Here is a 57671-nt window from a genome sequence, read left to right on the forward strand (position 1 = left end):
CGCCGCACGGCGCTCGGCATCGCCGCCCTCGGGATCGTCGGCATCGCCGCGATCGCCGGCCCTCTGCTGCCCCCCGCCTTCGCCGCCGACTACCCCACGTGGGACGACGTCCAGGCCGCGCGCGCCAACGAATCCGCCAAGGCGCAGGAGGTCCAGCGGATCAACGGCCTCATCGACGGCCTCACGGCGGAGGTCGCGCGCACGCAGGCCGAGGCCGAGCGACTGGCGGGCGAGTTCTACATCGCGCAGCAGGCGTACTTCGACGCCGCGCAGCGCGCGGATCAGCTTCAGCAGCAGGCGGACGAGCAGGCTGCCAAGGCCGTCGACTCCGCCAACAAGGCCGGTCGCGTCGCAGCGCAGCTGTATCGCAACGGCGGCGACGACACCTCCCTCGAGCTCTTCTTCGCAGGATCGGCCGCATCCGCCGACGATCTGCTTGCGCGGCTGGGCACGATGGACCAGCTCATGACCCGCAACCAGGCCGTGTACGCCGACGCCATCACGGCGCGCGACTCGGCGCAGAGCCTCAGCGACCAGGCCGTCGTCGCGCGTGACGAGCGCGACCGCCTGCAGCAGGTCGCCGAGCAGAAGATGATCGAGGCGCAGGCCGCGGCGGACGCCGCGCAGACCGCCCTCGTCGAGCAGCAGTCGCACCTCGTCGAGCTTCAGGCGCAGCTCGCAGCGCTGCAGGACCAGACGGCGCAGACCATCGCCGGCTACCAGGCCGGTGTCGAAGCCGCCCGCAAGGCCGCCGAGGAGGCGGCCGCCCGTGCGCGCGCCGAGGCCGAGCGCCTCGCCAACGAGGCCGCCCAGAACGGCGGCGGCGGTGGTGGTGGCGGAGGCGGCAACGGCGGATCCGTCGTCGGCTCGGGCTGGGCCAGGCCCTCGTCGGGCTGGCGCACCTCCGGCTACGGCCCGCGCTCCGTGCAGTGCGGCAGCGGGTACTGCTCGAGCGGCTTCCACTACGGCGTCGACCTCGCGTCCGGCTGCGGCTCGGCGATCTACGCTGCGAGCAGCGGCCGCGTCGTCTACGCGGGGCGCAACGGCGGTTACGGCAACTACATCAAGATCGATCACGGCGGCGGCATCGGCACGGGGTACGGCCACATCCAGAACGGCGGCATCCTCGTCAGCTACGGCCAGCAGGTCTCTGCGGGCCAGCTCATCGCCTACGAGGGGAACACGGGCAATTCGTTCGGCTGCCACGTCCACTTCGAGACGTACGTCAACGGCTACCCCGAGAACCCGATCAACTTCATGGCCGACCGGGGAATCTCGGTCTGAGCCGACGGCCTGAACGACGAAGGGGACGGATGCCGCGGCGGCATCCGTCCCCTTCGCTGTATCCGTCAGATCGTGGACGGGGCGATTCCCTCGCCCTGCGTCGCCGTCTGGCCCTCGTGCTCCTTGAAGCGGTCGAACGCCTCGCTCACGAGACGCTCCGCCTCGGCGGCGTCGGCCCACTCGTCGACCTTGACCCACTTGCCGGGCTCGAGGTCCTTGTAGTGCTCGAAGAAGTGCGTGATCTCCTTCTGCGTGTACTCCGGGATGTCACCGACGTCCTGGATGTGCGCCCAGCGGGGGTCCTTCGCGAGCACCGCGACGACCTTGTCGTCGCCGCCCGCCTCGTCGCTCATCTTGAGCACGCCGACAGGGCGCACCTTGGCGAGAATGCCGGGGGAGAGGTCATGGTCGAGGAACACGAGCACGTCGAGCGGGTCGCCGTCTTCGCCGAGCGTGTTCTCGAAGAAGCCGTAGTTCGTGGGGTAGCCCATCGGCGTGTAGAGGATCCGGTCGAGGAACACACGGCCCGTGCCGTGGTCGACCTCGTACTTGATCTTGCTGCCGCGGGGGATCTCGATGACGGCGTCGTACGCGCCCATGGGGAACTCCTTAAGAAGACTGTGGGATGCCGCGACCAGCCTAGTCGCGGGCCTCTGCGGGGCAGAACTCCGTCGATTCCGGCGTGCGTCCCTGCGACACGCCGGATCTCCCACCCGTCCGGCGCAGATCTCCGGAGTTCTGCACGCCGCCGTCTCGGTACCGTGGTGGCGTGACCCATCGACCAGGCCTCGATCCCGCCGTCGCCGAGGTGCGCCGGGCCGTGCGCGCGGCGCTTTCGGGCCTGCCGGCAGACGCGCCGGTCGTCGTGGCGCTGTCGGGCGGAGCCGATTCGCTCGCCGTCGCCGCCGCGACGGCCTTCGAGGCGCCCAAGCTCGGGCTGCGCCCCGTCGCCGTCACGATCGACCATGGCCTTCAGGAGTCCTCCCGCGAGATCGCCGAGGGCGCGGCGCGCACCGCGACGGCGCTCGGGCTCGAAGCGCGGGTCGTGCGCGTCGAAGTCGGGGCGATCGGCGGCCCCGAGGCGGCGGCGCGCGACGCGCGTTATCGCGCACTGCGGGATGCCGCCGCCGAGGTCGGCGCCGCGGTGGTCCTGACGGGGCACACGCTCGACGATCAGGCCGAGACCGTGCTGCTGGGCCTCGCCCGCGGAGCGGGGGCCGCGAGCCTGCAGGGCATGGCCGAGGCATCCGATCTCGACGGCGTCGCCCTCCTGCGCCCGCTGCTCGGGGTGCGCCGCGCGACGACCCGCGCCGCGTGCGCGGCGGAGGGACTCGAGCCGTGGGACGACCCGCACAACCTCGATCCCCGGTTCGCGCGCGTGCGCGTGCGGCAGACCGTGCTTCCGGTGCTCGAGGCCGAACTGGGGCCGGGCATCGCCGAGGCGCTCGCACGGACTGCCGCGCAGCTGCGCGAGGACGCTGAAGCGTTCGACGACATGATCGACGAGACGATCGAAGACATCGTCGAGCACGTCGAGGCCGGCATCTCGGTCTCGGCGGCCGCGCTCGCCGCGAACCCGGCCGCGCTGCGCAACCGCATCATCCGGCACGTCGTCGCGGCCGAGTTCGGTGAGAGCCTCACGCGCGTCCAGACTCTCGAGGTCGCGCGGCTCGCGACGGACTGGTCGGGGCAGGGGCCCATCGACCTCCCGGGGTGCGCGGCGCGGCGCAACGCGGGGCGGATCGAGTTCACGGCCAAGGGCGCCGTGCGGGATCGTTGAGCGCGATCGTGGACATCGTCGCCGCCGAGGGGGCGTGCTCGTCGTGAGCTCCCCGACGACGCGCGGCGACAACGCCGAATCGAACTGATCCGCGCCCTGCGTTCTCCCATCGGGCGCCCCATAGACTCTGACGCATGCGCGCGGCCGACATCCAGAGCGACATCACCGACATCCTCCTGACGGAGGACGAGATCCTGGCGAAGCTCGAGGAGATCGCGGCCCAGGTGACGGCTGACTATGAGGGCAAGGATCTGCTCCTCGTGGGCGTGCTCAAGGGCGCCGTCATGGTCATGGCGGACTTCTCCCGCGCCCTCCCGTTCCCGGTGCCGATCGACTGGATGGCGGTCTCTTCCTACGGCGCGGGGACCAAGTCGAGCGGTGTCGTGCAGATCCGCAAGGACCTCGACACCGACATCCACGACAAGCACGTCCTCATCGTCGAAGACATCATCGACTCGGGCCTCACGTTGAGCTGGCTGCTCGAGAACTTCGCCTCGCGCGGCGCCGCGTCCGTCGAGGTCTTCGCGCTTCTGCGCAAGCCGGATGCCGCGAAGGTCGTCGTCGACTGCCGCTACGTCGGCTTCGAGATCCCGAGCGAGTTCGTCATCGGATACGGCCTGGACTATGCCGAGAAGTACCGCAATCTGCGCGATATCGCGGTGCTCGCACCCCACGTCTACGAGTGACGACGCGTTTCGCCTCGCTTCGCTCGCGGGGCGACCGGGGCCTTCAGGATTCCGCCATGGGCGAATGCACAGATAGCGCATAGTCGGCCCGCGATACCCTGAAACATCCGTCGCCGCAACATGTTGCGTGGTGTCGGCTCGCTGACGAAAGGGAACGGGCTCCGCCCGCACCATGGACCTCAAGAAGATCACTCGCAACCCGCTCTTCTACGTCTTGATGATCGGGTTCCTCCTCGTTGTGGGGTTCTCGCTCATCTCGAGCCTGGGCGGCGCGAAGCAGATCTCCACTCAGGAGGGTCTCAAGCTGCTCGCCGGCGACACCGTGACCGAGGTCACCAACACCGACGGCGACCAGCGCGTCGACATGACGCTGTCCGAGGCCTACGAGGGCTCGACCGACGTGCAGTTCTACTACGTGCAGGCGCGGGCCGACGAGGTCGTCGACGCCGTCGACGCCGCGAACCCCTCCGACGGCTTCAACGACGCCGTGCCGCGTGCCACGTGGTTCGACGGCTTCATCTCCCTCTTCCTGCCGATCCTGCTGCTCGGCCTCCTGTTCTGGTTCCTGCTCTCGAGCGCCCAGGGCGGCGGCAGCAAGGTCATGCAGTTCGGCAAGTCGCGCGCGAAGCTCGTCACGAAGGAGACCCCGACGGTCACCTTCGCCGACGTCGCGGGCTCCGACGAGGCCATCGAAGAGATGCAGGAGATCAAGGACTTCCTGAAGGACCCGTCGAAGTTCCAGGCGGTCGGCGCGCGCATCCCGAAGGGCGTGCTGCTGTACGGCCCTCCCGGAACGGGCAAGACGCTGCTGGCCCGCGCCGTCGCGGGTGAGGCGGGCGTCCCCTTCTACTCGATCTCGGGCTCGGACTTCGTCGAGATGTTCGTCGGCGTCGGCGCGTCCCGTGTGCGCGACCTGTTCAACCAGGCCAAGGAGAGCGCCCCCGCGATCATCTTCATCGACGAGATCGACGCCGTCGGCCGGCACCGCGGTGCGGGCCTCGGCGGCGGGCACGATGAGCGCGAGCAGACGCTCAACCAGATGCTCGTCGAGATGGACGGCTTCGACCCCAAGGCGAACGTCATCGTCATCGCGGCGACGAACCGTCCCGACATCCTCGACCCCGCCCTCCTGCGCCCGGGCCGCTTCGACCGGCAGATCGGCGTCGACGCGCCCGACCTCAAGGGACGCAAGCGCATTCTCGAGGTGCACGGCCGCGGCAAGCCCCTCGCCGACGGCGTCGACCTCGAGGTCGTCGCGCGCAAGACGCCGGGCTTCACGGGTGCCGACCTCGCGAACGTCCTCAACGAGGCCGCGCTGCTGACGGCGCGCTCCAACGCGCAGCTCATCGACAACCGCGCACTCGACGAGGCCATCGACCGCGTCATCGCGGGCCCGCAGAGGCGCACGCGCGTCATGAAGGACAAAGAGAAGCTCATCACGGCCTACCACGAGGGCGGCCACGCTCTCGCGGCGGCGGCGATGAACCACACCGACCCCGTGACGAAGGTCACGATCCTGCCGCGCGGTCGCGCCCTCGGCTACACGATGGTGCTGCCCCTCGACGACAAGTACTCCGTCACGCGCAACGAGCTGCAGGACCAGCTCGCCTACGCGATGGGCGGCCGCGTCGCCGAGGAGATCGTCTTCCACGATCCGACCACGGGCGCCTCGAACGACATCGAGAAGGCCACCGGCATCGCGCGCAAGATGGTCACCGAATACGGCATGACGATGGATGTCGGACCCGTCAAGCTCGGTCATGCCTCGGGTGAGATGTTCCTGGGCCGCGACATGGGCCACGGCCGCGAGTTCTCCGAGCGCGTCGCCGAGCGCGTCGACGAGCAGGTGCGCAGTCTCATCGAGCAGGCGCACAACGAGGCGTACCAGGTCATCAACGCGAACCGCGATGTGCTCGACAAGCTCGCCCTCGAGCTGCTCGAGAAGGAGACGCTCGACCACCTCGAGCTCGCCGAGATCTTCAAGGACGTCAAGCGGCTCCCCCCGCGTCCGCAGTGGCTCTCGAGCGACGACCGCCCCGTCTCGACCCAGCCGCCCGTCGAGGTGCCCCGCACCCGCGACGAGGCCGGGCTCGCGGCATCCGTCGAGGCCGAAGACGCCGCCGTCGAGAAGGCGCCCCGTCGCCGCCCGACCGGGCAGGCGCGACCCGCGACCGCGTAGGCTCGGCGTGTGGCCGTAGATCGTGAGCGCGTCGCCGGGCTCGTCCGCGAACTGCTCGAGGCGATCGGTGAGGACCCCGATCGCCCGGGGCTCAAGGCGACGCCCGGTCGCGTCGCCGACGCGTACGGCGAGTTCTTCGCGGGGATAGGGCAGGATGCCTCGGCCCCGCTCGCGCACACGATCTCGATCGCGCACGGGCCGGCGCCCGAGACCTCGCCGTCCGGCGCCGTCATGCTGCGCGACATCCAGTTCCGCTCCGTCTGCGAGCATCACCTGCTGCCCTTCCGCGGCCGCGCGCACATCGCGTATCTGCCGGGCGACCAGGTCGTGGGACTCGGCGCGCTGCCCAAGGTCGTCGACATCCTCGCGTCGCGCCCGCAGGTGCAGGAGCGCCTCGGCGAGCAGATCGCCGACGCCATCGCCGACGCCATCGACACGCGGGGCGTGCTGGTCGTGCTCGACGCGGCGCACGGCTGCGTCACGATGCGCGGCGAGCGTCAGCACGAGGCCTCGACCGTGACGATCGCTGCGCGCGGCGCCCTCGCCGACCCCGCCGCGCGTGCCGAGCTCATCGCGCTCATCGGCGCGGGCCGGGAGTGACGGCCGACGCGATGAGCTGTCTCGTCATGGGGATCGTGAACGTCACGCCCGACTCGTTCAGCGATGGCGGACGCTTCCTCGCGGCCGACGCCGCGATCGCGCACGGCCTCGAGCTGCGTGCGCAGGGAGCGCACCTCCTCGACGTCGGAGGAGAGTCGACGCGGCCGGGGGCCGAGCGCGTCGATGCCGCCGTCGAGCGCGACCGCGTCGTGCCGGTCGTCCGCGCCCTCGCGCAGGCCGGGGCCGTCGTGAGCATCGACACGATGAACGCGTCGACCGCGCTCGCCGCCCTCGAGGCGGGCGCCCGCATCGTCAACGACGTGTCGGGCGGCCTCGCCGACCCGGGGATGCTGTCCGCCGTCGCGGGGACGGATGCCGAGATCGTCGTGCAGCACTGGCGCGGCCCGTCCGCCGACATGTACGCGCGGGCCGCCTACGACGACATCGTGGAAGATGTCGCGACCGAGCTCGCCCGGCGCATCGACGCCGCCCTGTCCGCCGGCATCCCGGCCGGGCGCATCATCGTCGACCCCGGCATCGGGTTCGGCAAGAAGGGCGCGCAGAACTGGGCGGTGCTGCACGGGATGCCGCGCCTGGCCGCCCTCGGGCATCGGGTCCTCGTCGGCACGAGCCGCAAGCGGTTCCTCACCGAGACCCTCGAAGCGCGCGGCGGAGAGGCCACCGTTGATCGCCGCGACCTCGCGACGGCCGTCACGAGCGTCCTCGCGGCCCAGTCCGGTGCGTGGGCCGTGCGCGTGCACGACGTCGCGGCGACCGTCGATGCCCTCGATGTCGCGATGCAGTGGGAGAGTGGAGCGACATGGACTTCGTAGACGAGATCGCGATCACCGGCATCCGTGCGTTCGGGTACCACGGCGTCTATCCCGACGAGAAGCGCGACGGGCAGGAGTTCGTCGTGGACGCGCAGCTCTTCCTCTCGACGGCCCGCGCGGCCGAGACCGACGACGTCGCCGACACGGTGCACTACGGCGAGCTCGCCGAGGAGATCGCGGCGATCGTCGCGGGCGAGCCCGTCGACCTCATCGAGACGCTCGCGAGCCGCATCGCAGATGCCGTGCTCGTGCACGACCTCGTGCAGATGACCCGCATCACGGTCCACAAGCCGCAGGCGCCCATCACGGTGCCCTTCACTGACGTCGCGGTGACGGTCCACCGCACGAGGCTCCCCCGATGAGCCGGCGCCTCGCCGAGGGCCTGCGCGGCGCCGAACGTCCCGATCACGGCGCACCCGTGAGCGCCGTCGTGGCGCTCGGAGCGAACCTCGGCGATCGTGCCGCGATGCTCCGTGCGGCCCTGCAGGACATCGCGCGGCTTCCGCTGACCGACGAGGTCCGCGCGGCGGCGCCGATCGAGTCGGTCGCGATCAGACCCGAGGGTCCGGATGCCGCAGCCCCCGCATATCTCAACTCGGTCGCCCTCGTCACGACGCGGCTCGCGCCGTCCGTGCTGCTGACGTATCTGCATGCGATCGAGGCGCGGCACGGCAGGGAGCGCAGCGAGCGGTGGGGTGACCGCACGCTCGACCTCGACCTCATCGCGTACGGCGATGCCCGCAGCGACACGGCGTCGCTGCAGCTGCCGCATCCGCGCGCGGCGGAGCGGGACTTCGTCCTGGCGCCGTGGCTCACCGTCGACCCCGACGCCGTCCTCCCGGGCGTGGGCCGTGTCGACGAGCTGCTGCGTCGACTGCAGGGCGCCTCGTGAAACGCACCGGCGCAGGGGTGCTCGTCCTCACCGCCGGGATCGGGGCGGCAGCCGGCTTCCTCGTAGACCAGCTCCTCACGAGCGCGGGCCGCCCCACCTTCGTGCCGGGAGTGACGCTCCCGGTCCTCCTCGCACTGCTCGGCGTCTTCGTCGTCGTGCTCGCGCTCCCGATCCGCCGCGCGACGCGCGGAGGCGCCGGCGTCGCGCGCGTCGACCCGTTCCGCGCCCTCCGCATCGCGATGCTCGCGAAGGCCTCGAGCATCGTCGGCGCGGCGTTCGCGGGATTCGGCGGAGGCCTCGCACTCTTCCTCGTGACCAGGCCCGTGACGCCGTCGGTAGGCTCGTGGGGCGCCGTGATCGCGACGATCGTGTGCGGCGGGCTGCTCGTCGCGGCAGGCCTCGTGGCCGAGCATCTGTGCACCATCCGGAAGGACGACGATGACGAACATCCCGGAGACCCCGGTCCCGGATTCGACGCACACTCCCACTGAGGCTGCAGCGTCGGCGGATGCCGCGCCCGGCATCGCCGCCACGCTCGACGACGGCACGTACACGAGCCTCATCGAGCCGCGATCCGAGCGCCGGCTGGGACTCGAACAGGGCGTGTGGCACCAGATCTCGCGCAAGTACCTGTGGGTGCAGCTCATCTCGTCGGCCACCGTGCTGCTCATCGTCACCGCCGCCCTCCTCGTCCTGACGCTCGTGCTGCACCAGACCTGGGCGCTCATCCCCGGCGGCATCCTGGCCGTCATCCTGATCTGGACGATGGCGATCCTCCCGCGGCAGGTGCGCGCGATCGGCTATCAGCTGCGGCAGGACGACCTCGTCTTCCGGCGCGGCATCCTCTGGCAGCGCATGGTCGCCGTGCCGTACGGACGCATGCAGCTCGTCGACATCACGCACGGACCGCTCGACCGGGGGTTCGGCATCGCGCAGCTCAAGTTCGTCACCGCTGCCGCGACGACGGGCGTCACGATCCCGGGTCTCGCGCAGACGACCGCCGAGACCCTGCGCGACCACCTCGTCGCGGTCGCCGAGAGCCGCCGGACGGGACTGTGACCGACCCCGCGCCCCCTCCCGCCGAGACGCCGGCCGAGGCAACGGCGCCTGAGCCGGCGGCGCCGCCGCAGGAGCTCGTGCGCTCGCCCCTCAGCGACGGCGATTGGCACCGGCTGCATCCCCTCACTCCGCTCCTGCGCGGCGGGCTGTTCCTCGTCGTCGTGATCGGCATCATCGTCGCGAATCTGCGCGACCGCCTCGTGTTCCTGTTCCTCCCGTGGCTCGCCCCCGACATCCCCGCGGACGAGCTCCAGGAGTGGGAGTCCAGCGGCGACCCGATCGACTTCATCCTCGCGAACAACCTCATCCTCGCCGCGGGGCTCGGAGTCGTCGTCGTCCTGATCCTGCTCGGCGTCGTCTTCTCGCTGTCGTGGCGCTTCCACACCTTCCGCATCACGGGTGACGACGTCGAGGTGCGCAGCGGCATCCTGTTCCGCACGCAGCGCCGCGCTCCCCTCGACCGCGTCCAGGGCGTCAACCTCACGCGGCCGATGGTCGCGCGTCTGCTGGGCATGGCCAAGCTCGAGGTCGTGGGCGCGGGCACCGACGCGAACGTCAAGCTCGAGTACCTCTCGACCGCCAACGCCGAGGCGGTGCGCGCCGACATCCTGCGCCTCGCATCGGGTCGCCGGCTCGCCGAGTCCCAGGCCCGTGCCGGCGCGGCTCCCCGCACGCGCATGGAGGCCGTGACGGGCACGGTCTCACGGGGACTCACGGGCATGATCGAGGGCGACGAGGCGCCCGTCGAGGTCCCCGACTCCGTCGTCCACATACCGCTCGCGCGGCTGCTCATGTCGCACATCGTGAGCCCCGGCACCGTCGGGCTCGTGTTCGGCATCATCGCGATCGTGGTCGGCTCGGTGCTCGGCACGCCGTGGCTGCTCATCGGCATGATCCCGGCTGTGATCGGCTTCGTGGCCTACTGGATCCGCTCGATCGTGCGGACGCTGCGCTACTCGATCGCGCCGACGCCCGACGGTGTGCGGATCACGTTCGGCCTGCTCACGACGATCACCGAGATCGTCCCGCCCGGCCGCATCCATGCCGTCGAGGTCTCGCAGTCCGTTCTCTGGCGGCCCTTCGGCTGGTGGTCGGTGCGCATCAATCGCCTCACGGGGCGGAGCCTGAGCGACAGCAGCACGGATCAGTTCACGACGGTCCTCCCGGTGGGGACGGCGACGGATGTCGAGCGCGTCATGCGACTGCTGATCCCCGGCGTCTCGGACGAGAACTGGCAACTGCTCGTGCGACAGGGCGTGCTGGGCCCGGCGCAGGACGATCCCTTCACCGTGACACCTCGGCGCGCGCGGCTCCTGCGCCCGCTGTCCTGGAAGCGCAACGGCTTCCACCTCACGCCCGCCGTCCTGCTGCTGCGTCGCGGCTTCGTGTGGCGCTCGCTCGCGATCCTCCCGCTCCCGCGGCTCCAGAGCTTCGCGCTCCAGCAGGGCCCCCTCGCGCGCCGCCTGGGCGTGGCATCCGCCCGCGTCCACACCGTCGCAGGACCCGTCGTCGCCTCCCTCGGCGCGATCGACCGCAACGAGGCGCTCGCGCTGTTCGACGATGTCGCGGCGGGCGCCGTGCGCGCGGCATCCGTCGACCGATCGCACCGCTGGGCACAGGAGCAGGTGTGACACGGGCCGGACGCCTCGGCGTCGGGATCATCGGGGCGGGACGGGTCGGGCCCGTGCTCGGCGCCGCCCTCGCGGGAGCCGGCCATGCGCTCACGGGCATCACACGGGGCTCGGACGAGGAGAGGGTCGAGGCGATCCTGCCGGGCGTGCCCGCGCTCGACGCCCTGGAGGTCGTCCGTCGCAGCGAGCTCGTGATCATCGCGGTGCCGCACGACGAACTGCCCTCGCTCGTCGCGGGGCTCGCGGAGGTCGGTGCCTGGCAGCCGGGCCAGCTGGTCCTGCACACGGACGCCGCATACGGCACGGATGTGCTCGCACCCGCCGCCGCGCGCGGCGCGATTCCCCTCGCCGTGCATCCCGCCATCGCATTCACGGGCACCTCGATGGACCTCCGCCAGCTCGCCAACGCGTACGCCGCCGTGACGGCGCCCGCCGCGGTCCTGCCGATCGCGCAGGCGCTCGCCGTCGAGATGGGCTGCGAGCCCGTCGTCGTCGCCGAGGCCGACCGGGCCTCGTACGCCGAGGGCATCGCGATCTCGACGCAGTTCTCGCGCTCGATCGTGGCGCAGGCCGCGTCGCTCCTGGCGAAGGCCGGGGTGCCGCAGCCCGGCTTGTATCTGTCGTCGCTCGTGCACTCGACGCTCGATCACGCGCTCGCCGAGGCGGGATCCGCCGGCGCCGCGACTCCCGGCGTGGGAGCGCTCCCCGATACGATCGACGAATGATGGGGCAGGTCGCGCCCTGGGGGGTGCGACCGAGGTGCGAGCGGTACCCGAGAACGGCGCTCGCCGCGGCCCGATCCCCGCGCAGGTCGCGGGCCAGCGGTTCATCGTCAACGCCGAGTCCAGCCTCGGCTGACCCTTCGGAGCACGAATGCGCATCACGCGGATCGGCGGTCCCACCGCCTTCATCGAACTGGCCGGATGGCGGATCCTCACCGATCCCACCTTCGACCCGCCCGGCCGGACCTATTCCTTCGGCCTCGGCACGAGCTCGACCAAAGTGGTCGGTCCCGCGATCCCGCTCGACGCGCTCGAGCCCGTCGACATCGTCCTGCTGAGCCACCACGGTCACGCCGACAACCTCGACGACGCCGGCCGGGAGGGTCTCGCGAAGGCCGCGACCGTGCTGACGACCCGCGCGGGCGCCAAGGCGCTGCGGCATCCGGACATCCGCGGGCTTGCCGCGGGGGAGCGCGTGACCTTCGAGGCGAACGGCAAGCCGAGCCTCACGATCACTGCGACACCCGGACGGCACGGCGCTCCGCTCACCCTTCCGATCGTCGGTCCCGTCATCGGGTTCTCGCTCGCCCTCGACGGCGCCGAGCGCCCGGCGCTGTGGATGACCGGCGACACGCGGCTCTCGGGCCCCGTGCGTGCCTACGCGACGGACCTCGCGCCCGAAGTCGCGCTCGTGCACATCGGCGCCGTGCGGTTCGGGCTCTCGGGGCCGCTGCGCTACACGATGGACGTCGAGGAGGCCGCCGAGCTCATCCGGATCACCAAGCCGGATGTCGTCGTGCCGATCCACGTCGAGGGGTGGAGCCACTTCTCCGAGCAGGAGGACGCCGCGCACCGCGCATTCGAGGCGGCCCCCGCGACGGTGTCGGAGCGCGTCCGCTGGGCGCCGCTCGGGGAGGCGCTCGATCCCGGCTCCGCTTCCTGACGGCGTCGTGCAGCCGACCCCGCCCGCGGCGGCTGCGAGCGACCCTCCCCGGTGTCGCCCAGTCGGCCGCCGATAGACTGGGCGGCGACTTTCCGAGGAGCCCTCTGCGATGACCGATACGCACGCGCCTGCCGCGCCCCCCGTCGACGACTCGAGCGAGGAGGCCCGCGAGGCCGAGCTCGCCGAGGTATTCGAGCAGAAGGCCGTCCGCCTCGCCAAGCGCGCGCGGCTGCTCGAGGAGCGGACGGATGCCGCGGGCGGCGCGTATCCCGTCGCCGTGCCGATCACCGACACGATCCCCGCGCTCCGTGAGCGCTACGGCGCCCTCGAGGCCGGCGAGGAGACCGGCGTCACCGCCGGCGTCGCGGGTCGCATCGTCTTCAGTCGCAACACCGGCAAGCTCTGCTTCGCGTCGCTGCAGGCGGGCGACGGCAGCCGCATCCAGGCGATGGTGTCGCTCGCCGCCGTCGGCGAGGAGTCGCTGCAGCGCTGGAAGGAGCTCGTCGACCTCGGCGACCACGTCTTCGTGAGCGGCGAGATCATCTCGAGCCGTCGCGGCGAGCTGTCGATCATGGTCGCCGACTGGACTATTGCGTCGAAGGCGATCCTGCCGCTGCCCAACCTGCACTCCGAACTGAGCGAAGAGAGCCGCGTCCGCAGCCGCTTCCTCGATCTCATCGTGCGCGATCGCGCCCGCGAGACCGTCATCGCGCGGGCGAAGGCCAACGCGAGCCTGCGCCAGACCTTCGCCGACCGCGCCTTCATCGAGGTCGAGACGCCCATGCTGCAGGTGCAGCACGGCGGCGCGTCGGCCCGGCCGTTCATCACGCAGTCGAACGCGTTCGACACCGAGCTGTACCTGCGCATCGCGCCCGAGCTCTTCCTCAAGCGCGCCGTCGTCGGCGGCCTCGACCGCGTGTTCGAGATCAACCGCAACTTCCGCAACGAAGGCGCCGACTCGACGCACAGCCCCGAGTTCGCGATGCTCGAGGCCTACCAGGCGTACACCGACTACAACGGCATCGCCGACCTCACGCAGGCCCTCATCCAGAACGCGGCGCTCGCCGTGACCGGATCGACGACCGTGACGTGGGCCGACGGCACCGAGTACGACCTCGGCGGCGACTGGGAGCGCCTCTCGATGTACGGCTCGCTGTCGCAGGCCTCGGGTCGCGACGTGACGCCCGAGACGTCGCTCGACGAGCTGCTCGCGATGGCCGAGACCGCCGGCGTCGACGCCCCGCCGCACGCGACGCACGGCAAGCTCGTCGAAGAGCTCTGGGAGCACTACGTCAAGGGCGGTCTCACACGCCCGACCTTCGTCATGGACTTCCCGCTCGACACGAGCCCCCTCGTGCGCGAGCACCGCTCGATCCCCGGCGTCGTCGAGAAGTGGGACCTCTACGTCCGCGGCTTCGAGCTCGCGACGGGATACTCCGAGCTCATCGACCCCGTCATCCAGCGCGAGCGCTTCGACGCGCAGGCCAAGCTCGCCGCGCGCGGCGACCTCGAGGCCATGCGGATCGACGAGGAGTTCCTGCGCGCCATGGAGCACGGCATGCCTCCGATGGGCGGCATGGGGATGGGCATCGACCGCCTGCTCATGGCGATCACGGGTCTCGGCATCCGCGAGACGATCCTCTTCCCGCTCGTCAAGTAGGCGACGCCCCGCCGCGTCGCGACGGTCATCCCGGCGCATCAGCGCCGCCGGAACGCCCAATCGGGCAGGTGTCCCGCGTGCACGAACGACCGCACGATCTCGGCGAGGCCGTGCTCGGGCTCGAGGTCGCACGCCTGCCGTGCGTAGAGGTCGGCGTGCGTCGAACGGCCGAGCGCCCACGCGAGCCACGCGCACGTGGCGAGCGGACCGGCGGCCAGCGCCGCAGGTGCGACGGTGGCCGCCCGCCGGGCCATCTCGAGCGCGCGCGCGAGCCGCTCGGGGTCTGGGCGCGCGCCTTCGCCCCACATGTGCATCGCGAGGTGGGCGGGGTACTCCTCGCCGGCCTCCCAGCGCAGCTGCGCATCGAACGCCTCCTCGCCCGCCGCGAGCCCGCCGCACCACTCGACGAGCGCGATGTCGCGCAGGGCGGGCCGGGCCAGGCACCAGATGAGCGCCGCCGCGTCGTACGGTGCGAGGGACGCGGCGTCCCAGTCCAGCACGTCTTCGAAGAGGGTGGGCAAGTTGTCCAGCAGGCAGACCGTCGACAGCGCGAGCGGGTCGATGCGCTCGTGGGACGCCGAGGGCTGCCGCGCGGCGTCGGGAGCGGCATCCGCTCCGCACAGCAGGCCCACGGCATCCGCGAGGCTCTGCAGCGCGCGGGCGACGCCCTCGCGCTCGCCGGGTTGCGCGGCGGGAAGGTCGGCTCCACCCGCCTGATCGCCGTCTCTGATCGGGAGGTGCGCGGCGCCCCGGGGCTCGTCGCCGAGTTCGGCGAGCGGGCGCCCGGCGGAGGGAAGTCCCGGGTCGAACGAGGAGCCCCACGCATCGGCGGCGACGCACAGCGAGTCGGACACCCGGATGCCGCACGCATCGGCGCGATCGACGATCGCGGTCAGCAGGCCCGCGTGCGGCATCCCGTCTGCGAACGCATCGTCGGTGTAGACGATGGCGACCAGGGCGTCGGCGTCGGGAAGGCGGCACACCATGCCGAGGACCGTCGCCGCCACGGAGTCCGCGGAGGCGGGGTCGTCGGGCAGGTCGAGGCGCACGGCGCCGAGGCTCCGCGAGCCGGCGAACGGGATCAGCACGAGGCTCTGCGTCGGGCGGTAGCCGAGCAGGCGGGGGACGAGGGACAGGAACTGCGCCGCGCTGGCGGCTTTCACGATGGTCGTCATGCGTCGAGGCTGGCGGGGCGGCATACGCGGAAACCCACGGAGGCGGGCACTGGGGAGAGGGCGCCGTTATCCACAGGTCGCCGGGCGGAGGGTGCGCATCGCACCGCGTATCCTGGAGGGGTGGATGACTACTGGGTGGCGGTGTTCTGGACGCTTCTGCCGACCGTCGTCGTAAGCCTCCTCTTCTTCTACATCCTCCGCTCCATCATTCGCGCCGACCGGAACGAGCGGCGGGCCTACGCCCGCATCGAGGCCGAGCAGCGCGCCAAGCGGGGGCTGCCGCCGATCGAGACCTCGACGGTCGAGACTCCCCGCTGACGTCCCGGCCGGGCAGTACGCTGGGCAGACCGCCGCTCGTCGGCGGGGGATGAGGGGTCGGCCGGGGTGCTCACGATCACGTTCGACGCTTCGTGGTGGCTCGTCCTCGTCTTCTTCTTCGACCTGACCGTGCGCATCCTCGCGATCATCATCGTGCCGCGCAACCGCCGTCCGAGTTCCGCGACCGCCTGGCTTTTGGCGATCTACTTCATTCCGATCATCGGCGTCTTCCTCTTCCTGCTGATCGGCAACCCGCGCCTGCCGCGCAAGCGCCGGCGCAAGCAGGAGCGCATCAACGAGTACATCCACGACACGAGCGCGCACCTGGACTTCGGCACGCTCCGCCCCAACGCGCCCGAATGGTTCACCTCGATCGTGACGCTCAACCGCAACCTCGGTGCGATGCCGCTCGCGGGCGACAACGGCGCGCACCTCATCTCGGACTACCAGGAGAGCCTCGACGCCATGGCGGCCGCGATCGCCGAGGCGAAGCGGTACGTGCACGTCGAGTTCTACATCCTGCAGTCGGATGCCTCGACCGAGGGCTTCTTCCGGGCGATGGAGGAGGCGGTCGAGCGCGGTGTGACGGTGCGGGTGCTGCTGGATCACTGGGCCAACCGCGGCAAGCCGTTCTACCGCAAGACGGTCAAGCGGCTGCGGGCCATGGGCGTGCAGTGGCAGCTGATGCTCCCGGTCCAGCCCTTGAAGGGCAAGTACCAGCGCCCGGACCTGCGCAATCACCGGAAGCTCCTCGTCGTGGACGGGATCGTCGCGTTCATGGGATCGCAGAACGTCACGGACTCGACGTACAACCTGCGCAAGAACCTGAAGCGCGGCCTGCACTGGGTCGACCTCATGGTGCGGGTCGAAGGGCCGGTGGTGGCATCCGTCAACGCCGTCTTCCTCTCGGACTGGTACAGCGAGACCGACGAGATCCTGACCGACGACATCGACCTGTTCAGTGTGACCGCCGGCCCCGGCGATCTGGACTGCCAGATCGTGCCCTCGGGCCCCGGATTCGAGTTCGAGAACAACCTGCGACTCTTCCTCGGGCTCATGTACTACGCACAGCGCAAGGTCATCGTCGTGAGTCCCTACTTCGTCCCCGACGAGGCGCTGCTCAACGCGATCACGACGGCCTGCCACCGAGGGCTCCAGGTCGAGCTGTTCGTCTCGGAGGAGGGTGATCAGGCCGTCGTCTTCCACGCGCAGCGCAGCTACTACGAAGTGCTCCTGCGCGCCGGCGTCAAGATCTGGATGTACCGCAAGCCGTTCATCCTGCACTCGAAGTCCATGACGATCGACGACGAGGTCGCGATCATCGGATCGAGCAACATGGACATGCGCTCGTTCGGTCTCAACATGGAGATCTCGATGCTCGTGCGCGGCGAGGAGTTCATCCGCGAGATGCGCGGCGTCGAGCAGCAGTACCGAGACCTGAGCCGCGAACTGACGCTCGAGGAGTGGGAGAAGCAGCCGCTGCGCTCGACGGTGCTCGACAACCTCGCGCGGCTCACGTCCGCGCTTCAGTGAACTCGCGGCAAGTCGTGATCGCCGCGTGATCGAACCTCTGTCGTCTCGCGACCTCGGCACGCCATGATGGGAATGTCGGGGCGCGGCGGAGTCTGCGCGATGCTGCAACCGCTGTCGAAAGGCATGATCATGGCCCGTTCTCCCCTCGCCGCGCTCGGCGCGGTCCTCTTCGCCGGTCTGCTCCTCGCCGGCTGTGCGTCGCAGACCGGCGATGCCACGCCGACCGAGCCCGCGGAAGAGACGACCTCCGCTCCGGATCTCGATCCCGACCTCGGAGCGGCGTGGCTCGACAACGGGCGCATGATCGGGCTCGTGACGCTCGGATCCTCGACGTGCATCCCGCAGGCCGAAGAGGCCGTCGTGAAGGACGGCGCCCTGCAGGTGACGCTCGTCGAGCCCGACGCCGACGAGCCGTGCACCGCCGACCTCGTACCGCGGGTCACTCTCGTGGGCGTGCCCGCGGACGTCGACCCCGCACAGAACCTGCCCATCGTCGTGACGGGTCTGGACTACCGCGGCGAGGTCGAGCTCGCCGGGGTCGAGGGACTCACGCCCGGAGACGCCGGCACCGACTACCTCCCCAGCGCCGGATGGGCGACCGTGCAGGGCCAGTTTGTGGTTCTGACGTGGGGCTCGTCCTCGTGCGCGCCTGTGATCTCGGATGTCGCCGCGACCGGCCCGGCCGAGGTCACCGTGACCTACGAGACGCCGCCCGCCGACCAGGTCTGCACGATGGACATGGCCCCCCGCGCCGTCGTCACGGCGGTCAACGGACTCGAGGAGAACTCGGGCGTCGAAGCCATCCTCACGGGCGGCGAATTCGACAACGTCCGCATCCCCATCTACGGCGTCAACGCGTGAGAGTTCGGGATGCCGCGGCCGCGGCATCCCGAACCCCTCCCTGGGTCTTCCCGCGGCTCATCGCTCCCCGGCGGCAGATGGCGAGTCGAGCCCGTGCGCACCTGCCATTTGCCGCTTGCGATGCGTTGAGCCGGCGGCTCGCCTGCGGCGAGTGGAGGGTGGGTGCCCGGGTGACTCGCCCGATGCCGCAGGGGAGCCGAACGGCCTCATCTCCTGCACAGGCAATGCGGGCCGGTTGAACTCCCCCGAGCGGGCGCCCTCGGCGCCCCCGGCCGGAACCGTGGCTCCACGCTGGGCGGATGACTCGACGGCAGGAACTGCCTCCGCGGCTGGGGGACGCCTTCTCGACCTCCGCGGCGCACAAGGAAGGCGTCGCGCGATCCCGACTGCGTGCGGCCGATCTTGACCGGCCCTTTCATGGCGTGCGCGCACGGCGACGAGGGCTCGACGGCGGCGAGCGGGATCAGCATGAGCGCCGAATATTGCGCCTCGCCGAGTACTACTCCCATCGCATGCCCCCGTCTCAGTTCTTCAGCCATGTCACCGCGGCGGTGATCTGGGGCATACCGCTCCCGCTTGTCGTGCTCAAGAGCGCGCTCATCGACATCTCGGTGTTCTCACCCAGAAGAAGTCCCGAGAGTTCAGGCACCCGCGGACATCAGATGCCGCTGCACCTCGCGCATACGCAGGTGCATCGTGCGACCGGGCTCCGAGTCGCGAGCCCGGCTTCGACCTGGGCGATGCTCGGGGTGACCCTCCACAACCCCTATGACCTCATTGCTGCCGGGGACGCGGTCGTCCGCGAGCCGGGTCACGTCGAGGACCCGTCGGCACTCACGTCGATTGCGCAACTCGAACTCGCCGTCACGGCGGGCAGACGGCAGGGGATCGGCGCGCTTCGGCGGGCGCTTCCACGAGTCCGGGTCGGGTCGGAGTCGAGGCCGGAAACCTGGACACGGCTGATCCTGGTCGACGACGGCCTGCCCGAGCCGGTCGCCAACTTCGAGGTGTTCCACGACGGAGCCTGGATCGCTCGGGTGGACCTCGCGTATCCCGCGCTCAAGATCGCCGTCGAATATGAGGGCGAGCATCACCTCCTGGACCCTGTGCAGTGGGCGCGTGACCTCGCTCGCTACGACCGACTCGCTGAGGCAGGGTGGCGCGTGATCCGGGTCGCCAAGCAGGAGATCTTCGGCGAGTCCTCGAGCTTGTGTGCACGCGTGCGCCGAGCGATCGCTCAGGCGTCGCTCTGAGGCCAGCCGACAGCTGCGCCGCCCATGCGGGATTCATCGGTGCCCGACGGGGCCTCGAGCGACCAGCATCCGTCTCCGTCTGGACCGTCTGCTGGGGGCGTTCGCCAGCGCCAGATCGCAAGTCGGCCGCGGGCGCACCCGCCATTGCCGCCGCGGAGCGTGCGCCTCCTCGGCTCGGCAGCGGCGAACGATGGGTGCTCGGCCGCGGAACCCGCCACATGCCGCTGGGGACCATGGGCCGGGCTGTCAGTCGGCGCGGACCAGGAGGTCGCCGACCTCGCAGTCGAGGGCGCTGCAGATCGCGGACAGCGTCGAATAGCGGATGGCGCGGGCGCGGTCGTTCTTGAGCACCGAGAGGTTCACGACCGAGACGCCGACGAGCTCGGACAGGCGCGTGAGGGTCATGCCGCGCGCCTCGAGCAGCTCGTCGAGACGGCAGTGGATGCCCGAGGGGCCGTCGTCGTCGGCGGGCGTCACACCAGCGCCTCGGTGTCGTGCTGCATCCTCGTGCCGATCTGGAAGGCCGCCGCGACGAGCGCGAGACCGAGGGCCCAGCCCATCGGGGCGAGATCGAGCGCGAGCGTGAAGTAGGCCAGCGCGCCGGTGCCGTCGTTGTCGGCGGTCACCGCGGCGTTGCTGAGATAGTCGACGTCGGCCGCGCGGCCGAATGCGCCGGCGGCCTGACTTCCGATCCCGCCCACGCCGACCGCGATCGCAGCGATGAGGATCGCCGTCGGGACCGCCCGGACGAACGGGCGTTCACGGATCAGTGCGATCGCGAGCCAGGCGACGGCTACGCCGATGCAGATCGCAGCCAGCGCCGGCAGGCCGCCTTCGAGGAACAGAAGCCATCGAGCTCCCGCCGGCACACCCGCGACGTCGAGCCACGCGGATTCGTACCCACTCCATGCGATGTGGTCGACTCCCTCGAGTCGATCGATCGGCGACCCCCAGTACGGCATATCGCGAATCTGGAGGGGGTCGCTGCCGAGGGTGAGGGCTCCGGTGCTCACGAGGGTCACGACGCCGCCCAGAGCCGCCAGCATGGCGCCCGCGCCGATGAGTGAAGCGGTCCAGGATTCGGCCCTCGACAGGCTGACCGAGCGTGGAGACCGCCTGCCCGCGAGAATGGCGATCAGGACTGCGACGATCGCGATGGGGACGGCGACCCACAGGACGAAGAACTCCAGCGGCATGAGGCCGTCCCTCCCTATCGATAAACGTTGTTATCGATGAACGATATGCCTCCGGCGTCCTGTGACACAAGGCGTCGCGACACTATGCCTACGGCGAACACCGGCATACGGCATCCGGTCCGTCGTTACCCTCTTTGTAAGGCGCCCGGAGTGCAACGGCATGCAGAACGCCCTGGAGGAAAACGATGTTCGAGAGATTCACCGACCGTGCCCGTCGTGTGGTCGTCCTCGCCCAGGAAGAGGCGAAGATGCTCAACCACAACTACATCGGGACGGAGCACATCCTGCTCGGCCTCATCCACGAGGGCGAGGGCGTCGCAGCGAAAGCGCTCGAGAGCCTCGGCATCTCGCTCGACGCTGTGCGCGAGCAGGTGCAGGACATCATCGGGCAGGGCCAGCAGCAGCCGACGGGGCACATCCCGTTCACGCCGCGCGCCAAGAAGGTGCTCGAGCTGTCACTGCGTGAAGCGCTGCAGCTCGGCCACAACTACATCGGCACCGAGCACATCCTCCTGGGTCTCATCCGCGAGGGCGAGGGCGTCGCCGCACAGGTGCTCGTCAAGCTCGGCGCCGACCTCAACAAGGTGCGCCAGCAGGTCATCCAGCTGCTCTCGGGCTACCAGGGCAAGGAGCCGGCGGCCGTCAGCGGCGCTGCGCACGACCAGGCGCAGCAGGGCGCCCAGGGCGGCTCGCAGGTGCTCGACCAGTTCGGCCGCAACCTCACGCAGGCTGCGCGCGAGAACAAGCTCGACCCCGTGATCGGGCGCGAGAAGGAGATCGAGCGGGTCATGCAGATCCTGTCTCGCCGCTCCAAGAACAACCCCGTCCTCATCGGCGAGCCCGGCGTCGGCAAGACCGCCGTCGTCGAGGGCCTCGCGCAGGCGATCGTCAAGAACGACGTGCCCGAGACGCTCAAGGACAAGCAGCTCTACTCGCTCGACCTCGGCTCGCTCATCGCCGGATCCCGCTACCGCGGTGACTTCGAGGAGCGCCTCAAGAAGGTCACGAAGGAGATCCGCACGCGCGGCGACATCATCGTCTTCATCGACGAGATCCACACCCTCGTGGGTGCCGGTGCCGCCGAAGGCGCGATCGACGCCGCCTCGATCCTCAAGCCGCTCCTCGCGCGCGGCGAGCTGCAGACGATCGGCGCCACGACGCTCGACGAGTACCGCAAGCACTTCGAGAAGGATGCCGCCCTCGAGCGCCGCTTCCAGCCGATCCAGGTCGCCGAGCCGAGCCTGCCCCACGCGATCAACATCCTGAAGGGGCTGCGCGACCGCTACGAGGCGCACCACAAGGTGCAGATCACGGACGGCGCGATCGTCGCGGCGGCGAACCTGGCCGACCGCTACATCTCGGACCGCTTCCTGCCCGACAAGGCCATCGACCTGATCGACGAGGCCGGCGCCCGCCTGCGCCTGTCGATCCTGTCGTCGCCGCCTGAGCTGCGCGAGTTCGACGAGCGCATCGCGAAGGTCCGTCAGGACAAGGAGCAGGCGTCGGAGGATCAGGACTTCGAGAAGGCCGCGTCGCTGCGCGACGAGGAGAAGTCGCTGCTCGCGGAGCGCCTGCGCCTCGAGAAGCAGTGGCGCAGCGGGGATGTCGCATCCCACGCCGTCGTCGACGAGGGCCTGATCGCCGAGGTGCTCGCGCAGGCCACCGGCATCCCGGTCTTCAAGCTCACGGAGGAGGAGTCCTCGCGCCTCGTCTTCATGGAGAAGGCCCTGCACCAGCGGGTCATCGGCCAGGAAGAGGCGATCGCAGCCCTCTCGAAGACGATCCGTCGTCAGCGTGCGGGTCTCAAGGATCCCAAGCGCCCCAACGGCTCGTTCATCTTCGCCGGCCCCACGGGCGTCGGAAAGACCGAGCTCGCGAAGGCGCTCGCCGAGTTCCTGTTCGACGACGAGGCCGCGCTCATCTCGCTCGACATGAGCGAGTTCGGTGAGAAGCACACCGTTTCGCGTCTGTTCGGCGCCCCTCCCGGATTCGTCGGATTCGAAGAGGGCGGCCAGCTCACCGAGAAGGTGCGCCGCAAGCCGTTCTCGGTCGTGCTCTTCGACGAGATCGAGAAGGCCCACCCAGACATCTTCAACTCGCTCCTGCAGATCCTCGAGGAGGGTCGTCTGACCGACGGTCAGGGGCGCGTCGTCGACTTCAAGAACACCGTCATCATCATGACGACCAACCTCGGCGCGCGCGACATCGCGGGCGGTCCGGTCGGGTTCCAGGTCGAGGGCGACAACGAGACGTCATACAGCCGCATGAAGGGCAAGGTGCAGGAAGAGCTCAAGCGGCACTTCAAGCCCGAGTTCCTCAACCGCGTCGACGACATCATCGTCTTCCCGCAGCTGTCGAAGCCCGAGCTCATTCAGATCGTCGACCTCTTCACGAAGCGCCTCGGCGAGCGTCTGCTCGACCGCGACATGACGATCGAGCTGTCGCTCGCCGCCAAGGAGCGTCTCATCGAGATCGGCTTCGACCCCGCGCTCGGCGCCCGGCCCCTGCGCCGCGCGATGCAGCACGAGGTCGAGGACCGCCTCAGTGAGCGCATCCTGCACGGCCAGCTCGAAGCCGGCGACCACATCAAGGTCGACGCGCAGAACGGCGAGTTCGTGTTCGAGAACTCCCCGCGCGGCGAGAAGGTCGCCCTCGGCGCCGTCACGACGCCCGACATCTCGGCGACGCCCGACCTCGCGGCGAACGCGTAGGCCTGAGCGTCGGGCCCCGGGGGGCTTGTAGTAACGAAGAGAGCGGATGCTGTTGGCATCCGCTCTCTTCGTTGTTTGTGGGGTTATTTGATGCTGCCGGCGGTGAGGCCTTCGGTGATCTGTTTGTTGAAGGCGATGTAGATGATGATCATCGGGATGGTGACGATGGAGAGTGCGGAGAAGAGCAGGCTGTAGTCGGTGACGTAGCGGCTGGAGAATGCGAGGAGGCCTGTGGGGATGGTTTTGAGTTCGTCGTCTTGGATGTAGAGCAGGGCGAGGAGGAATTCGTTCCAGCAGGAGAGGGCGGAGAAGACGGCGACGGTCGCGAGGCCTGGGCGCAGGAGTGGCATGGCGATCATGCGGAAGATGCGGAAGTCTCCGGCGCCGTCGATGCGGGCGGCTTCGAAGAGTTCTTCGGGGATGGCGTCGAGGAACACTTTGAGGAGGTAGGTCGCGAGCGGGAGTCCCATGGCGGTGTAGGGGATGATGAGTGCCCAGTAGGTGTCGGTCAGGCCGAGGTTGGTGAAGATCGTGCTCTGCGCGATGAAGTAGGACTGCAGCGGCAGGATCAGGCCGAGGGAGAGTAGGCCGAGCAGCAGTTTCGCGCCGCGGAAGCGGTAGCGGCTGAATGCGAAGGCGGCGGCGGAGGAGAGCACCAGGATCGCGAGGACTGATACCGAGGTGACGATCGCGCTGTTGAGGGCGTAGCGGCCGATGTTGCCGACTTCCCATGCTTGCGCCCAGATGGTGAAGTCGATTCCGGTGGGCAGGGAGAACGGGGTGGTGAAGATCTCGGCGTTGCTTTTGAAGCTGGAGAGCACCATCCAGACGAGCGGGATGAAGAAGACGAGCGCGAGGGCGGCGAGCCCGAGGTAGACGAGGCTTCGGCCGAGGCGGATGCTCGCGGTCATCGGACCAGTTCCTTTTCGATGGGGACGGATGCTGCGCTCGGGGCGGGCGCGGGTGTCGGGGTCTGCGCGGCCGTCTTTCGTGCGGCGGCCCGTGCGGCGTTTCGTGCGGACTTGCGTGCCGACCGCTCGTCGTGGTCGCCGCGGCGGCGGAGGGCGGTGGCGGTGAGGCCGATGGTGACGACGACGGCGGTGAGGACGACGGCCATCGCGGAGCCGTAGCCGACTTGGCCGGTGTGGAACACGGACTCCACGAGGTAGGTGGTGGGGATCTCGGTCGCGTGGTAGGGGCCGCCGTTGGTGAGGACGTAGAACAGGTCGAAGGATTGGAATCCGCCGGTGACGCAGAGCAGGATCGCGACTTCGATGGAGGTGCGGATGATGGGGACGCGCACGCGCCAGAAGATGGTGCTCTCTTTCGCTCCGTCGAGGCGGGCGGCTTCGACGACCTCGGTGGGGACTTGGCGGAGCGCGGCGTAGAAGATCGTCATGTAGAAGCCGGCGTAGACCCAGCCGGAGACGACGCAGATCGCCAGCAGCGCGGTCTGTTCGTCGCCGAGCCAGACGCGGGTCCAGTCTTCGAGGCCGAAGGCGCGCAGGGCGCCGTTGACGAGGCCGAAGTCGGGGTTGTAGACGAAGGACCATAGGACGGCGACGACGACCATGGGGAGCATGACGGGGGTGAAGATCGCGACCCGGAACCACAGTGATCCGCGTTTGACGGAGATCGCGATCCCGGCCAGGACGAGGCCCAGCAGCACCTCGACGACGAGGGTGACGAGGATGTAGACGACGACGTTGAGGAACGACTGCTGGAAGACGGTGTCGCCCAGGGCCTGCGCGTAGTTGTCGATGCCGACGAAGACGGCGTCGCTGTAGCCGTCCCAGTCGGTGAGGCTGTAGGCGCCGGTGAAGACGAACGGCATGAGCACGGCGAAGCCGAAGACGGCGAGCGCGGGTGCGATGAACAGATAGGGGGCGAGAGGCCGGTGTGCCCTCATGGCGTCCTCCGGTCGTGCCGGTGCGGGACCGAGGGGTCTGCCTCGGTCCCGCACGGGGCTTACTTGGCGAGCTGCTCCTGCAGCTGGGTGAGAGCGTCGTCCGCGGTCGTGCGACCGCCGAGCACTTCGGCGAGGCTGCGGTAGAACGCGTCGGCGACGTCGAGGTCGTAGCCGGTGTCGGGCGGGCTGATGACCACGGCCGACTCGGAGAGCAGCGAGTTGAGGCGGATGGTGCGCTCGTCGATCGTCTCGGACGCGGTCGCGGTGACGGGGACGGCTTCGGCCTCGATGAAGGCGTCGGTGTTCTCGGCCGAGCTGAGCAGCGCGAGGAACTCGGCAGCCTTCTCCTGCTTGTCCTGGCCGCTCTTGGCGTTGACGACGTAGCCGGTGACGACGCCGATGACGCTGTCAGGGTCGGCTTCGCCCGGCATGGCGGGCAGGTTGACGAAGTCGAAGTCGAGGTCGGGGGCCTCGTCGATCGCCCAGCTCACCAGCCAGGAGCCGATCGCGTGCATCGCGGCCTTGCCCTGGAAGAACAGCTGCGCGCCCTCGTTGTCGTCGATCGCGTTGACCGACTCGTTGACGCACTTGTGCTCGGCGAGGTCCTCGACGTAGCCGAACGCGTCCTGCCATGCGGGGGCGCTGAAGTCGGCTTCGCCGCTGAGCGCCTTGTCGTACTCCTCGTGACCGACCACGCGGGAGACCAGGTGGGCGAGCCAGTTGCCCGCGGCCCAGAGGTCTTTGTTGCCGGACGCGATCGGGATGATGCCGTCCGCGGCGAGGGTGTCGCACGCGTCGAGCAGCTCGTCCCACGACGTGGGCGCCTCGATGCCGGCGGCATCGAGGATCTCGGTGTTGTACCAGAGGACGTTCGTGACGTCGGCGATGTGCGGCACCATCAGGACCCGGTCATCGACCGTGGCGGCGGCGTACTGGCCCTCGTCGAGGACGCCGGTCAGGGGGCCGTCCTCGATGAACGGGGACAGGTCGGCGACGAACCCGTCGGCGTCGCGTTCGAGCAGACGGTTGCCGACCCACTCGAAATAGATGTCGGGCGCGTTGCGGCCGTTGAGGAGGTTGGGCAGGCCGATGGTCTGGTACATGTCGTCGTCCTGGAAGTTCAGGTCGACCTTCCAGCCATCGTTGTCGGCCTCGAACTGCTCAGCCACCGACTCCCAGACACGGATCTGCGCCTCACCGGGCGAACCCATCGCAATCCGCAGGGTCTGATCATCCGCGGCCGACGCACCGCCGGAACAGCCGGCGAGGGCGAGAACGGCGACTCCCGTCGTCGCGAGCCCGACGGCGGTCTGCAGGTGCTTCTTCACCGCGAATGCGGCGTTGGCGTCCCGAAGCGGGCGGGCATGTGCGACTCTGCGCATGGTGTCACTTCCTAGTTAGTAAACCTTCCTATCTAGAGATTAGAACCTAGACACAGTGGTTCTGTCAATGACTGGGGCCATGCGGAGGGGAAAGAGGCCGGGAACGCTTCATGCGCCGCGGTGAAGATCTCCGCCTGCCTGGCAGCAGCCAACAGCGTGGCGCCGGGCGACGCGCTCCGGCTTGTGGCGGAGGACTTGACCCCTAGGCCTCGCCGAGATTGACCTCGACCTCGGCACCCGGCACGTGCAGCTGAGGAACGAACACCGCCGTCACCCGCCCCGCCGCACCCCCGGTAGCGGGAGCCGCGAGGGACGAAGTCGACCGTTGACACCGTGGCCCGACCCAACTACCGTCAGGATAGTAAAGTTTCCTAACTTGATGGAGGGCGCGCCTCAGCGGACTACGAAAGCTCGAAGGACACACCGGATTGAATCCAGCAAGACACTGCAACATCACAACCAGGAAGGAAGAACTATGCGCTTCAAATGGAAGCCAGCGGTTCTCATCTTTGCCCTACTCGCCAGCCTCGCAGGAGCGGCGCCGGCAGCATTGGCTGCCCCGCCTGTCACCGCAGGGAAGGCGACGGTGCTCTACACCTACGATCAGGCGCTGACCAAGCTCGGTTCATCCGATGCCGAAGCCTCCGTCAAGAAGTACATCGGCTTCGTTCAGGACGCGACCTATCGTCCCGCCACCGCGAACCCGGGCGTTGACATGCCGACGCACCTTTCGAACGCCAACACCTTCGTCAACCACGAATTCGACGTCAAGCCGTCTCTTTTCCCCGCGCTTCGCGGTGTGAACACCTCGGTTCTCGACCACAACCGCAAGAACCTGTGGATCGGCACGAATAAGGGCGTCACGAAGATCGAGCTGAAGAGCAACAAGACGACCGAGTACAAGACAGCCAACAAGCAGCTCGTCGACGACAAAGTGCTCCTGCTCATCTCCGACGGCGGCAAAGGCGTGTTCGCGATTACGGAATCCGGCGTTGCACGGATTTACCAGTAAGGAAAAGTAGCCACTCAATGTCAAGCATGAACAAGAACCTCAAGAGAGTGATCGGCTGCGCTGCAGCCGCCGCTCTGCTGGTCTCGCTGCCGGCTGCGCCGGCACTCGCGGCCAAGCCCCACGCCGCCTCGTTCTCGGCAGTCAAGCTGGAACCCGTTCGAACGAAAGAGGTCACCTACTACAAGCCCGGGACGACAACGCCGGCGATCCAGTGGGTGACCGACAAGAAGGCGCCGACATTCTTGCCGGTCGCAGTGACCGACGATGTCACGAGCGTGGTGAAGGACGCAGAGGGCGTCTACTGGATCGGAACTCAGAACGGACTTCAGCGCGTCAACTTCGAAGAAGAAGATGAGCGTGACATCGTGCAGTATTTCGCCGGACCACGCTACCTGTTCGACGGTGACGATCATGTGACTGGGCTGGCCAGCGACGGACAGGGCGGTGTCTGGGTCCAAAACGCGCGCGGTATCACGCACATTGCGATGCCGTTCAAGACGCTGCAGGAGAAGGCCACCGCTTATGAAGATGTCATTCAGTCGGTCCATGATCGCCGAGGGATGACCTCGGATGCGGGGTTCGCCTTCACCCCCGCCGACGCATCTCGCGGCATCAACTACGGCGACGGCACATTCACGTCACGTGCAGAGACGAGCGACAACGACGGCCTGTGGACGGCGATGTACGCCATCGGCGAGATCTACCGCTACCGGACGCTGCTCGAGCAGGGCGGCTCGCAAGCGGAAGTCACTGAAGCGAAGAACGCCGCACTGCGCGCCACGAAAGCGGTGCTGCTGCTCGACTACGTGTCCGGCCGCGGCAACGGCTTTCCGGCACGCTCGTACATGTTGACGAGCGAAGCAGGCGCACAGACATCGGACGGCACGGACTTCGGCTTCCAGAGCCAGAACGGATTCTGGTTCCATCCGGTGATGGACGGCTCGCCGAATCCGAATGGCATCATCCCGAGCATGGAACGCTTCGATGAGGACGGCCAGCCCATCGAGCCGATCGGCTACTCGATCGCACGTGTGACCAAAGATGCGATGACCAAGATCGGCAGCAAGCTGTTCCCCTCAGGCGGAGACGGCGAGATGAACTACAACGGACTCACGATGACGGCGGACGCGGTCACGACGCTGAACGCTTCACGACCGACCGGTGCGCAACTGGGCACTGACATCTATGTGAAGGTGGGGGATTCGGCGCAGCAGGTTCTTCCCGTCATCACCTCGGCCACCAATACCAAGGCGAAGCCGAGTGCTGACACCGGGACGAGCGCCGCGAATCCGGCCCTGTTCCAGCTCACAGTGCCGGTCTACGAGCAGATCCCGACGTTCTTCAACGACTTGTTCCCTGAGTCGGCGATCAAGGACGGCAGCATCGACATGAGCCAGATCGTGTACAAGGCAGACACGTCGTCGGATGAAGTCATCGGACACTATTCTCTGTTCTTTGCAGCCCACGAGCTGCTGGTGGGCGATAGCCACGATCCGGAAATGCTCGCGCTCAAGGGCATCCTCGAGCAGACAACCGAGCGCATGACCGATCTGATTCTGAAAGACGACCACTTCTACATCGAGGATGCGACAGGCAAATCGACGCTGTGGTCCAAGTGGTTCGCCAAGTACTTCAACGACACGACCGGTGCGATGGAGCAGCGTCCGGAATGGGCCTCCCACGTCGGCGTCGACGCGGACGGTGAAGATTCGCTTTCCTACGGCTATGAAGATGCGCCGCTGAATGCGCTGGAGGTGATGTCCATCCTCAAGACGGCCAGCAACATCATCGGCAAGCAGGAGTACAAGGACGCCTATGACGTGCTGTTCGACGCTTCCGGGTACAGCAAGGAAGAGCCGTACATCAATGGCAAGGGCTATGTCGGCATGGCGAACGAATACATCGACCGCCGTCTCGTCAGGCAGGCGACGAATGCATACGGGATCAACAACAATGAATTGGTGACCCGGGACAACTACGAAGCCGCCTATGCCGAGGCCGGCGACGACATCGAGGATCGTTCCAACATCAACGCCACTGTGCACAATGATTGGACGCAGTACATCAACTACTCCGACGAGGAGTTGGCTTGGTTCGCGCTGTACCCGCTCATTCTGCAGGAGAACGATCCGGCCAAGCGTCCGCAGATCGTCGCGGCATTCGACCAGTGGTATGCGAATGAGGTGCGTGAGGAGAACCCTTACTACACGTTCCTGTACCAGCTGGCACACCCGGAGAGCAAGGACATCGATCTCGAGTCGGCGGTTCGATACCTGTCTCGGCAGTACGAATATCAGGTCGAATTCCCGGTGCAGACGAACCGCCAGGATGTCCTCTACATCGAGCCGGGCGATCGCGACGATTACAAGCAGACGAACTACGTGCTGCCGCCTGACGAGCGACGTGCGATGAAGAACAACGGCAATCCCTTCGAAGCCGAGCACCAGGCCACGGGGGTGTATCCCAATTACGACTACACCAGTGGGAGCTTCGTCGTCGGGTTCACGTTCACGCTGCCCTACTGGATGGGCCGTTACCACGGCATCATCACGGAGTAGCGCGACGCGAGTCGCATGAGAAGGCCACCACACGGGCGCGTGACAGCGTCGTGTGGTGGTCTTCTCGTTGTATAGGGAGAGCACGAATGTGCTCGAAGTCGGCCGGTGGAATGCCGGCACTGCTGCGTCCGGGAGGCTTCGGCCCGCCGGCGATATCGTTGCTCCTGTGCCCGAGCAGATCGCGTGCGACCCCAGCCGTGGCCGACGACGCCGCAGCGCCTGCCGTGCGGAGACCGCGGCAGGTGAAGAGCGTCGGCGCCGGCAGCGATGGACGGCAGGTCCCGGGAGAACTCCCGTCGGAACCTCCGCATCAGCCCCCCGAGGATGGGGGGACCTTTCGCTCCGTTCATGCCCTCCATCCGACGCGATTCCGCGTGCAACGGCTATCTGAACTCCGGCCGTCACACGCCGCGCGAAGTCAGTGGGGGCTGGCGTTGACACCTTGGTCTCCGGTGACTAATGTTTAGATAGTAAAGTTTCCTAACTTCCCCGGAGGATCGCTGTGCACACATCGTTGCCAGGCGACAGCCGCGGCCCAGCGCCTGCACAGCCAGGCCTGCTGCGCTCTATGAACAACCGCGTCGTGCTCGACCTTCTGATCGAGCACGACACGTTGACCCGCAGTGACGTGCGCACGCTTACAGGCGTCTCGAAGCCCACCGCCTCATTGCTGCTCCAGCGGCTCGAAGAGAGCGGCCTCGTGCGCCCGAGCGGGTTGGGCGACACCGGTCCCGGAGGCCGTGCACCGCAGCTCTACCGCATCAATCCGGCCGCCGGGTACGCCGCCGCCGTCGACGTTCGCCCCGGGAGCGTGTGGGTGCGCATCTCGAACATCGCGGGGGCCATTGTCGCGGAGCGCGTAGACCAGAACGATCAGGCCGCAAACGGCCCTGACCGCGCCGCCGCCATCATCCGGTCCTGCTGCGAAACTGCAGGACTCTCGCCAGCCCAGCTCGACGCGATCGTCGTCAGCGTGCCCGGCTCCTACGACAGCGCGGCCGACACGCTCAGCTACGTCGACCACCTGCCCGGCTGGCAGCACGCCGCCGTCGGCGCCGAGCTGCGGATGCTCTTCACCAATGCGTCGGTCGCCATCGAGAACGACGTGAATCTCGCCGCGATCGCCGAGCGGGATGCCGCCCGCGGTGAATCCGACAGCTTCTTCCTCTTCTGGCTGGATGAGGGCGTCGGCGGAGCGATCATGATCGACGGGGCGCTGCATCGCGGCAGTCGCGGCGCGGCCGGCGAGGCGGCATTCATGCTCATTCCCGGTGCCGTGTTCGATGCGGAGAGCCGCAGGGACGGAGCGCTCGAGCGCCTCGTCGGCGAGCACGCACTGCGCGGTCTCGCCGCCGGAGCGGGGCACGAGGCAGCGACCGCAGCCGAGGCGCTGAGTGCACTGCTCGGTGATCCCACCGCAGCGCCTGCCGTCGCCGAGCTCTGCAACCGCTACGCGTGCGCCATCGCATCGGTCATCGCCCTGCTCGACCCGGCGCGTGTTGTGATCGCCGGCAAGCTCGCGCGGCTCGGCGGCGAACGGCTGAGCGCCGAGATCGCCCGCCAGCTCGCCGCGATCATGCCCGCGGCGCCCCCGCTCGCCGTCACCGTGGCGACCGACACTCCGATCCTCGACGGCGCGATGCTCATGAGCCTCGAGATCGCGCGCGACCGGGTGTTCACGACATGAGCGGGCGGCGCATTCGGCTGGCGGTGGTGGGCGGCGGCTCGACCTACACGCCCGAGCTCGCGGACGGTATCGCTCGCCTCGGCAAGACCCTCCCCGTCGAGGAGCTCGTGCTGGTCGACCCCGACCCCGCACGCATTGAAATCGTCGCGGGGCTCACATCGCGCATACTCGCGGCTGCCGGCAGCACCTGCCGCGTCACCACGACTGCCGACATCTCCGCGGCCGCGGAGGGCGCGGACGCAGTGCTCGTGCAGCTGCGCGTCGGCGGGCAGGCCGCGCGCGGTCGCGACGAGAGCTGGCCGCTTGAGTGCGGCTGCATCGGGCAGGAGACGACGGGGGCCGGCGGACTGGCCAAGGCACTCCGCACGATCCCCGTCGTGCTCGACATCGCCCGTCGGGTGCGGGCCGTCAACCCCGACGCGTGGATCGTCGACTTCACCAATCCCGTCGGGATGGTCACTCGTGCGCTGCTCGACGACGGGCATCGCGCGGTCGGCCTGTGCAACGTCGCGATCGGCTTCGAGCGGCTCTTCGCTTCGGTGCTCGGCGTCGAGCCGGAACGAGTCGAGCTCGACCACGCAGGGCTCAACCACCTCAGCTGGGAGCTGGGCGCGCGCATCCGGCATGACGACGGGACAGCCACCGAGGTGCTTGATCGTCTCATCGACGCGCACGGCGATGCGCTCGTCGATGAGATCGAGCTGCCGCTCCCCCTGCTGCGCTCCGAGCGCGTCATCCCCTCGTACTATCTGCGTTACTACTTCCAGCACGACGAGCTCGTGTCGCTCGCAGCCGACCGGCCCTCGCGCGCCGCGCAGGTCGCGGCGCTGGAGGCAGAATTGCTCGAGCTGTACGCCGATCCGGCACTCGACCACACGCCCCCGCAGCTGCGCGGCCGTGGCGGTGCGTACTACTCGGATGCCGCGGTCGGCCTGCTCGCGAGCCTGCTCGGCACGGGCGCAGCACGCGATCACATCGTGAACGTGCGCAACCGCGGCATCCTGCCGTTCCTCGACGACGAGGCGGTCATCGAGGTGCGTGCGAAGGTCGGACCGGACGGCATCCTCCCGCATCCGGTGCCCGCGCCACCCCCACTCGTCTCGGGGCTTGTCGCGCATGTCTCGCGCTACGAGCAGCTCGGCGTGGAAGCCGCCCTGCACGGCGGTCGCGACCGCGTGGTGCGGGCGCTCCTCGCGCATCCGCTCGTCGGGCAGTACGCGACCGCGCAGGCGCTCGCCGACCGGCTCATCGCCGAGAACAAGGAGTGGCTGCCGTGGGCGCAGTGAACGAACCGCGACTGCTCGCATTCGACGGCGGCAACAGCAAGACCGACGTGCTGCTCGTCGCCCTCGATGGCACGGTCCTCGCGCGCGCGCGTTCGGGGCCTTTCACACCTCACCTCATCGGCGCGGGCCCCGCCGTCGCGACGGTGGCACCTGCCGTGGAGCATGTGCTCGCGATCGCCGGCCTCACCGGGGTCGACGTCGTCGCCGGCTATCTTGCCAACGCCGATCTCCCGGAGGAAGAGGTGGCGATCGCCGACGCGATCGCGGCCTACGGGTGGGCACCCCGGGTCGAGGTGCACAACGACACGTTCGCCATGCTCCGTGCGGGCACCGACGCCGCAACGGGCGTTGCGGTCGTCTGTGGGGGCGGCATCAACTGCGTCGGGATCGCGCGCGACGGGCGTCACGTGCGCTACCCCGCACTCGGCCGCGCAACCGGCGATTGGGGCGGCGGGGTCGCGATCGGCGAAGAAGTGCTCTGGCATGCGAGCCGCGACGAGGACGGCCGCGGCCCGGCGACCCTGCTCACCGAGCTTGCCGCACGGCACTTCGGATGCTCGTCCGCCGTCGAGGTCGCCACAGGCATGCACCTCGGCACCATCGATCGTGATCGCATGCACGAACTCGTGCCATTGCTGTTCGCTGCGGTCGACGCGGGCGACTCCGTCGCGGCCGGAGTCGTGCAGCGTCAGGCCGAAGAGATCGCACTGCTCACGATCACGACAGTCCGCCGCATCGACGCGCTCGACGCGCCCATCGACATCGTGCTGGGCGGCGGCATGCTCACGAGCCGTCACCCGGCGCTCATCGAGCCCGTGCTCGAACGCATTCGCGCGGTCGCGCCGCGGGCCGTCGTCTCGATCGTCGCCGATGCGCCGATCGTCGGCTCCGCGCTTCTGGGCCTCGAGCACCTGGACTCGCTGGTGGGACAACGCGGCTCCGCGTCCGCCCGCCGTGAACGGCTGCGGGCCACGCTGGACACCCCTTACGAAGTGCGCGGGCACGACACGCACGAGCTCGTGGCCAGCGCATAGCGTCGGGCCCCGGTGGGTCTGTAGTAACGAAGAGAGCGGATGCTGTTGGCATCCGCTCTCTTCGTTGTTTGTGGGGTTATTTGATGCTGCCGGCGGTGAGGCCTTCGGTGATCTGTTTGTTGAAGGCGATGTAGATGATGATCATCGGGATGGTGACGATGGAGAGTGCGGAGAAGAGCAGGCTGTAGTCGGTGACGTAGCGGCTGGAGAATGCGAGGAGGCCTGTGGGGATGGTTTTGAGTTCGTCGTCTTGGATGTAGAGCAGGGCGAGGAGGAATTCGTTCCAGCAGGAGAGGGCGGAGAAGACGGCGACGGTCGCGAGGCCTGGGCGCAGGAGTGGCATGGCGATCATGCGGAAGATGCGGAAGTCTCCGGCGCCGTCGATGCGGGCGGCTTCGAAGAGTTCTTCGGGGATGGCGTCGAGGAACACTTTGAGGAGGTAGGTCGCGAGCGGGAGTCCCATGGCGGTGTAGGGGATGATGAGTGCCCAGTAGGTGTCGGTCAGGCCGAGGTTGGTGAAGATCGTGCTCTGCGCGATGAAGTAGGACTGCAGCGGCAGGATCAGGCCGAGGGAGAGTAGGCCGAGCAGCAGTTTCGCGCCGCGGAAGCGGTAGCGGCTGAATGCGAAGGCGGCGGCGGAGGAGAGCACCAGGATCGCGAGGACTGATACCGAGGTGACGATCGCGCTGTTGAGGGCGTAGCGGCCGATGTTGCCGACTTCCCATGCTTGCGCCCAGATGGTGAAGTCGATTCCGGTGGGCAGGGAGAACGGGGTGGTGAAGATCTCGGCGTTGCTTTTGAAGCTGGAGAGCACCATCCAGACGAGCGGGATGAAGAAGACGAGCGCGAGGGCGGCGAGCCCGAGGTAGACGAGGCTTCGGCCGAGGCGGATGCTCGCGGTCATCGGACCAGTTCCTTTTCGATGGGGACGGATGCTGCGCTCGGGGCGGGCGCGGGTGTCGGGGTCTGCGCGGCCGTCTTTCGTGCGGCGGCCCGTGCGGCGTTTCGTGCGGACTTGCGTGCCGACCGCTCGTCGTGGTCGCCGCGGCGGCGGAGGGCGGTGGCGGTGAGGCCGATGGTGACGACGACGGCGGTGAGGACGACGGCCATCGCGGAGCCGTAGCCGACTTGGCCGGTGTGGAACACGGACTCCACGAGGTAGGTGGTGGGGATCTCGGTCGCGTGGTAGGGGCCGCCGTTGGTGAGGACGTAGAACAGGTCGAAGGATTGGAATCCGCCGGTGACGCAGAGCAGGATCGCGACTTCGATGGAGGTGCGGATGATGGGGACGCGCACGCGCCAGAAGATGGTGCTCTCTTTCGCTCCGTCGAGGCGGGCGGCTTCGACGACCTCGGTGGGGACTTGGCGGAGCGCGGCGTAGAAGATCGTCATGTAGAAGCCGGCGTAGACCCAGCCGGAGACGACGCAGATCGCCAGCAGCGCGGTCTGTTCGTCGCCGAGCCAGACGCGGGTCCAGTCTTCGAGGCCGAAGGCGCGCAGGGCGCCGTTGACGAGGCCGAAGTCGGGGTTGTAGACGAAGGACCATAGGACGGCGACGACGACCATGGGGAGCATGACGGGGGTGAAGATCGCGACCCGGAACCACAGTGATCCGCGTTTGACGGAGATCGCGATCCCGGCCAGGACGAGGCCCAGCAGCACCTCGACGACGAGGGTGACGAGGATGTAGACGACGACGTTGAGGAACGACTGCTGGAAGACGGTGTCGCCCAGGGCCTGCGCGTAGTTGTCGATGCCGACGAAGACGGCGTCGCTGTAGCCGTCCCAGTCGGTGAGGCTGTAGGCGCCGGTGAAGACGAACGGCATGAGCACGGCGAAGCCGAAGACGGCGAGCGCGGGTGCGATGAACAGATAGGGGGCGAGAGGCCGGTGTGCCCTCATGGCGTCCTCCGGTCGTGCCGGTGCGGGACCGAGGGGTCTGCCTCGGTCCCGCACGGGGCTTACTTGGCGAGCTGCTCCTGCAGCTGGGTGAGAGCGTCGTCCGCGGTCGTGCGACCGCCGAGCACTTCGGCGAGGCTGCGGTAGAACGCGTCGGCGACGTCGAGGTCGTAGCCGGTGTCGGGCGGGCTGATGACCACGGCCGACTCGGAGAGCAGCGAGTTGAGGCGGATGGTGCGCTCGTCGATCGTCTCGGACGCGGTCGCGGTGACGGGGACGGCTTCGGCCTCGATGAAGGCGTCGGTGTTCTCGGCCGAGCTGAGCAGCGCGAGGAACTCGGCAGCCTTCTCCTGCTTGTCCTGGCCGCTCTTGGCGTTGACGACGTAGCCGGTGACGACGCCGATGACGCTGTCAGGGTCGGCTTCGCCCGGCATGGCGGGCAGGTTGACGAAGTCGAAGTCGAGGTCGGGGGCCTCGTCGATCGCCCAGCTCACCAGCCAGGAGCCGATCGCGTGCATCGCGGCCTTGCCCTGGAAGAACAGCTGCGCGCCCTCGTTGTCGTCGATCGCGTTGACCGACTCGTTGACGCACTTGTGCTCGGCGAGGTCCTCGACGTAGCCGAACGCGTCCTGCCATGCGGGGGCGCTGAAGTCGGCTTCGCCGCTGAGCGCCTTGTCGTACTCCTCGTGACCGACCACGCGGGAGACCAGGTGGGCGAGCCAGTTGCCCGCGGCCCAGAGGTCTTTGTTGCCGGACGCGATCGGGATGATGCCGTCCGCGGCGAGGGTGTCGCACGCGTCGAGCAGCTCGTCCCACGACGTGGGCGCCTCGATGCCGGCGGCATCGAGGATCTCGGTGTTGTACCAGAGGACGTTCGTGACGTCGGCGATGTGCGGCACCATCAGGACCCGGTCATCGACCGTGGCGGCGGCGTACTGGCCCTCGTCGAGGACGCCGGTCAGGGGGCCGTCCTCGATGAACGGGGACAGGTCGGCGACGAACCCGTCGGCGTCGCGTTCGAGCAGACGGTTGCCGACCCACTCGAAATAGATGTCGGGCGCGTTGCGGCCGTTGAGGAGGTTGGGCAGGCCGATGGTCTGGTACATGTCGTCGTCCTGGAAGTTCAGGTCGACCTTCCAGCCATCGTTGTCGGCCTCGAACTGCTCAGCCACCGACTCCCAGACACGGATCTGCGCCTCACCGGGCGAACCCATCGCAATCCGCAGGGTCTGATCATCCGCAGCCGAACCGCTTCCGGCACAGCCGCTGAGGGCGAGGGCCGCGATGCCGGTCGCGGCCATCGCGGTGACGAGGGAAATACTTCTGTTCACTGCTGTTCTTTCTGGGTGAGGAGCAGCTCTTCGGTGAGGGGCTCCGGGTGCGGGTGAGGGAGAGGGTGGGGGCGGCACAGGCCATCGAGCGTCATGTCGAGCACGTCGCCGAAGATGCGGACGCGCCGGGCGCGGAGATCGTCGAGGAACGGCCAGAGGACGCTCGCGCCGTCGCTCTCGAGCCGGCCCTCGGCGGTGAGCCGCGCGATGGCCTGCATCGCGGCGGCGCCGACGGCGAAGGCTTCGATCCAGGGCAGGCTCTCGGCGACGAGCCGCTCGTTCTCGACGGGACCGTCGAGCAGCCGGCGGGCGGATGCCGCGAGCCGGTCGGCGAGCGGGCCGAGTGTGCGCACGGCTCGGTCCGCGTCGCCGATGAGCAGCCCGAAGGTGTGCTCCTCGAGCGCGAACGTCGCTTCGGGCGCGTCGAGCTGGCTCAGGCAGGAGGACCGGGAGTTGTCGGCGAAGTCCCGGTAGGCGTCGGCATCGCGCCCGGCGACATCGCGGATCGCGGCATCCCAGCTCGTCTCGGCGTCGTAGTCCGCGGGCGAGGCGAGGTAGTCGGCGATCGTCGCGATCGCGATCTTCGACGACTCGAAGCGCTCCATCGCGTTGGCGATGACCCCCTCGGCATTGCCGGCCAAGTCGGCTGCGCGACCTCGGTACGGGCCGATGTGCAGCTCGTGGCCCATCGCGACGTCGTTGACCGGGTAGTTGTCCCAGTAGGTCGGGCGGCGACCCGTCGCGTGCGTGAAGACACCCGCATCCGCGGCGTCGAGGGTCGCGGAGCAGATCGCGCGCCCCGTCCAGAAGAGCGCGATGTCGGCGTCGAGCGTCTGGCCGAGCTCGGCGATGTACGGCTCGTCGCCGTAGCCCCAGTAGTCGGTGGGGCACACGATGAGCGTCGCACCGGGGACGCGAGCCTGCAGGCCTCGGAAGACGAGGTTCGCGAGCGTCGCCTGCCCCTGCGCGAGGGACGTGTAGCGCGCGATGTCGGCGTCGTGCTGCAGGCGGCCGGGGACGTCGTCGACGAGCAGGCCGAAATGACGGATGCCGAGTGCCGCGACGGACTGGAGCTTGTCGAGCACGCGCTCGGCGTCCGCGTCGTCGGAGTACCGGATCGTGAGCCCCGGCGAGAGGCAGTAGGTGAGCTCGACGCCGGCCTCCGCGCCCGCAGCGACGAGCTCGCCGAGATCGGCGAGCGCTTCGGGGCCGTACGGCTGGGCCCAGTCGCGGCGGAGGAAGGGATCGTCCTTGGGGGAGTACACGAAGCGGTTCATGCCGCGCGCGCCGATGAAGCGGATCATCTCCAGTCGGTCTGCGTGCGTCCAGGGGGTGCCGTAGAAGCCTTCGACGACGCCCCGGACGCCGAAGGCCGGCGCCTGCGGTCGCTCAGCGGCGACGCTGCCGCTCATGGCCGCCGCTCCAGCAGCGTGTCGTTGATCGCGTCGCCCGCATCGATGTTGCTGCTCGCGAAGACCCTCGGCTCGACTCCGGCGGCGACGACGAGCCCGACGCTCTGGGCGACGATGGCGTTGACGATCGCGGCGCCGACGGCGGTCGAGGTGGGAGCGACGCGGCGGTCGAAGCCCGGCACTTCGACGGCCGCATCGCCCAGCTCGCCGCGGTTGTCGATTACGATGTCGGCGATCTCGAAGAGCCGCAGCGAGCCGCCCCGCGCGCTCGTGGCTCGCGAGTGGCTGAGGCTCGTGATCGCAATCACCGTGATGCCTCGGTCGCGCGCCTCTGTCGCGAGCTCGGTCGCCACCTGATTGCGCCCGGAGTTCGAGAAGACGAGGAGGACGTCGCCGCGCGACACCCCGTGGTCTTCGAGGATCTCGCTCGCGAGGCCCGGGAGGCGCTCGAGGCGCGTGCTCAGCGGTGCGTTCGCGTGCAGCATGAGCGCCTCGAAGAGGATCGGCCGCACGTCGACGAGCCCGCCGGCGCGGTAGAAGAGCTCCTCGGCGAGCATGTGCGAGTGCCCCGAGCCGAAGGCATGGATCTCGCGTCCGCTCTGCAGCGCCCCGGCGACGGCTTCGGCCGCACGCGCGATGGCATCCCACTGAGTGTCGAGCACCTCCTGGAGGAGCGCCGTGACGCGCGCGAGGTACGAGCGCCCCGGGTCGGTCGAACTCTGTGTGTCGTACATGGTCAACCTCTCGTCCAGACATGGATGCCGTCGTCGGCGGGGGAGTGCGCGAGGAGCATCGCGCCGTCGAGGGCGTCGCCGAGCGGCGCCCTCGCGTCGAACACGCCGGGGTCGTCCCCCAGCCGCTCGACGATCCGGTCATCGAGCTCGGCGCCGAGGCGCCCGAGGATGACGAGCGGCGTGGCGGCGTGTGATCCCGCGTGCCGACGCGCCGCGCGTGCGACGAGGGCGAGCTCGTCCACGGCGTCGTCGATGACCGTCGTCGCCACGGGATCGCCGGCGCGGGCGGCGGCGAGCACCTCGGGAGCGAAGTGCGCGATCTCGTCGACGGCGCGTTCCGAGGAGTGGATACGGATCGGGATGCCGCGCACGGCGCCGAAGCGGGACTCGGCGGCCGACACGAGCAGCGTGGACGGCCCGCGGCCGTCGGCAGCGCGCAGAGCCGCCGCGATGCCCGCCCGCCCGATCCAGTACGCCCCGCCTTCGTCCCCCAGGAGGTAGCCGTGCCCGCCCAGCAGGTCGGGAACGGCGTCCGCCGGCCCACGCGTCGCGCACGCGACGCCGGTGCCGACCGAGAGCGCGACGCCCCACCCGCCGGCGAAGGCGCCGGCGTGCGAACTGATGCCGTCGTCGCACACCACGACCCGGCCGGCGCCGAGCTCATCGGCCACGAGTCGCGCGAGGTGTGCGCAGCCCTCGTCGTCGGGCACGGTCGTGAGGCCGAGCACGGCGACGTCGACGGGGTGCGAGCCGGCGATCCGCCACGCATCGGCGACCGCGGCGGCCGTGGCCCGGAGGGTGCGCGGGCCGTGCCAGCTGACACCGGGAACGACGCCGCCGCCGCCGGCCGAATCCCGCACACGGATCGCCGACTGGCCGCCGTCCACGGCGAGGACGCTGATTGCGGCATCCGTCGTCATGAGTCGGCCTCGCCCGCGGCGCCGGTGACCTCGGCGCGGAACTGGTACTTGTCGCCCCGGTAGAGGCACGTCGCGAGCATCACGACGCGTCCGGACCGATCCGTGTCGACCATCCGAACCCGCAGACACGCCTGCTCGGCGCCGATGCCGAGGAGGTCGGCGCTCGCGGGATCGGGGAGGATCGGCTCGATGCGCATGCTCGCGGCGCTCGCCACGAGGCCGTGCCGCGCCGCGAGGACCTCGTAGAGAGAACCCCCCAGGTCGTCGTGTGTCAGGTGCGGGGCGTACGACACCGGGATGCTGACGCTCTCGATCGCGACGGGCTCGTCGTTGCCGAGACGCAGGCGCGAGATCCAGAAGACGGGCGACCCGACCGGGATGCGCAGCCGGGTCGCGAGCGCGTCGTCGGCGGTGATCGTGCGGAAGTCGAGGATGCGGCTGCTCGGCTCGATGCCGCGCGACCGCATGTCGTGCGTGAACGACGTGAGGCCGATGACGCGCAGGACGGGGCTGAAGACGATGTAGGTGCCCGAGCCGTGGCGCCGGTCGAGGAGCCCCTCGACCACGAGCTCGTCGACGGCCGCGCGCAGCGTCATGCGCGCGACGCCCCACTCTGCGGAGAGGTCGCGCTCGCTCGGCAGCCGACGCCCGGGGCCGAGCTCGGCGATCAGGTCACGCAGACGCCCGCGGAGCAGATCGCGGGTGCGTGTCTTCGACGTTGAAAGCACCAGGAGAGTAGAACTCATTCGTCGGCGATCTGCAAATCCGGACTAGACCACTTGACGGAGCACGGGGCGGCGATCGGTGGACCGCATCGAATCGCCTTCACCTCGACATACGCGGCGATCAGTCGACGGACGGGCCGTGAAAAATAGACCAGCGTGCACGGCTTGCGCGCCGAGGTGGACTAGACCACTTCTCGGCACGTGGCCCGGAAGAGGAGATGCTGCGGCCCGTTCGGCTATCGTGTCGGCGTGCTCACACGCGCCGCTCGACTCGACGACCTTCCTGCCGCCTACCGCGTCTGCCACGAGACGGGACTGCCCGACGACGGTTCGCCGCGGTCTCCCGAACTGCTCGGCCACGTCTATGTGGGGCCGTACCTCGTCGCCCCCGGCGCGCGTGCCGTCGTCGTCGTCGACGGCGAGGGCGTCGGGGGCTATCTCCTCTGCGCCCGCGACACCCGGTCGCACGAGGCCTGGGTCGAGCAGCACTGGCTGCCGGGCCTGCGCGTCGACCATCCGCTCGACTTCCCTCGGTCTCCCGCCGATCAGGAGATCGTGGAGCTCTTGCACACGCCGGCGATCGCACCCGAATCCGTCGTCGCGGGCTTCCCCGCCCACATGCACATCGATCTGTTCGAGCGGCTGCAGGGTCGGGGGCTCGGAAGCACGCTCATCGGAGACCTCTTCGCGGATCTCGCCCGAGAGGGGATCCCGGGGATCCACCTGGGCGTCGGCGTCGACAACGCGGGCGCCATCCGTTTCTACGGCCGCCTCGGTTTCGTCGAACTCATGCGGGACGCCTCCGCCGTGTACATGGGTCGCCGACTCTAGGCTTGACCCGTGAGTGAATTCGTCGTCAGGCCCGCGACGGCCCTCGACGTCCGGGGCATCTGGGAGATGCTCGACCCCTTCGTCCAGCGGCGGATCCTGCTCGGCAAGGACATCGTCGTGCTGTACGAGTCAGTGCAGCAGTTCCTCGTGGTGGAGGACGAGACGGGAAGGCTCGTCGGCTGCGGCGCCCTGCACGTCATGTGGGAGGACCTCGGCGAGATCCGCACGCTCATCGTCGTCGACGAATGGCTGCACCGAGGAGTCGGGCGCGTCATCGTCGAGGGGCTCGAGGAGAACGCGCGGGCGCTCGGCCTCCGTCGCCTGTTCTGCCTCACGTTCGAGGTCGACTTCTTCACGCGCCGCGGGTTCTCGCCGATCGGCGAGCAGGTCGTCGATCCCGACGTCTACTCGCAGCTCATCCGCTCTCCCGACGAGGGCGTCGCGGAGTTCCTCGACCTCGCGCACGTCAAGCCGAACACCCTCGGCAACACCCGCATGATCAAGCAGCTCTGACGAGCGCGCCCCGGTCGGAACAGCCCGGCGGCCCACGTAGCCTGGAAGCATGACCCGAGCTCGGCCGCGTACGCGGCGACGCTCCGCCGCGGTGTATCGCCGCCGGCGGCTCGTCGTGCTGCTCGGGGTCCTCGCGCTCGTCGCGGCCGTCGTGTGGCTCGTCGTCGCGCAGCCCTGGCGCGGCATGGCCTGGCCGTGGGACCAGCCCGCAGACCCGACGCCGTCGGCCTCGCCGTCCGCGACGCCGTCCGCGACATCCACTCCCACACTGACCCCCTCGGACGCTCCGACGGTGTCCGAGACGCCGACCCCTTCGCCGACCGCCGACGCCGTCGGCACCGCGAAGCCGTGCGTCGCGCGAGACATCCTGGTCGAAGCGCTGTCGGACGCCGACACCTACGCCGGCGGGCAGAACCCCCAGCTCTCGATCCGGCTCACGAACCAGGGCGACGCCGACTGCACGCTCAACGTCGGCACGACGACCCAGATGTTCACTGTCTCGAGCGGCAGCGACGTGTGGTGGCGCTCGACCGACTGCCAGACCGAGCCGAGCGACATGATCGCGACGATCGCGGCGGGTCAGACCGTCTCGAGCGCGACGCCCGTCGTGTGGGACCGCACGCGCTCGTCGGTCTCGACGTGCGACACGGCGAACCGCCCCGTCGCCCCCGGTGGAGGGGCCTCGTACCACGTGACCGTCGAGATCGGCGGCATCCCGGCGTCCACGTCGAAGCAGATCCTGCTCTACTGACGGCTGCGCCTACCCGCCTGCCGCCGCGCCGGCGAGCCGGCGAGCCGGGCCTGCCGCGCCCCGTCCCGGCCCAGAAGGCGAAGGGCCGGATCGCCCCCGCGATCCGGCCCCCGTTCCCCCTGGTCGAACTACTGCTTGCCGCCGAACACCTCGCCCTCCATGGCGTCGTAGCCCTCCGCCTGCGGGTCGCGGTGCTGACCTCCCGAGAGCGCGTACTCCTCCTCCGGAGAGAGCACGAGACGGTGGCGTCCGACGAGCGCGAAGATGACGAGGCCGATGACGTAGAACACGAGGATTGCGATGATCGCCGCCGTGTATCCCGGGTTGAGGAACTGCCCGACGAACGTCGCGAGGGCGATGAGGCCGGCGACGACCGCTCCCGTGATGCCCACCGGGCTCTTGTACGGCCGCGAGACGTCGGGGAGCTTCACCTTGAGCAGCACGTACGAGACCATCTGCAGAAGATACGCGATGACCGCGCCCCACACGGCGATGTTGAGCACGATCGCGTTCGAGACGGCGCCGATCTCCTCGTTCGCCCGCGTGATGAGGTCGACCGCGAGCAGGACGACGAAGCCGACCACGGCGCCGGTGAGCAGCGCGACCCACGGGGTCTGACGCTTGCCTGTCAGTGAGAGGAACTTCGGGTAGTAGCCGGCCCGAGACAGCGAGTACATGTTGCGTCCGTACGCGAACATGATGCCCTGCAGCGACGCGAGCAGACCGATGAGAGCGAACAGCGACAGCACGGCCGCGAGCTCGGCAGGAAGGAACGCGCGGAAGCCGTCGAGCAGCGGCTCGCCGCTCGCGGCTATCGCGGCCGAGCCCGTCACCGCGGGGTTGAGGAAGAGCACGAGCGCACCCGTGAAGATCAGGGTGACGAGGCCCCAGATGCCCGCACGCGGGATGTCCTTCTGCGGGTTGTGCGCCTCCTCTGCGGCGAGCGGCAGCTCCTCGATGCCGAGGAAGAACCACATCGCGAAGGGGAGCGCGAACAGGATGCCCATGAATCCGAACGGCAGGAACTCCGATGAACCCGCGACGGTTTCGTCGGGCGCGATGTCCCACACGCGCGCGAAGTCGACGGCGCCGTTGGCGAACGCGAGGATCGCGAACAGGACGAGGATGCCGACCGTGAGGATCGAGACGACGATCGCGAACCGGAACGAGATCGCCGCTCCTGCCGCGTTGAGTGCGATGAAGACGGCGTAGAGGACGATCCACCAGACCCACTGCAGTCCGAGCGCCTTCAGGTCGAACGCGCCGTCGGACAGGATCGAGAAGATGCCGTTGAGGTAGTCGGCCGAGAACAGGACGATGACACCCGTTGTGAAGACGTACTCGATCGTCTCGGCGAAGCCCGTGATGAAGCCGCCCCACGGCCCCATCGCCGATCGCGCGAACGAGTAGGCGCCGCCCGTGTGCGGAAGGGCTGCCGACATCTCGCCGATCGAGAACAGCATCCCGAAGTACATGATGACGATGATGATCGTCGCGACCAGCAGGCCGCCCCAGCCGGCCGATCCGAGGCCGAAGTTCCAGCCTGAGAAGTCGCCCGACACGACGGCCGCGACGCCGAGACCCCACAGACCCCAGAAGCCCGCGGCCCGAGTGAGCTGACGTTTCTGGAAGTACTCGCTGCCGGCCTGGGTGTAGGTGACACCGCCGACGGACCGGGAATCGGACATGGAGGGCTCCTCGCTCTCGGGGGAAGCGCGCGCGATTTCACGGGATGGATCGCGTCTGGCATAGAGAATGGCGCGAAAGGTAGTTGGTGTCTACCTTTAGAGGTGAATTCGTCGCGGCATAGGCTCAGGATCCAAGAGAAGCAGCCTCACAATGGACGCGGCTCATACCAATGGAGGGTGACGGATGCCGGGAAACCTGAGTGTGTCGCAACTGGATGCCGCGATCGCGGCCGGCGAGATCGACACAGTCGTCGTGGCCTTCGCCGACGCCCAGGGCCGCCTCGTCGGCAAGCGCGTCTCGGCGCGCCTCTTCCAGGAGGAGGTCCTGCCGCACGGGGCCGAGGCATGCAACTACCTGCTGTCGGTCGACGTCGACATGAACACCGTCGACGGCTACGCGATGTCGAGCTGGGAGAAGGGGTACGGCGACATGATGCTGCTCTCCGACCCCGCGACGCTGCGCCGCATCCCGTGGCTCCCTGGTTCGGCTCTCGTCTTCGCCGACCTCGCGTGGGAGGGCGGCGCCCCCGTCGTGCAGTCGCCCCGCGAGATCCTCAAGGCGCAGCGCGCGCGCCTCGCCGAACGCGGGCTCGTCGCCTACTCCGGCACCGAGCTCGAGTTCATCGTCTTCGACGAGACGTATCGGGACGCCTGGGCCAAGGGGTATCGCGACCTGAAGCCCTCGACCGACTACAACGTCGACTACGACCTGCTCGCGTCCGGCCGGCTCGAGCCGCTGCTGCGCGACATCCGTCTCTCGATGGACGGCGCCGGTCTCTACACCGAGGGCGTCAAGGGGGAGTGCAACCTCGGCCAGCAGGAGATCGCCTTCCGCTACGCCGAAGTGCTCGAGACCGCCGACCAGCACACGCTCTACAAGAGCGGTGCCAAGGCGATCGCCGACGCGCACGGAAAGGCCATCACGTTCATGGCGAAGTTCAACGAGCGCGAGGGCAACAGCTGCCACATCCACCTCTCGGTGCGTTCGGACGACGGCGATACGGTCATGGCGGGCGACGGCTCGCACGGGTTCAGCCCGCTCATGGAGCACTGGATCGCCGGCATCCTCGCGACCCTCCGCGAGTTCACGCTGCTCTACGCGCCGACGATCAACTCGTACAAGCGTTTCGCGCGGGGGTCGTTCGCGCCGACGGGCGTCGCGTGGGGCGTCGACAACCGCACGTGCGCGCTGCGCGTCATCGGACACGGCGCGTCGCTGCGCGTCGAGAACCGGGTGCCCGGCGGCGACGTGAACCCCTACCTCGGGATCGCCGCGATCATCGCGGGCGGTCTGCACGGCATCGAGAACGAGCTGCCGCTGCCCGACCCGCTCGCGGGCAACGCGTACACTTCCGGAGTCGACCACCTCCCGACGACGCTGCGCGAGGCCGCCCAGCTGTTCGCCGACTCGGCCATCGCACGCACCGCCTTCGGCGACGAGATGGTCGAGCACTACCTGAACCAGGCGCGCGTCGAGGTCGAGGCCTACGACGCCGCCGTGACGGACTGGGAGCGCGTGCGTGGCTTCGAAAGACTCTGACCGTCGGCCCGTCATCGGGCTCACGACGTATCTCGAGCAGGCCAAGCAGGGGGTGTGGGACGTCCGCGCGGCCTTCCTGCCGCAGCAGTACTTCGACTCGGTGACATCGTCGGGCGGCGTCGCCGTGCTCCTCCCGCCACAGCCGGCTCCGGATGCCGCGGCCGAGGCGGTCCTCGACGGACTCGACGGACTCATCCTCACGGGAGGCGTCGACGTGCAGCCCGAGCTGTACGGCCAGGAGCGGCATCCGTCGACCGACCCGGCGCGCGCCGATCGCGACGCGTGGGAGCTCGCGCTGTTCCGCGGGGCGGAGGAGCGGCGCATCCCGGTGCTCGCGATCTGCCGCGGTCTGCAGCTCGTCAACATCGCGCGCGGCGGGACGCTGCACCAGCACCTGCCCGAGGCCCTCGGCACCGAGCGGTATCGCGTCGGCGGCGGCGTCTTCGCGTCGAACACGGTCGAGGTCGCTCCCGACACGCGCCTCGCCGGGATGCTCGGGGACGGCGCCTTCGACGTGCACAGCTACCACCACCAGGGCGTCGACCGGCTGGGCGACGGGCTCATCGTCACGGCGTCGACCGACGACGGACTCGTTCAGGCCTTCGAATCCGACGGCGACGGGTACGTCGTCGGCGTGCAGTGGCACCCCGAGGAGAACGCGGAGGACAAGCGGCTCTTCGCGGGGCTCGTGGCCGAGGCATCCGTCTACGCCGCTGCGAAGCGCGGCTCCGCCTCTGCGATCCCCCGGTCCACCGGCTCGGGGACCGACATCCGCTCGAAGACCGACCTTCGGGGAGTGAGCGCATGAGCACGACTTTCACGCTCATCGACCCGGCGACGGGGCTGGCGTTCCAGGACGTCCCGCGCGCCTCCCTCGAGGAGGTCGACGCCGCGATCGCTGCGGCCGTCGTCGCGCAGCGTGCGTGGGCCGCGCTCGCGCCGCTGGCCCGGGCCGATGCGCTGCGCTCGTTCGCGCGGATCGTCGAGGAGCACGTCGAAGAGCTCGCGCAGCTCGAGGTGCGCAATTCGGGGCATCCGATCTCGTCCGCCCGATGGGAGGCGTCGCACGTCGCGCAGGTGCTCAACTTCTACGCGGGCGCGCCCGAGCGGCTGAACGGGCAGCAGATCCCCGTCGCGGGCGGGCTCGATGTGACCTTCCACGAGCCGTACGGCGTCGTCGGGATCATCGTGCCGTGGAACTTCCCCATGACGATCGCGTCGTGGGGCTTCGCGCCGGCGCTCGCCGCGGGCAACGCCGTCGTGCTCAAGCCCGCCGAGCTCACGCCGCTCACGGCGGTGCGCCTCGGCGAGCTCGCTCTCGAAGCGGGGCTCCCCGGGGGCCTCTTCGCGGTCATCACGGGCTCGGGCTCGGTCGTCGGAGAGCGGTTCGTGTCGCATCCCGACGTGCGCAAAGTCGTCTTCACCGGATCGACGGATGTCGGCGTCGAGGTCGCCGCCGGGTGCGCGCGGGGCCTCAAGCCCGTGACCCTCGAGCTCGGCGGCAAGAGCGCCAACATCGTCTTCGCGGACGGCGACCTCGAGAAGGCCGCCGCGGCCGCGCCGGGCGCCGTCTTCGACAATGCGGGACAGGACTGCTGCGCACGCAGCCGCATCCTCGTGCAGCGCTCGGTGTACGACCGGTTCCTCGAGCTGCTCGAACCCGCCGTCGCCGCGTGGCGCGTCGGCGACCCGTCGCTCGAGTCGACCGAGATGGGCCCGCTCATCTCGGCGGCGCACCGCGACACCGTCGCGTCGTTCCTCGAGGGAGCGGATGTCGCCTTCCGCGGCTCGGCCCCGTCGGGCGACGGCTTCTGGATGGCGCCGTCCGTCGTGCTCGCGTCGCCGGGCGACCGCATCGCGCGGGAGGAGGTCTTCGGGCCCGTCGTCGCGGTGCTGCCCTTCGAAGACGAGGCCGACGCGATCCGGCTCGCGAACGACACGATCTACGGCCTCGCCGGGTCGCTCTGGACCGAGAACCTCGGCCGCGCCGTGCGCGTCGCGCGGGGCGTCAAGAGCGGCGTGCTGTCGGTCAACTCGCACTCGTCGGTGCGCTACTGGACGCCGTTCGGAGGCATGAAGGCCTCGGGTCTCGGCCGCGAGCTCGGCCCCGACGCGGCGGAGCACTTCACCGAGACCAAGAACGTCTTCTTCGCGACGGATGCCTCGTGACGAGCCAGACGTCCCCGCGCTTTGGCCGCTCGCCGCGGCATCCGTCCCCGCGCCGAAGCGCTCGCGAGCAGGAAACCAGCACCAGAGGAGCAGCATGGATCTGACACAGCGACTCAAGGACCGCGTCGCGGTCATCACGGGCGGCGCGTCCGGCATCGGGCTCGCGACCGCGCGCCGGTTCGCGGCAGAGGGCGCGAAGGTCGTCATCGCCGACCTCGACGCGAAGACGGGCGAGGCTGCCGCGGCGGAGGTCGGCGGGGCCTTCCGGCACGTGAATGTCGCGGAGGAGGCATCCGTCGACGCGCTCTTCGACGGCGTCGCCGCCGAGTTCGGGCGCCTCGACATCGCCTTCAACAACGCCGGCATCTCGCCTGCCGACGACGACTCGATCGAGACGACCGAGCTGCCTGCCTGGGATCGCGTGCAGGACGTCAACCTCAAGAGCGTCTACCTGTGCTCGCGCGCGGCGCTGCGGCACATGGTGCCGGCGGGCAAGGGCTCGATCATCAACACGGCGTCGTTCGTCGCGCTGCTCGGCTCGGCGACGTCGCAGATCTCGTACACCGCCTCGAAGGGCGGCGTACTCGCCATGACGCGCGAGCTCGGCGTGCAGTTCGCGCGGCAGGGCATCCGGGTCAACGCCCTGTGCCCCGGTCCCGTCAATACGCCGCTCCTGCAGGAGCTCTTCGCGAAGGACCCCGAGCGCGCGCAGCGCCGCCTCGTGCACGTGCCGATCGGCCGCTTCGCCGAGCCCGAGGAGCTCGCGGCATCCGTCGCCTTCCTCGCATCGGACGACGCGTCGTTCATCACGGCGACGGCCTTCGTCGTGGACGGCGGCATCACCAACGCCTACGTGACGCCGCTGTAGGGTCACGGACATGGGCCGGATGACTGCTGACCGGGGCCGAGAGCGCCCGCGGACGGCATTTCGGCGCGCGCGCGACCCGATCTGCAGGCGCACGGGCAGCCGCGAGGAGCGGCGATGACCGATTCTCCGCTGAAGGAAGTGCGCAAGGCCGTCTACCGGCCCGTGCGCGAGGGCAACGCGCTCGAAGACACCGTCGCGCGGCTCGTGCAGACGATCCGCCTCGGAGTCGTCGCGCCGGGGGAGTCGCTTCCCGCCGAGCGCGAGCTCGCGGCGCGCTACGCCGTGAGCCGCGACACCGTGCGGGAAGCGATCCGCGAGCTGGCCGACACGGGATTCCTCGTTCGACGACGCGGGCGCTACGGCGGCACGTTCGTCGCGGATCCGCTGCCCGCCGCCACCCCCGAGGCCGTCTCGCCCGACGAGCTCGAGGACGTCCTCGGACTCCGGCGCGTGCTCGAGGCGGGCGCTGCCCGCGCCGCCGCCGAGCGCACGCTCTCGCCCGCGGTGCGCGCGGACCTGTGGGCACGACACGAAGAGGCGTGCGCCGCGGGCGAAGCGGACTACCGCCGGCTCGACACCCTGCTTCACCTGACGGTTGCGGAGGTCGCCGGCATCCCGTCGCTCGTCGCGCTCGTCGCCGAGAACCGCGCCCGCGTCAACGCATGGCTCGACACCTTCCCGCTGCTGCCGCGCAACATCGAGCACTCCAACGCGCAGCACGAGCGCATCGTGACGGCGATCCTGTCGGGGAGAGCGGATGCCGCCGAGATGGCGCTGCTCGAACACCTCGCCGGGTCCGAGGCGCTGCTGCGCGGGTTCCTCGGCTGAGGTCGTGGGGGCGGGAACAGTGGGGAGGGGCATCGCGAGGCGTCGAGTCGCGGCCCGTCTACGCTGGTGGGATGGCCGGCAAGAAGCGCGCGAAGAAGCAGGAACCCGTCGAGTTCCGCAACACGGCGCTCGGCGACGCTCTGCAGACGCAGGACATCGCTGCTGTCGCCTTCGCGCTGCGCCATGGCCCGACGGTCGTTCCGCTCATGAAGCCCGGCACTCGCGACAATCCCCTCGACGTCGGCGAGGTGTGGACCTACCGCGATCCGAACACAGGGGATGTCGCACTCCTGCTCTTCAGCGACGCGCAGCACAAACCCGCCGCCCTGCCGCCCGCCGTCGCGCTCCAGTCGCCCGGCGCCCTGCGCGCGTTCCTCAGCACGCACCGCTCGGCGATCACGACCGTGTTCTTCGACATCGCGGGCCCGCATCCGATGCAGGCGACGCCCGACGAAGTCATCAAGGCGCTCGACGCCTGATGCCGCGATGAACGACCAGGCACGCGCAGAGCTGCGCGAGCTGCAGGCACGGGCCTATGGTCCGGCGGGCGACATCCATGACGACCCCGCGGCGCTCCGGCGCCTCGAGGAGCTCCAGGCGCGGATCGCGGCCGACGACGCGCGCGTCGCGCGGGGCGGGATCGAGGGTCCGGATGCTCCGCCCCAGGTCGCCCAATGGAGCGAGCCGGACGAGGAGGCCGACGGCGAGACGACGGATGACGCGCCCGGCGCGGCCGCGGAGGTGGTCGCCGAGGCGGCCGCGGACGAGGCATCCGTCCCGCGGAGCCGGTGGCGCGGCTGGGTGCCGTGGCTCTGGGTCGCTTCGGTGCTCGTCGCGGGGGGAGTGGCGGCCAGCTGGAATCTCGCCGGGACGGCTCTCTCGCTTCTCCCGATCGGCGGCGGTGGCCCCGGCGCCGAGCGAGTCGAGGTGATCCTGGTCGATCCCGACTTCCAACACTGGGACGCCATCGCGGACGACTCCATCGAGCAGACCGGCTTCAGCGACTTCTACGGCATGACGCCGATCGCCTCGACCGGCGGCTGGTGGGGCGCCGACATCGACGAGACGTGCCTCGCACTCGCGCGCACCGCCGACGTCGAGTCCGGTTCCGAGAACATCAACGGCCCCTTCTACACGGGCTGCAGTGCCGGACCGTTCAGCGCGACGCTGCAGTTCATCGTCACGCCCGACTTTCCGGACGAGTTCCTCGAGCGCTTCCCCGAAGGCGAGGCGATGAAGTTCGTGCTCGACGGCGATCGGGTCGGCGTCTTCATCGCGGCCGACTGAACGAGCCTGCTCAGAAGTCGGGCGCGCCTTCGTCGCGCGCGGGACGACCGCGGGCGGCCAGATCGCGCAGGGCGCCTGCGAGCGACTCCGACGACGCGTCGACGACGGAGCGATAGCCGAGCCGCGCCGCCTCGGCGCGCCGCTGCGCGCCCTGCGTCACGGGCCGCACTTCGCCCGCGAGGCTCAGCTCGCCCACTGCGGCCGTGCCGCGGGGAAGCGCGCGGTCGCGCGCGGCGCTCGCGATCGCCATCGCGATCGCGAGGTCGGCCGCGGGCTCGACGAGGCGCACGCCGCCGACCGTCGAGACGTAGACGTCCTGATCGGACACCGTGACGCCCGCGCGGCGCTCGAGCACCGCGAGGATCATCGCGACGCGCGCCGAATCGACCCCGCTCACGATGCGGCGCGGGTTGGGTCCGCCGTTCTTGATCGTGAGGGCCTGCACCTCGACGGGCAGCGCGCGCCGCCCCTCGAGCGCGATCGTGACGCACGTGCCCGCGACCGGGGCGCCGTGGCCGAGGAACAGGGCGCTCGGGTCGGCGACCTCGGCGATGCCGGCGCCGGTCATGTCGAAGCACCCGACCTCGTCGGTCGGCCCGAAGCGGTTCTTGAGCGCGCGCACGAACCTCAGCGACGTCTGCCGGTCGCCCTCGAAGTGGCACACGACGTCGACGAGATGCTCGAGGATGCGCGGGCCGGCGATCGAGCCGTCCTTCGTGACGTGCCCCACGATGATGACGGGGAGGCCGCGGTCCTTCGCGATGCGGATGAGGGTCGCGGCGACTTCGCGCACTTGGGACGGATGCCCCGCCATGCCGTCCGACAGAGCGGACGACACCGTCTGAACGGAGTCGACGATCAGCAGATCGGGCTGCACCTCGTCGACGTGCCCGAGGATGGTCGCGAGGTCGATCTCGCTCGCGAGGTAGAGCTCGTCGTGCAGAGCACCCGTGCGCTCGGCGCGCAGTCGCACCTGCGCGGTCGACTCCTCGGCGGACGCGTAGAGGACGCGCCGGCCCGCGCGTGCCGACTGCGCGGCGACCTCAAGGAGAAGGGTCGACTTGCCCACGCCCGGCTCGCCCGAAAGCAGGATCGCGGCGCCCGGCACGAGACCCCCGCCGAGCACGCGGTCGAACTCTCCGACGCCCGTCGTGCGCCGCGGCTCTTCGCTCGTCGTGAGGTGCGTGATGGGCCGAGCCGTCCGGCCGGCCGAGGGCGCGACGGGCGAGACGGTTCGCAGGATGCCGCTCTGCTCGGCGGCCTCGACGACCGTCCCCCACTGCTGGCACTCGCCGCAGCGGCCGACCCACTTGATCGTCGTCCAGCCGCATTCGGTGCAGCGGTACGGGGCGGCGGTGGGGCGGCGGGTCGGCACGGGTTCAGGCTAACCCGGCCGTGCGACATCGCCGGGGACGCGCGCGCGTTGCGCGGGGCTCGCGCGCTTCGTCTCGCGTCGATCGCTCGACGACCGGGAGGGCGAGATCGCTCGACGACCGGGCGTCAGTCCCGGAGCGAGGCGGCGACCTCCCTCAGGGCGTCGGCCGAGCGGCGGAGCAGGCCGAGCTCGTTCGGCGAGAACTGGGTCTCGCGGATCGGGACGGCACCCGACGCGCTCACGATCGACGGCACCGACAGCGCGACGCCGTTGAGACCGTGGAAGTCATCGAGCACGGTCGAGACGGGCATGACGGCGTGCTCGTCGTTGAGGACCGCCTCGACGATGCGCGCCGAGGACAGGCCGATCGCGTAGTTGGTCGCACCCTTGCCCTGGATGACCTTGTAGGCGGCATCCCGAACATCGACGGCGATCTGATCGAGCTCGTCGACCGTCATGCGCGGCCGGCCGTCGGCGGGCTGCCAGTCGAGGATCGGCACGGTGCCGATCGTCGTGGTGGACCACAGCGGGAACTCCGTGTCGCCGTGCTCGCCGATGATGTACGCGTGCACGCTCGAGGTGGAGACGCCGGCGCGGCGGCCGACGAGCCAGCGCAGGCGCGAGGTGTCGAGCACCGTGCCGGACGCGAAGATGCGCTCGGGCGAGATGCCTGTGGACTCCTGGGCGAGCACCGTGAGCACGTCGCACGGGTTCGTGACGATGACGTAGACGGCGTCGGGGGCGACCTCGAGCAGCTGCGGGAGCATCGACTTGAGGATGTTGGCGTTGACGCCGGCGAGCTCGGTGCGGGTCTGGCCGGGTCGCTGCTTGGCGCCGGCCGTGATGACGACGACGTGCGAGCCCTCGGCGACCGAGACGTCGCTGCCGCCGATGATGTCGCTCGATCCGGTGAACTGCGTGCCGTGTGCGAGGTCGAGCACTTCGGCCTCGACCTTCTCGGTCGCGATGTCGTAGAGGGCGACGTGACGCGCCGACCCCCGGATGAGTGCCGCGTACGCGACGCTCGATCCGACTGCTCCCGCGCCGACGACTGTCAGTTTCGAGTTCTCGATCACGCTCATGCGCTCAGTCTGGCAGTGCCGGGCGACGCGGGGCCACCGTCGCCCGCGAACGGGTCGTGCCGCATTGCCGATGGGGGAACGGATGCCGCCGTGACCGGCCGGCCTCGAAAGCATGACACGTCGCGCCGACACCTATCGGCGCCCTGAAGGTTTCGGTATCGTCCGTGCCATGACGCCCGCCATCGGTGTTGACGGTCCGGCTTCCGACGCGCTCCTGAAGGTGGGGCGATTCTTCACGAGACGCGAGCAGACCGACGACGGGAGGGCGCAGTTTCTCCAGGGCGGGCGCGAGGGTGACTCGTTCTACCGCGACCGGTGGAGCCACGACAAGGTCGTGCGCTCGACGCACGGCGTCAACTGCACGGGGTCGTGCTCGTGGAAGGTTTACGTCAAGGACGGCATCATCACGTGGGAGGCGCAGCAGACGGACTACCCGAGCGTCGGTCCGGACCGGCCCGAGTACGAGCCGCGCGGCTGCCCGCGCGGCGCCGCGTTCAGCTGGTACACGTACTCGCCGACGCGCGTGCGGTACCCGTATGTGCGCGGAGTGCTGCTCGAGGAGTACCGCAAGGCGAAAGCGGCCGGCAGAGACCCCGTCGAGGCGTTCCACGAGGTCACGACGAACCCCGAGACCCGCCGCCGCTACCAGCAGGCCCGCGGGAAGGGCGGACTCGTGCGGGCGACGTGGCAGGAGTCGGTCGAGCTCGTCGCGGCCGGGTACGTCCACACGATCAAGGAGCACGGGCCCGACCGGGTCGCGGGCTTCTCGCCCATCCCCGCGATGTCGATGGTGTCGCACTGCATCGGCACGCGCTTCACGCAGCTCGTCGGCGGAGTCATGACCTCGTTCTACGACTGGTACGCCGACCTCCCGGTCGCGAGCCCGCAGGTGTTCGGCGATCAGACCGACGTGCCCGAGTCGGGCGATTGGTGGGACGCGACCTACCTCATGATGTGGGGCTCGAACGTGCCCGTGACCCGCACGCCCGACGCGCACTGGATGGCCGAGGTGCGCTACCGCGGCACGAAGGTCGTCACGGTGAGCCCCGACTACGCCGACAACACGAAGTTCGCCGACGAGTGGCTGCCGTGTCAGGCCGGCACCGACGCGGCGCTCGCGATGGCGATGGGCCACGTCATCCTGAAGGAGCGCTACGTCGACCAGCGCGTGCCCTTCTTCGTCGACTACTCCCGCACCTACACCGACCTGCCGCACCTCATCACGCTCGTCGAGCACAAGGACGGCGGCCTCGTGCCGGGCAAGTTCCTCACTGCGGCCGACCTGGGCGAGACGGCACCCGAGGACGCGTGGAAGACCGTCGTGCTGGATGCCGCGTCCGGCGAGCCGCGCGTCCCGAACGGCTCGATGGGCTTCCGCTACGCCGACTCGGGTGAGGGGCGCTGGAACCTCGATCTCGGCGACGTGCTCCCCGCGCTCTCGGTGCGCGACGCGAAGGTCTCGGAGGAGCCGACCGAAGTGCTGCTGCCGCGCTTCGACGCGGCCGACGGCTCGGGTGCCGTGCTGCACCGGGGTGTCCCCGCGACGCGGGTGAACGGCATCCTGGTCACGACGGTCCTGGACCTCATGCTCGCGCAGTACGCAGTCGGCCGGGAGGGCCTGCCCGGCGACTGGCCGACCGGCTACGACGACGCGTCGACGCCCTACACGCCCGCGTGGCAGGAGGACATCACGGGCGTCCCCGCCGAGGCGTGCACGCGCATCGCACGCGAGTTCGCGGCGAACTCGATCGAGTCCGAGGGGCGCTCGATGATCATCATGGGCGCCGGCATCTGCCAGTGGTTCCACGGCGACGCGACGTACCGGTCGATCCTCGCGCTGCTCGTCCTGACGGGGGCGATGGGCCGCAACGGCGGCGGCTGGGCGCACTACGTCGGCCAGGAGAAGTGCCGGCCGATCACGGGGTGGCTTTCGCTCGCGAACGCCCTCGACTGGACGCGTCCGCCGCGCACCATGATCGGCACCGCCTACTGGTACATGCACACCGACCAGTGGCGCTTCGACGGCTATGCGGCCGACGCGCTCGCGAGCCCCCTCGCGGAGGGCAACCTCGCGGGCATGCACACGGCCGATACGATCGCGCAGTCCGCGCGGCTCGGCTGGATGCCGTTCTACCCGCAGTTCGACGCCAATCCGCTCGACCTCGCCGACGAAGCGGCGCACGCCGTCGAGCAGGGCGAGTCGACGGATGCCGCGTCCTACGTCGCGGGCCGGCTCGTCGACGGCTCGCTCAAGACCGCGATCTCCGACATCGATGCGCCCTCGTCGTGGCCGCGACTGCTCACGCTGTGGCGCTCCAACCTCATGGGCTCGTCGGCGAAGGGCAACGAGTACTTCCTCAAGCACCTGCTCGGCACTCACAACAACGTCATGGCGTCGGACGAGGCATCCGTCCGTCCGAAGGAGATCGCGTGGCGCGACGACATCCCCGAGGGCAAGCTCGACCTGCTCGTGTCGGCCGACTTCCGGATGACCTCGACGACCCTGCTGTCGGACGTCGTGTTCCCCGCCGCGACCTGGTACGAGAAGCACGATCTGTCGTCGACCGACATGCACCCGTTCGTGCACGCCTTCACGCCGGCGATCGACCCGCCCTGGGAGGCGAAGAGCGACTTCGACCTCTTCCACGCGATCGCGCGCGAGTTCTCGACGATGGCGAAGACGCACCTCGGTGTGCGCAAGGACATCGTCTCGGTGCCCATGCAGCACGACACCCCCGGCGAAGTGAGCCAGCCGGGCGGCGTCGTGCGCGACTGGGCGCGCGGCGACGTTCCCGCGATCCCCGGCAAGACGATGCCGATGCTCGCGGTCGTCGAGCGCGACTACACGGCGATCGCCGACAAGCTCGCGACGATCGGCCCGCTCGCGAGCACGCTCGGCTTCACGACGAAGAACGTGACGTACGACCTCGGGCACGCCGTCGAGCGCCTCGAGCGCAGCAACGGCGTCATGCTCGGCGGTGCCGGCGACGGGCGCCCCGCGATCGACACCGACGTCAAGATGGCCGAGGCGATCCTGACCTTCTCGGGCACGACGAACGGCGAGCTCGCGGTGCAGGGCTTCACGACGCTCGAGAAGCGCGTCGGCAGGAAGCTGCACGATCTCGCAGAGGGGTCGGAGGAGAAGCACATCACCTTCGCGATGACCCAGGCCGCGCCCGTGCCCGTCATCACGTCGCCGGAGTGGTCGGGGTCGGAGACGGGCGGGCGCCGCTACGCGCCGTTCACCGTCAACATCGAGCGGCTCAAGCCCTTCCACACCCTGACCGGGCGCATGCACTTCTACCTCGACCACGACTGGATGCGCGACCTCGGCGAGGCGCTGCCGATCTACCGTCCGCCGCTCGACATGCACCGGCTGTTCGGCGAGCCGAAGCTCGGACCCGACGGGCGCCAGCAGGTCGTCGTGCGCTACCTGACTCCGCACTCGAAGTGGTCGATCCATTCGGAGTACCAGGACAACCTCTTCATGCTGTCGCTCTCGCGCGGCGGCCCGACGGTGTGGATGAGCCCACA

At 69.3% G+C, this 57671-nt stretch carries 52 protein-coding genes (2 of these 52 only partly in view); 35 read left to right on the forward strand and 17 right to left on the reverse strand.

All coding sequences use genetic code 11. From position 1 onward, the window contains the following. Positions 1–1284 carry the 3' portion of a peptidoglycan DD-metalloendopeptidase family protein gene (locus MJ607_RS13865; RefSeq protein ID WP_374238056.1) on the forward strand. It extends 111 nt beyond the left edge of the window, so only the last 1284 of its 1395 coding nucleotides appear in the window; its start codon lies beyond the left edge, outside the window; it ends in the stop codon at positions 1282–1284. A 65-nt stretch (positions 1285–1349) separates the two neighbouring features. Here the strand turns inward: MJ607_RS13865 and ppa are convergent, their stop codons facing one another. Further along, the gene (ppa, locus tag MJ607_RS13870) at positions 1350–1883 is read right to left on the reverse strand and encodes an inorganic diphosphatase (protein ID WP_243076184.1); all 534 of its coding nucleotides are present in this window, start codon (positions 1881–1883) and stop codon (positions 1350–1352) included. 170 nt (positions 1884–2053) lie between these two features. Here ppa and tilS point away from each other — a divergent pair, with 170 nt between their 5' ends. The 13 genes from tilS to lysS all read left to right on the forward strand — a co-directional run bounded on the left by tilS (position 2054) and on the right by lysS (position 14269). Beyond that, positions 2054–3064, forward strand: a complete 1011-nt coding sequence (gene tilS, locus MJ607_RS13875; RefSeq protein ID WP_243076185.1) for a tRNA lysidine(34) synthetase TilS — start codon at positions 2054–2056, stop codon at positions 3062–3064. 134 nt (positions 3065–3198) lie between these two features. Then, positions 3199–3750: a hypoxanthine phosphoribosyltransferase gene (gene hpt / locus MJ607_RS13880; RefSeq protein WP_243076186.1), complete on the forward strand. Its 552-nt coding sequence runs from the start codon at positions 3199–3201 to the stop codon at positions 3748–3750. Between the two features lie 172 nt (positions 3751–3922). Further along, on the forward strand, positions 3923–5929 hold the full coding sequence (gene ftsH, locus MJ607_RS13885; protein WP_243076187.1) for an ATP-dependent zinc metalloprotease FtsH: 2007 nt from the start codon (positions 3923–3925) through the stop codon (positions 5927–5929). Positions 5930–5938: 9 nt separating this feature from the next. Then, the gene (folE, locus tag MJ607_RS13890; RefSeq protein ID WP_243076188.1) at positions 5939–6529 is read left to right on the forward strand and encodes a GTP cyclohydrolase I; all 591 of its coding nucleotides are present in this window, start codon (positions 5939–5941) and stop codon (positions 6527–6529) included. A gap of 11 nt (positions 6530–6540) precedes the next feature. Then, positions 6541–7362, forward strand: coding sequence for a dihydropteroate synthase (gene folP / locus MJ607_RS13895; RefSeq protein WP_243076189.1), 822 nt, complete (start codon positions 6541–6543; stop codon positions 7360–7362). Continuing rightward, the gene (gene folB, locus MJ607_RS13900; RefSeq protein WP_243076190.1) at positions 7350–7724 is read left to right on the forward strand and encodes a dihydroneopterin aldolase; all 375 of its coding nucleotides are present in this window, start codon (positions 7350–7352) and stop codon (positions 7722–7724) included. The genes folP and folB overlap by 13 nt, the downstream gene beginning before the upstream one ends. After that, positions 7721–8254 carry a 2-amino-4-hydroxy-6-hydroxymethyldihydropteridine diphosphokinase gene (gene folK, locus MJ607_RS13905; RefSeq protein ID WP_243076191.1) on the forward strand — a complete coding sequence of 178 codons (534 nt, stop codon included), beginning with the start codon at positions 7721–7723 and terminating at the stop codon, positions 8252–8254. Before folB ends, folK begins: the two co-directional genes overlap by 4 nt. Then, a complete protein-coding gene (locus MJ607_RS13910) occupies positions 8251–8745 on the forward strand; it encodes a DUF3180 domain-containing protein (RefSeq protein ID WP_243076192.1) in 495 nt (164 codons plus the stop codon). Before folK ends, MJ607_RS13910 begins: the two co-directional genes overlap by 4 nt. Next, the gene (locus MJ607_RS13915; protein WP_243076193.1) at positions 8693–9313 is read left to right on the forward strand and encodes a PH domain-containing protein; all 621 of its coding nucleotides are present in this window, start codon (positions 8693–8695) and stop codon (positions 9311–9313) included. Before MJ607_RS13910 ends, MJ607_RS13915 begins: the two co-directional genes overlap by 53 nt. Further along, complete coding sequence (locus MJ607_RS13920) at positions 9310–10944, forward strand: PH domain-containing protein (RefSeq protein ID WP_243076194.1); 1635 nt, start codon at positions 9310–9312, stop codon at positions 10942–10944. Before MJ607_RS13915 ends, MJ607_RS13920 begins: the two co-directional genes overlap by 4 nt. After that, positions 10941–11669, forward strand: coding sequence for a DUF2520 domain-containing protein (locus tag MJ607_RS13925; protein WP_243076195.1), 729 nt, complete (start codon positions 10941–10943; stop codon positions 11667–11669). The genes MJ607_RS13920 and MJ607_RS13925 overlap by 4 nt, the downstream gene beginning before the upstream one ends. A gap of 148 nt (positions 11670–11817) precedes the next feature. Next, positions 11818–12609: an MBL fold metallo-hydrolase gene (locus tag MJ607_RS13930; protein ID WP_243076196.1), complete on the forward strand. Its 792-nt coding sequence runs from the start codon at positions 11818–11820 to the stop codon at positions 12607–12609. Positions 12610–12718: 109 nt separating this feature from the next. Next, positions 12719–14269: a lysine--tRNA ligase gene (gene lysS / locus MJ607_RS13935; protein WP_243076197.1), complete on the forward strand. Its 1551-nt coding sequence runs from the start codon at positions 12719–12721 to the stop codon at positions 14267–14269. A 38-nt stretch (positions 14270–14307) separates the two neighbouring features. Here the strand turns inward: lysS and MJ607_RS13940 are convergent, their stop codons facing one another. Continuing rightward, complete coding sequence (locus MJ607_RS13940; protein ID WP_243076198.1) at positions 14308–15444, reverse strand: DUF4192 family protein; 1137 nt, start codon at positions 15442–15444, stop codon at positions 14308–14310. 120 nt (positions 15445–15564) lie between these two features. On the opposite strand from MJ607_RS13940, the gene MJ607_RS13945 reads away from it, so the two are divergent. From MJ607_RS13945 to MJ607_RS13960, 4 genes are all read left to right on the forward strand, one after another. Next, on the forward strand, positions 15565–15762 hold the full coding sequence (locus MJ607_RS13945) for a hypothetical protein (protein ID WP_243076199.1): 198 nt from the start codon (positions 15565–15567) through the stop codon (positions 15760–15762). Between the two features lie 75 nt (positions 15763–15837). After that, a complete protein-coding gene (gene cls / locus MJ607_RS13950) occupies positions 15838–17295 on the forward strand; it encodes a cardiolipin synthase (protein WP_374238060.1) in 1458 nt (485 codons plus the stop codon). Positions 17296–17424: 129 nt separating this feature from the next. Further along, the gene (locus MJ607_RS13955; protein WP_243076201.1) at positions 17425–18156 is read left to right on the forward strand and encodes a hypothetical protein; all 732 of its coding nucleotides are present in this window, start codon (positions 17425–17427) and stop codon (positions 18154–18156) included. A 299-nt stretch (positions 18157–18455) separates the two neighbouring features. Then, positions 18456–19409 (forward strand): endonuclease domain-containing protein, encoded by a 954-nt coding sequence (locus MJ607_RS13960; RefSeq protein WP_243076202.1) that lies wholly within the window; start codon positions 18456–18458, stop codon positions 19407–19409. A gap of 246 nt (positions 19410–19655) precedes the next feature. Here the strand turns inward: MJ607_RS13960 and MJ607_RS13965 are convergent, their stop codons facing one another. Together MJ607_RS13965 and MJ607_RS13970 are read right to left on the reverse strand one after the other, a co-directional pair. Beyond that, entirely contained in the window at positions 19656–19886 is a 231-nt protein-coding gene (locus MJ607_RS13965) for a helix-turn-helix transcriptional regulator (RefSeq protein WP_243076203.1), read from the reverse strand. Further along, positions 19883–20605, reverse strand: a complete 723-nt coding sequence (locus tag MJ607_RS13970; RefSeq protein WP_243076204.1) for a hypothetical protein — start codon at positions 20603–20605, stop codon at positions 19883–19885. The genes MJ607_RS13965 and MJ607_RS13970 overlap by 4 nt, the downstream gene beginning before the upstream one ends. A 185-nt stretch (positions 20606–20790) precedes the next feature. Between MJ607_RS13970 and MJ607_RS13975 the strand changes: the two genes are divergently transcribed. Next, positions 20791–23316, forward strand: a complete 2526-nt coding sequence (locus MJ607_RS13975) for an ATP-dependent Clp protease ATP-binding subunit (RefSeq protein WP_243076205.1) — start codon at positions 20791–20793, stop codon at positions 23314–23316. Positions 23317–23399: 83 nt separating this feature from the next. Here the strand turns inward: MJ607_RS13975 and MJ607_RS13980 are convergent, their stop codons facing one another. From MJ607_RS13980 to MJ607_RS13990, 3 genes are read right to left on the reverse strand one after another with little or no spacing between them, the layout of a single operon-like run. Beyond that, a complete protein-coding gene (locus MJ607_RS13980) occupies positions 23400–24227 on the reverse strand; it encodes a carbohydrate ABC transporter permease (protein ID WP_243076206.1) in 828 nt (275 codons plus the stop codon). After that, on the reverse strand, positions 24224–25225 hold the full coding sequence (locus MJ607_RS13985) for a carbohydrate ABC transporter permease (RefSeq protein ID WP_243076207.1): 1002 nt from the start codon (positions 25223–25225) through the stop codon (positions 24224–24226). The genes MJ607_RS13980 and MJ607_RS13985 overlap by 4 nt, the downstream gene beginning before the upstream one ends. Positions 25226–25284: 59 nt before the next feature. Further along, on the reverse strand, positions 25285–26607 hold the full coding sequence (locus tag MJ607_RS13990; protein WP_243076208.1) for an ABC transporter substrate-binding protein: 1323 nt from the start codon (positions 26605–26607) through the stop codon (positions 25285–25287). A 475-nt stretch (positions 26608–27082) separates the two neighbouring features. Between MJ607_RS13990 and MJ607_RS13995 the strand changes: the two genes are divergently transcribed. From MJ607_RS13995 to MJ607_RS14015, 5 genes are all read left to right on the forward strand, one after another. Then, positions 27083–27619, forward strand: a complete 537-nt coding sequence (locus MJ607_RS13995; RefSeq protein ID WP_243076209.1) for a hypothetical protein — start codon at positions 27083–27085, stop codon at positions 27617–27619. Between the two features lie 26 nt (positions 27620–27645). Further along, positions 27646–30177: a hypothetical protein gene (locus tag MJ607_RS14000; RefSeq protein WP_243076210.1), complete on the forward strand. Its 2532-nt coding sequence runs from the start codon at positions 27646–27648 to the stop codon at positions 30175–30177. 568 nt (positions 30178–30745) lie between these two features. Continuing rightward, entirely contained in the window at positions 30746–31864 is a 1119-nt protein-coding gene (locus tag MJ607_RS14005) for an ROK family transcriptional regulator (RefSeq protein WP_243076211.1), read from the forward strand. Then, complete coding sequence (locus MJ607_RS14010; protein ID WP_243076212.1) at positions 31861–33150, forward strand: 6-phospho-beta-glucosidase; 1290 nt, start codon at positions 31861–31863, stop codon at positions 33148–33150. Before MJ607_RS14005 ends, MJ607_RS14010 begins: the two co-directional genes overlap by 4 nt. Beyond that, positions 33138–34184: a BadF/BadG/BcrA/BcrD ATPase family protein gene (locus tag MJ607_RS14015; RefSeq protein ID WP_243076213.1), complete on the forward strand. Its 1047-nt coding sequence runs from the start codon at positions 33138–33140 to the stop codon at positions 34182–34184. The genes MJ607_RS14010 and MJ607_RS14015 overlap by 13 nt, the downstream gene beginning before the upstream one ends. Before the next feature lie 76 nt (positions 34185–34260). Here MJ607_RS14015 and MJ607_RS14020 read toward each other — a convergent pair whose 3' ends face one another. Genes MJ607_RS14020 through MJ607_RS14050 form a run of 7 tightly spaced genes read right to left on the reverse strand, consistent with a single transcriptional unit; the run spans position 34261 to position 41208 of the window. After that, entirely contained in the window at positions 34261–35088 is an 828-nt protein-coding gene (locus MJ607_RS14020) for a carbohydrate ABC transporter permease (RefSeq protein ID WP_243076206.1), read from the reverse strand. Continuing rightward, positions 35085–36086: a carbohydrate ABC transporter permease gene (locus MJ607_RS14025; RefSeq protein ID WP_243076207.1), complete on the reverse strand. Its 1002-nt coding sequence runs from the start codon at positions 36084–36086 to the stop codon at positions 35085–35087. Before MJ607_RS14025 ends, MJ607_RS14020 begins: the two co-directional genes overlap by 4 nt. A gap of 59 nt (positions 36087–36145) precedes the next feature. Then, positions 36146–37414 (reverse strand): ABC transporter substrate-binding protein, encoded by a 1269-nt coding sequence (locus MJ607_RS14030; RefSeq protein ID WP_243076214.1) that lies wholly within the window; start codon positions 37412–37414, stop codon positions 36146–36148. Further along, positions 37411–38826 carry a protein O-GlcNAcase gene (locus MJ607_RS14035; RefSeq protein WP_243076215.1) on the reverse strand — a complete coding sequence of 472 codons (1416 nt, stop codon included), beginning with the start codon at positions 38824–38826 and terminating at the stop codon, positions 37411–37413. Before MJ607_RS14035 ends, MJ607_RS14030 begins: the two co-directional genes overlap by 4 nt. Then, on the reverse strand, positions 38823–39560 hold the full coding sequence (locus MJ607_RS14040; RefSeq protein WP_243076216.1) for an SIS domain-containing protein: 738 nt from the start codon (positions 39558–39560) through the stop codon (positions 38823–38825). The genes MJ607_RS14035 and MJ607_RS14040 overlap by 4 nt, the downstream gene beginning before the upstream one ends. Before the next feature lie 2 nt (positions 39561–39562). Continuing rightward, entirely contained in the window at positions 39563–40480 is a 918-nt protein-coding gene (locus MJ607_RS14045; protein ID WP_243076217.1) for a BadF/BadG/BcrA/BcrD ATPase family protein, read from the reverse strand. Beyond that, positions 40477–41208, reverse strand: coding sequence for a GntR family transcriptional regulator (locus tag MJ607_RS14050; RefSeq protein ID WP_243076218.1), 732 nt, complete (start codon positions 41206–41208; stop codon positions 40477–40479). The genes MJ607_RS14045 and MJ607_RS14050 overlap by 4 nt, the downstream gene beginning before the upstream one ends. A gap of 246 nt (positions 41209–41454) precedes the next feature. On the opposite strand from MJ607_RS14050, the gene MJ607_RS20240 reads away from it, so the two are divergent. The 3 genes from MJ607_RS20240 to MJ607_RS14065 are packed head-to-tail and all read left to right on the forward strand — an operon-like array spanning position 41455 to position 43300. After that, complete coding sequence (locus MJ607_RS20240; protein WP_243076219.1) at positions 41455–42036, forward strand: GNAT family N-acetyltransferase; 582 nt, start codon at positions 41455–41457, stop codon at positions 42034–42036. Between the two features lie 9 nt (positions 42037–42045). Then, positions 42046–42549: an amino-acid N-acetyltransferase gene (locus tag MJ607_RS14060; RefSeq protein ID WP_243076220.1), complete on the forward strand. Its 504-nt coding sequence runs from the start codon at positions 42046–42048 to the stop codon at positions 42547–42549. Between the two features lie 49 nt (positions 42550–42598). Continuing rightward, the gene (locus MJ607_RS14065) at positions 42599–43300 is read left to right on the forward strand and encodes a hypothetical protein (protein WP_243076221.1); all 702 of its coding nucleotides are present in this window, start codon (positions 42599–42601) and stop codon (positions 43298–43300) included. 128 nt (positions 43301–43428) lie between these two features. Here the strand turns inward: MJ607_RS14065 and MJ607_RS14070 are convergent, their stop codons facing one another. Beyond that, positions 43429–44988 carry an amino acid permease gene (locus MJ607_RS14070; RefSeq protein ID WP_243076222.1) on the reverse strand — a complete coding sequence of 520 codons (1560 nt, stop codon included), beginning with the start codon at positions 44986–44988 and terminating at the stop codon, positions 43429–43431. Positions 44989–45172: 184 nt separating this feature from the next. On the opposite strand from MJ607_RS14070, the gene MJ607_RS14075 reads away from it, so the two are divergent. The 7 genes from MJ607_RS14075 to MJ607_RS14105 all read left to right on the forward strand — a co-directional run bounded on the left by MJ607_RS14075 (position 45173) and on the right by MJ607_RS14105 (position 51680). Then, positions 45173–46528 (forward strand): glutamine synthetase family protein, encoded by a 1356-nt coding sequence (locus tag MJ607_RS14075; protein ID WP_243076223.1) that lies wholly within the window; start codon positions 45173–45175, stop codon positions 46526–46528. Beyond that, on the forward strand, positions 46509–47336 hold the full coding sequence (locus tag MJ607_RS14080; RefSeq protein WP_243076224.1) for a gamma-glutamyl-gamma-aminobutyrate hydrolase family protein: 828 nt from the start codon (positions 46509–46511) through the stop codon (positions 47334–47336). Before MJ607_RS14075 ends, MJ607_RS14080 begins: the two co-directional genes overlap by 20 nt. Beyond that, positions 47333–48697, forward strand: coding sequence for an aldehyde dehydrogenase (locus MJ607_RS14085; RefSeq protein ID WP_243076225.1), 1365 nt, complete (start codon positions 47333–47335; stop codon positions 48695–48697). The genes MJ607_RS14080 and MJ607_RS14085 overlap by 4 nt, the downstream gene beginning before the upstream one ends. A gap of 94 nt (positions 48698–48791) precedes the next feature. Next, a complete protein-coding gene (locus tag MJ607_RS14090; RefSeq protein WP_243076226.1) occupies positions 48792–49565 on the forward strand; it encodes a 3-oxoacyl-ACP reductase in 774 nt (257 codons plus the stop codon). 114 nt (positions 49566–49679) lie between these two features. Further along, complete coding sequence (locus MJ607_RS14095; RefSeq protein WP_243076227.1) at positions 49680–50393, forward strand: FadR/GntR family transcriptional regulator; 714 nt, start codon at positions 49680–49682, stop codon at positions 50391–50393. Positions 50394–50464: 71 nt separating this feature from the next. Beyond that, positions 50465–50872 (forward strand): dehydrogenase, encoded by a 408-nt coding sequence (locus tag MJ607_RS14100; protein ID WP_243076228.1) that lies wholly within the window; start codon positions 50465–50467, stop codon positions 50870–50872. Positions 50873–50879: 7 nt separating this feature from the next. Further along, positions 50880–51680 (forward strand): hypothetical protein, encoded by an 801-nt coding sequence (locus MJ607_RS14105; protein ID WP_243076229.1) that lies wholly within the window; start codon positions 50880–50882, stop codon positions 51678–51680. 10 nt (positions 51681–51690) lie between these two features. On the opposite strand, the gene radA is transcribed toward MJ607_RS14105, so the two are convergent. Both radA and MJ607_RS14115 read right to left on the reverse strand, forming a co-directional pair. After that, positions 51691–53055, reverse strand: coding sequence for a DNA repair protein RadA (gene radA / locus MJ607_RS14110; protein WP_243076230.1), 1365 nt, complete (start codon positions 53053–53055; stop codon positions 51691–51693). A gap of 125 nt (positions 53056–53180) precedes the next feature. Continuing rightward, positions 53181–54137, reverse strand: a complete 957-nt coding sequence (locus MJ607_RS14115; protein ID WP_243076231.1) for an L-lactate dehydrogenase — start codon at positions 54135–54137, stop codon at positions 53181–53183. 169 nt (positions 54138–54306) lie between these two features. On the opposite strand from MJ607_RS14115, the gene MJ607_RS14120 reads away from it, so the two are divergent. Beyond that, positions 54307–57671, forward strand: partial view of a nitrate reductase subunit alpha gene (locus MJ607_RS14120; RefSeq protein ID WP_243076232.1) — the 5' portion only. Its footprint extends 337 nt past the window's final position; the window shows 3365 of its 3702 coding nt (coding positions 1–3365); it begins with the start codon at positions 54307–54309; the stop codon falls past the right edge of the window.

Origin of the sequence: Microbacterium sp. SS28 (assembly GCF_022761035.1) — a bacterium.
In the GTDB taxonomy this organism is placed as follows: domain Bacteria; phylum Actinomycetota; class Actinomycetes; order Actinomycetales; family Microbacteriaceae; genus Microbacterium.

Coding starts and splice junctions, on each gene's coding strand:
- MJ607_RS13960 (WP_243076202.1), top strand. CDS start 18,456: ATGACTCGACGGCAGGAACTGCCTCCGCGGCTGGGGGACGCCTTCTCG.
- MJ607_RS14065 (WP_243076221.1), top strand. CDS start 42,599: ATGACCCGAGCTCGGCCGCGTACGCGGCGACGCTCCGCCGCGGTGTAT.
- MJ607_RS13990 (WP_243076208.1), bottom strand. CDS start 26,607: ATGCGCAGAGTCGCACATGCCCGCCCGCTTCGGGACGCCAACGCCGCA.
- folB (WP_243076190.1), top strand. CDS start 7,350: ATGGACTTCGTAGACGAGATCGCGATCACCGGCATCCGTGCGTTCGGG.
- MJ607_RS13980 (WP_243076206.1), bottom strand. CDS start 24,227: ATGACCGCGAGCATCCGCCTCGGCCGAAGCCTCGTCTACCTCGGGCTC.
- MJ607_RS14010 (WP_243076212.1), top strand. CDS start 31,861: ATGAGCGGGCGGCGCATTCGGCTGGCGGTGGTGGGCGGCGGCTCGACC.
- MJ607_RS14000 (WP_243076210.1), top strand. CDS start 27,646: ATGAACAAGAACCTCAAGAGAGTGATCGGCTGCGCTGCAGCCGCCGCT.
- ftsH (WP_243076187.1), top strand. CDS start 3,923: ATGGACCTCAAGAAGATCACTCGCAACCCGCTCTTCTACGTCTTGATG.
- folK (WP_243076191.1), top strand. CDS start 7,721: ATGAGCCGGCGCCTCGCCGAGGGCCTGCGCGGCGCCGAACGTCCCGAT.
- MJ607_RS13975 (WP_243076205.1), top strand. CDS start 20,791: ATGTTCGAGAGATTCACCGACCGTGCCCGTCGTGTGGTCGTCCTCGCC.
- MJ607_RS14090 (WP_243076226.1), top strand. CDS start 48,792: ATGGATCTGACACAGCGACTCAAGGACCGCGTCGCGGTCATCACGGGC.
- MJ607_RS14075 (WP_243076223.1), top strand. CDS start 45,173: ATGCCGGGAAACCTGAGTGTGTCGCAACTGGATGCCGCGATCGCGGCC.
- MJ607_RS14020 (WP_243076206.1), bottom strand. CDS start 35,088: ATGACCGCGAGCATCCGCCTCGGCCGAAGCCTCGTCTACCTCGGGCTC.
- MJ607_RS14040 (WP_243076216.1), bottom strand. CDS start 39,560: ATGTACGACACACAGAGTTCGACCGACCCGGGGCGCTCGTACCTCGCG.
- MJ607_RS13930 (WP_243076196.1), top strand. CDS start 11,818: ATGCGCATCACGCGGATCGGCGGTCCCACCGCCTTCATCGAACTGGCC.
- folP (WP_243076189.1), top strand. CDS start 6,541: ATGAGCTGTCTCGTCATGGGGATCGTGAACGTCACGCCCGACTCGTTC.
- MJ607_RS13970 (WP_243076204.1), bottom strand. CDS start 20,605: ATGCCGCTGGAGTTCTTCGTCCTGTGGGTCGCCGTCCCCATCGCGATC.
- MJ607_RS14005 (WP_243076211.1), top strand. CDS start 30,746: ATGAACAACCGCGTCGTGCTCGACCTTCTGATCGAGCACGACACGTTG.
- MJ607_RS14025 (WP_243076207.1), bottom strand. CDS start 36,086: ATGAGGGCACACCGGCCTCTCGCCCCCTATCTGTTCATCGCACCCGCG.
- MJ607_RS14085 (WP_243076225.1), top strand. CDS start 47,333: ATGAGCACGACTTTCACGCTCATCGACCCGGCGACGGGGCTGGCGTTC.
- MJ607_RS13985 (WP_243076207.1), bottom strand. CDS start 25,225: ATGAGGGCACACCGGCCTCTCGCCCCCTATCTGTTCATCGCACCCGCG.
- MJ607_RS13940 (WP_243076198.1), bottom strand. CDS start 15,444: ATGACGACCATCGTGAAAGCCGCCAGCGCGGCGCAGTTCCTGTCCCTC.
- MJ607_RS14115 (WP_243076231.1), bottom strand. CDS start 54,137: ATGAGCGTGATCGAGAACTCGAAACTGACAGTCGTCGGCGCGGGAGCA.
- MJ607_RS13995 (WP_243076209.1), top strand. CDS start 27,083: ATGCGCTTCAAATGGAAGCCAGCGGTTCTCATCTTTGCCCTACTCGCC.
- MJ607_RS14070 (WP_243076222.1), bottom strand. CDS start 44,988: ATGTCCGATTCCCGGTCCGTCGGCGGTGTCACCTACACCCAGGCCGGC.
- MJ607_RS13915 (WP_243076193.1), top strand. CDS start 8,693: ATGACGAACATCCCGGAGACCCCGGTCCCGGATTCGACGCACACTCCC.
- MJ607_RS14095 (WP_243076227.1), top strand. CDS start 49,680: ATGACCGATTCTCCGCTGAAGGAAGTGCGCAAGGCCGTCTACCGGCCC.
- MJ607_RS14035 (WP_243076215.1), bottom strand. CDS start 38,826: ATGAGCGGCAGCGTCGCCGCTGAGCGACCGCAGGCGCCGGCCTTCGGC.
- ppa (WP_243076184.1), bottom strand. CDS start 1,883: ATGGGCGCGTACGACGCCGTCATCGAGATCCCCCGCGGCAGCAAGATC.
- hpt (WP_243076186.1), top strand. CDS start 3,199: ATGCGCGCGGCCGACATCCAGAGCGACATCACCGACATCCTCCTGACG.
- MJ607_RS13955 (WP_243076201.1), top strand. CDS start 17,425: ATGGCCCGTTCTCCCCTCGCCGCGCTCGGCGCGGTCCTCTTCGCCGGT.
- MJ607_RS14105 (WP_243076229.1), top strand. CDS start 50,880: ATGAACGACCAGGCACGCGCAGAGCTGCGCGAGCTGCAGGCACGGGCC.
- lysS (WP_243076197.1), top strand. CDS start 12,719: ATGACCGATACGCACGCGCCTGCCGCGCCCCCCGTCGACGACTCGAGC.
- MJ607_RS14045 (WP_243076217.1), bottom strand. CDS start 40,480: ATGACGACGGATGCCGCAATCAGCGTCCTCGCCGTGGACGGCGGCCAG.
- MJ607_RS14100 (WP_243076228.1), top strand. CDS start 50,465: ATGGCCGGCAAGAAGCGCGCGAAGAAGCAGGAACCCGTCGAGTTCCGC.